The sequence below is a fragment of the Arthrobacter sp. 05T423 genome (genome assembly GCF_056396245.1).
The window spans coordinates 1-50,072 of sequence record NZ_JBFTLC010000037.1 but is presented as its reverse complement, the minus strand read 5'-3'; the positions used below and the strand labels follow the sequence as shown (position 1 = coordinate 50,072).

Below are 50,072 nucleotides of genomic sequence, written 5' to 3'. Positions count from 1 at the left end.
CGGCAAGCCACCAACGCTCCCCACCACCCAGGGCATACACGACGCTCCACCCGCACAGAACACGCACTCGAAGCCCTCGGCGCCACCACCATGGCCCTCATGTCCGCCACCACGACCGCATAACCCCGTACACAACCAGAAAAGACAGCGGCGGCACCCTTTCGGGTGCMGCCGTTTCGCGTGCTGCCGGGTTCTTACACCGTCACCGGAGTCCGTGACTGTGTGCCAGGGCGATGGCCTCGGTGCGTGAGCCGACGTCGAGCTTCTTGAACAGGTTCCGCACGTGGAACTTGACCGTATTCTCGCTGATGCCCATGGCTGAGGCGATGGTGCGGTTGCGGTTCCCGGCGGCGAGGTGCTGGAGCACTTCGAGTTCGCGGGCGGCCAGGTTCCAGCCGGCGACATCCCCGGCCGGGCGGGTCGGCAGGTCCAGGGGGAGCGAGACGAAGACGTCGGCCCCCCAGCCGGGCATGACGTCCATCCGCAGCTGGCCGGTAAGCGCCTGGACCCGGCGGTCAAGGCGGCTGATGCTCGGCGCGTCGGCAGCGAGTGCACCGCGGCCGTCGTCGCGTACGTTGATGAGCAGGTTTTCGCCGTCACAGTCCCACTGGGTCCGGATTCTGCTGACGTCGGGTTGTTCCATCATGGCCAGCACGAGCCCGCGGACCACTGCCCTTGCCGCGTGGGCGACCTCGCCGGGGAGGGCCCGTCCATTCAGCGGCGGCTCGATGAACTCGGCCTCAATGCCGCTGTATCCCGTGAGGGGCCGCAGGTCCTCCCGCAGGCGTTCAAAGGCCCTGGCAACGGGCTCTTCCACCAGGTCCGTGGTGCGGTCGCTGAGGGTGCGGAGCCGGACCAAAGCCTTGGCGGTGAGGTCAGTGACGGTTGTGCGGGCTGTTGCATTGTCCATTGAGGATGAGCGCAGGGCTGCCAGCAGGGTTTCCAGGGTGGTGGAGTGCAGATCGGTCAGTTCCGCCGTCACGCGGATGCGTTCGGCCGAGGCAGCCCGGGATTCCAGCAGGTACGACGGCGGCGCATCGGCCACTTTCTCCTGGATCCGCCGGGCAGCAAGGTTCCACAGATACGTCACCAGGTCCAGCCCGGCGTTGTCGTTTCCGGGATCGGACGGCTGAGGATCGGTGATGACGAGAAGGGCCTGGCTGGAGGCATGTTTCAGGGCTAGTGCGGGCCGGGACCGGCCGGCAAGCTCGGCTTCCCCGAACCACGGGGTCTCATCCGAAAGGGTGGCGCGAAGCGTATCCAGCTCGGCAATGGAAACCCGGGAAATGATTTCCTCCGCACCTGCCTTCTTCTGCGGCCGCCCCGTGCAGTCCTCGGTGAAGATGACCAGCGCGCTGCTTCCCAGATATGGAAGCGTGGCATCACGCAGCCGCTCCGCTATCTGAAGCAGGGGAGCATCGGCTACTGCTGCCACTGAATGCAGCAGCGGCCATGGCAGGTCTGTAAGGGGCATGGTGGACGCCTTCGCGGGCTGGTCGGTGGCTGCGCTCATCCGGACAGTTTACTGGCACCCACTCCTAAAGTGTAGTAAAAACCGTCAGAAAACAGTGTTACCCCTACCCATTAGTTTCGGAAACATAGGTGTTAACCGGAAAGCATCCGATCGGCCGCTGCAGGCCGACGACCGAATCAAAGGGGATTAACCGTGAATCCGACAGCAACCGCGACGCATATCGCAGACAGCACCACAACACTCGACTGGACGTCCGAGGACCAGCGCGCGGTGGACACACTGCGTGTTTTGGCCGCAGACGCCGTCGAGAAGGTGGGCAACGGCCACCCCGGCACCGCGATGAGCCTGGCTCCGGCCGCGTACCTTCTCTTCCAAAAGCTGATGCGCCACGACCCGCGTGACCCTGACTGGATCGGCCGTGACCGGTTCATCCTCTCCCCGGGCCACTCCTCGCTGACGCTGTACAGCCAGCTGTTCCTCTCCGGCTACGGCTTGGAACTGAAGGACCTTCAGGAGCTGCGCACGTGGGGTGCGCTGACCCCGGGCCACCCGGAGTACAAGCACACCGCCGGTGTTGAGATCACCACCGGCCCCCTGGGGCAGGGCCTGGCGTCCTCGGTGGGCTTCGCGTACTCCCAGCGCCGCCAGCGCGGCCTGTTCGACGCCGATGCTCCCGCCGGCGAGAGCCCGTTCGACCACACCATCTGGGTCATCGCTTCCGACGGCGATATCCAGGAAGGCGTGACCTCGGAAGCTTCCTCCCTGGCCGGGCACCAGGAACTCGGCAACCTCGTGGTTGTCTACGACGAGAACCACATCTCCATCGAAGATGACACCGACATCGCCTTCACCGAAGATGTCCTGAAGCGCTACGAGGCCTACGGCTGGCACACCCAGCGCGTGGACTGGACGGAGACGGGCGAATACGTCGAAGACGTCCAGGAGCTCTACTCCGCGCTGCTGGCGGCCAAGGCGGAAACCTCCAAGCCGTCCATCATCTCGCTGCGCACCATCATCGGCTACCCGGCCCCCAAGAAGCAGAACACCGGCAAGATCCACGGCTCCGCACTCGGCGCCGACGAAGTCGCAGCCCTGAAGGAAGTGCTGGGCTTCGACCCCGCCAAGTCCTTCGAGGTGGACGAGGACGTGCTGGCACACGCCCGGCGTGTGGTAGACCGCGGCGCGGTTGCCCGTAAGGAATGGGAAGAGTCCTTCTCTGCCTGGCAGGCAGCCAACCCCGAGGGTGCTGCCCTGCTGGAGCGCGTCGAGGCCCGCCAGCTCCCCGCCGGGCTCGACGGCGTCCTGCCGGTATTCCCTGCCGGCAAGGATGTTTCCACCCGCGCCGCCTCCGGCAAGGTCCTGAACGCGATCGGCCCGGTCATGCCGGAACTCTGGGGCGGCTCGGCTGACCTCGCGGAGTCCAACAACACCACGATCGAGGGCTCGCCGTCGTTCATCCCGGCCTCACGCTCCACTGAAGCGTGGAAGGGCAATCCGTATGGCCGCGTCCTGCACTTCGGTATCCGCGAGCACGCCGCAGCCTCGATCGTGAACGGCATCAGCCTGCACGGCAAGACCCGCGCGTTCTCCGGTACTTTCCTGATCTTCAGCGACTACCAGAAGCCGGCCATCCGCCTCGGCGCGCTCATGGGAGTTCCGTCCATCTACGTGTGGTCGCACGATTCCATCGGCCTGGGCGAAGACGGCCCCACCCACCAGCCGGTGGAGCAGCTCTCCACCCTGCGGGCGATCCCGGGCCTGGACGTGGTCCGCCCGGCCGACGCCAACGAGGTGGGCATCGCGTGGAAGACCATCCTGGAGAACCACGAGAACCCGGCCGGCATCGTCCTGACCCGCCAGAACGTCCCGACCTTCCCCCGCGGCGAGGCTAGTGCCGACGGCGACACCTTCGCTTCCCCGGCCGGGGTGGCCAGGGGCGGCTACGTCCTGGCCGAGGCATCCAGGGACGGCCAGACCGTGAAGGCGCAGGTCATCCTGATCGCCACCGGATCCGAGGTCCAGCTCGCCGTCCAGGCCCGCGAAGCGCTCCAGGCCGAGGGCATCGCCGCCCGCGTGGTGTCCATGCCGTGCGTCGAGTGGTTCAACAAGCAGGACGCCGCCTACCGCGAGGCTGTCCTGCCCGCAGCAGTCAAGGCCCGCGTCTCCGTCGAAGCAGGACTGGCCCTGGGCTGGAAGGAATTCGTCGGCGACGCCGGCCGCTCCATCAGCCTCGAGCACTACGGCGCCTCTGCAGACTACAAGCGCCTGTTCCAGGAGTTCGGCATCACCGCAGAAGCAGTCGCTGCTGCTGCCAGGGACTCCATCGCCGCCGCAGCCAACTAACTTTTGAAGGAAGAAGCAGAAGCCATGACCAACGCAACACCCACCGCACAGCTTTCTGAAGCAGGTTTGTCCATCTGGCTGGACGACCTCTCCCGGGAGCGGCTCGACAGCGGCAGCCTGCAGAAGCTCATCGACCAAAAGAACGTCGTCGGCGTGACCACCAACCCGTCCATCTTCCAGGCCGCGATCACCTCCGGCACGGACTACGACGCTAAGATCGCCGAACTTGCCGCGCAGGGCGCCGGCGTGGAGGAGACGATCTTCGAGATCACGACGACGGACGTCGCCGACGCCTGCGACCTCTTCGCCCCGATCGCCGCGGCCACCAACGGCGTCGACGGCCGCGTCTCCATCGAAGTTGACCCCCGCCTGGCCTGGGACACCGAGGGCACGATCGCCGAGGCCAAGAACCTGTTCAAGAAGGTCGACAAGGACAACGTCCTGATCAAGATCCCGGCCACGCTTGAGGGCCTTGGAGCCATCACCGCGGTCCTCGCCGAAGGCATCAGCGTCAACGTGACCCTGATCTTCTCCCTGGAGCGCTACCGCGCCGTCATCAACGCCTTCCAGGCCGGCCTGAAGCAGGCTAAGGACAACGGCCATGACCTGTCCAGGATCCACTCCGTGGCGTCGTTCTTCGTCTCCCGCGTGGACTCCGAGATCGACAAGCGCCTGGATGCGATGGGCACCGACGCGGCCAAGGCCCTCAAGGGCAAGGCTGGCGTCGCCAACGCCCGCCTCGCCTACCAGGTCTACGAAGAGCTCTTCTCGACGGAACGCTGGGCGGTCCTGGCCGAAGCCGGCGCGCGTCCGCAGCGTCCCCTGTGGGCCTCCACCGGAGTGAAGGACCCGGCCTACCCGGACACCCTGTACGTCACCGAGCTCGTCGCTGCCGGCATCGTCAACACCATGCCGGAGAAGACCCTGGACGCCACGTTTGACCACGGCGTGGTCACCGGTGACACCATCACCGGCACCTACGGGGAAGCAAACACCGTCCTCAACGCCCTCGAACACCTCGGCATCTCCTACAACAACGTCGTCGCCCTCCTGGAATCCGAAGGCTTGGACAAGTTTGTGGCCAGCTGGAACGAACTCCTGGCCGACGTCAACAACGCACTCACCACCGCACGGAAGGCTTCCTAGCCACTGGGCTACGAGCCACGGCGCTAACAGCCATCCGTCCTGGCCGCGTGGGGCCCCTTCGGGGTCCCCACGCCTTGGTCACCCAGATCACCGAAAGGCAGACATCATGTCCGTTTCACCCCTGAATTGCTGTATTAACCCCAGCATCCTCTCGGCCGACTTCGTCAACCTCGAAGCCGAATTGGCCCGCATCAGCAACGCCGACGCCGTGCACGTGGACGTCATGGACAACCACTTCGTGCCGAACCTGACCATCGGCCTGCCGGTCGTGGAACGGCTGCAGAAGGTCAGCCCCGTGCCGCTGGATGCCCATCTGATGATTTCCAATGTCGACCACTGGGCGCCCCAGTTCGCCGACGCCGGCCTGAGCTCGGTGACGTTCCACGTCGAGGCCTCCGACGCCCCCATCAAACTCGCCCGCGAACTTCGCGCACGCGGGTCCAAGGCAGGCATGGCACTGCGCCCGGCCACCCCGGTGGAACCATACCTGGACATGCTCCCTGAACTGGACATGCTGTTGCTCATGACGGTGGAGCCCGGTTTTGGCGGCCAGGCATTCCTGGACGTTGTGCTGCCCAAGATCCGCCGCGCCCGTGCTGCGGTCGAGGGTTCCGGGGTGAACGTGGCCATCCAGGTGGACGGCGGCATCACGGAAGAAACCATCACCCGCGCCGCTGAGGCCGGCGCCAACGTCTTCGTGGCCGGATCGGCCGTGTACGGTAAGCCGTCACCTGAGGACGCCATCGAATCGCTGCGGGCAAAGGGTCAACTCGCCTTCAGCCCCGCGGCATCAAGCCCCAACAACGTCGTATTCCAGCGAGCCTGAAGGACCACTCATGCGCGTTCACATCGCAACCGACCACGCCGGCATGGAACTTAGCTCCCACCTCATCACGGCACTGTCAGCCACTGGCTACGAGATGGTGGACCACGGGCCTGCCGCCTACGACGCCGAGGATGACTACCCGGCATTCTGCATCAACGCCGCGGCAGCCGTCGTGGCCGATCAGGCCGCGGGCGTGGACGCCCTCGGAATAGTCCTGGGCGGCTCGGGCAACGGCGAGCAGATTTCTGCGAACAAGGTCAAGGGCGTGCGCGCTGCACTCGCTTGGAACCTGGACACGGCCAAGCTGGCCCGTCAGCACAACGATGCCAATGTTGTCGCAGTTGGCGGGCGCCAGCACACCGTTGAAGAGGCCACCGAACTGATCAAGGCATTCCTGGCCGAACCATTCACCAATGCCGAACGCCACGAACGCCGCATCGGCAAGATCGCCACCTATGAGTCCACCGGCGAGGTTGCCGAGTAGCAGGCTCGCCTCCGCCGAGGCCGGCCTCGCTGCCCGCGTCGTCGAAGCAACCCAGCAGCTCGGCTCCGCTGGCAGGACCTTCTAGCCGTCGGACGAGTTCCTGCAAGCACCATTACACCCTGAAAGCGATCACATGACTAACGTCCCATCATCAACCAATGAACGCGGAGCTGGGACTACTTACCGGGTCCACATAGGCACCGATGACGCAGGCCTTGAATTGAGCCGCACCCTGCAGGACGAACTGAGCAGCCTGGGGTTTGACGTGGTGGACCACGGGCCGGGTGCGTACGACGCCCAGGACGACTATCCGGCATTTTGCATCAGTGCCGCTGAGGGCGTCGCCCGCGACATCAACCACAACCGGCCAAGCCTCGGGATCGTTATTGGCGGCTCCGGCAACGGCGAGCAGATCGCGGCGAATAAAGTCAGGGGCATTCGCGCCGCTTTGGTCTGGAACGAGTCAACCGCGCGGTTGGCCCGCCAGCACAACGATGCGAACGTCATCGCCATCGGCGCCCGCGAACACACGCCGGAGGAGTGCCGACAGCTCGCGGTCCTTTTCCTTCAGGAGCCCTTCACCCATGACTCCCGGCACAAGCGCCGCATCACGCAGATCGCGGACTACGAATCCTGCCTCACCCCGTTGGCATGCGAGGCCAGCAGGAGGGGAGTCTTGGTAGGACGCCGCCTTCTCGAAGAGGCGCCTGCCTTCCACGAGTGAGTGGACCCAGAATGAACTCCGGCCACATCCCGGTCGGCGGCGTCATTATCTCCGGCGACATCGCGACAACCTCGAACCCGGCCTTCGTGCCCTTGCCGAGCGCCACAACGTGATCGATGAGGTCCGCGGCCGAGGCGTGTTCTGGGCGCTGGAACTCGTTCAGGACCGGGCCACGCGGACGCCCGTTTCTGCCGAGTACATGGGCCGCCGGAGGTGGCCATGGCCCTGGACATCTACGATCAGGCATTCCCCGCCGTCGCGCTTTAATTCGGGAGAAACTTAGGGGAGTACGACGCCGGCCGGTCACCTTCTGGTGACCGGCCGGCGTCGTACTTTCTTGACCCTGGGGTGAGACTATTCGGGGGAGCCCTTGGGCCGGTAGTCGGCAATCAGACCACTGGCCATGTGCCGGGCGCGGCGGGCCGAGAGCTTGTCCCCTTCGGCGGCGGCAATGATCGAGCCCTTCATGAGGATGTGCCAGGAGAGCGAGAACGCCTGGGAGTCCTCGAGGCCTGCCTCGTCGGCTAGGAGCCGTACCTGTTGGCGGATCCTTGCCAGGTACTCGATGCTGGCGCGCCCCAGCGGATGCGTGGCCCCCATTTCCAGCAGCACCTTCACAAAGGAGCATGCCTCGAAATCGTCGTCCTGAAACCACTGGTCGTACACGTCGAAGATCGCCAGCAGCTGGTCTTCCGGGTTGTCTGCCCTTCTTTTGGCTTCGGGGACCACCGATCCCATCATCCATAGCTCGTCACGGCGCTTCAAAAAGGCCAGCGCCACGTCGTCCTTCGACGGGAAATGCCGGTAGAACGTGGCCTTGGCGACGCCAGAGGCGCGGATCAACTCGTCGACGCCGACGTCCCGGATTCCACGGTGGGAGAACAGGTCGTAGGCGGTGACCACAATACGGGTGCGGACATCATCGGGATTTTCAAGGTTATCTGCGACTGTCCTCATGTCGGGAAATTCTACCTTTTCTATGCAATTTTTTTGCCCTCGCGTCCGGATGCCAGCCGAATGTGGCTGCGGGGGGTGCAGTTCTGAGGAGCGGCTAACCGCCGTCGAAGTCTGGAGTTTTTGTCCGCGTATCGCGACTTCCGGGGGATTTAGCGGCCATTATCTGGACAAAAATCCAAGGGTTGGGAAGGGGCAGTCGATGTACCGGTGGCAGGGGGCCATGCAACCTGCCGGTGCGCGTTGGTCTGGCCTGCCTTGCTCATAACCAGGACGGCAGGTCTGCGCACTCGACTCGGCCCCGAAGACCCGCCCCCAAAAGACCCGCCCCCGAAAAGACTAGTCCCCTAAAAGGGCGGAGGTTCGGGCGCGGCGGAGTGATTCGCTGGCTTTAGTGTTCGTTCTGGCAGATCGTTTGGGTGGAAAGACATGCCGAATTCTGTTGGTTCGGTAACGTATTCCCGGCCCAGCGGTGAAAGCCAGCTGAGGTTGCCCGCACCGGAGTGCGTGTAGCTCCAGGCGCCGATGGACTTCAGTGCGTGGTGCTTTGGGCAGAGCATTGCCAGGTTGCCAGGGTCGGTGGTGCCGCCATCCTGCCATTCGATGGTGTGGTCGGGTTCGCAGGCTGTGGCCTGACGGGTGCATCCCGGGAACCGGCAGGTCCCGTCACGGCAATTCAGGTAGCGGCGAAGCGCTTTCGGTGGACGGTAAGCGGCGCGGCCGACGCCCAGGGCCTGGCCGGTGGTGCAGTCGGTGAAGAGCCGCTGCCATGTGGGCGCGAGGGCTGCGAGGCGCCGGGCCGTGGGAGCATCGATTGGACCGTAGCCTTCGAGTACGCCTGTTTCGAGCTCAGCCGTTTCGAGTTCGGCTGCTGCTGCGGGTCCGGTTGTGGAGGCCAGCCCGGTGGATTCGGCGCCGGCGCCGACTTCGAGATCGTTGCCGTTGCCGTTGCCGTTGCCTATGACGTGTCGGACGGGAATGGTCACCACGATCTCGGCGCGGAATGCTCCGGACTCCGACTCGTCAGATTCACTAAAAAGTTCATCAGATCCGCCCAGGAAACGGTAGGTGAATGCATCAGCCCGCAGCTCCGGCAGCGTGCTGCGATCGGGGGCATTGCCGGAACCCGAAAGGGCCCTGAGCTCTGCAGCCCGTGCGCTGGCCTGCCGTGCGTCGCGGTCGAGTCCGTTGAAAATGGCCATCCCGGTTTCTGCTGTTAGGCGTGCGGTGAGCGTACACATGCCGTCCGGTTCGGGCATGAACCATACGCCGCGCTCACGCCGGGCAGCCTCTTTGCGGGCGGCGAGGCTTTCGGGGTGGAGGTGTTCACGCAGCCGCCGCAGGCATGTCCGTAATTCGGACGGGGTGCGGAGGCGGCCTTGCCGGGTCCGCGTGCGTCGCAGGGCGGCCCGCGAGAAGTCTTCGGCCTGTTCGGCGGGCAGGGAGCGGGCCTGGTCGAGGATGATCCGGGCGTGCGCCTCGGAGATCTCGCCCGCCTCAACTGCTTCAAGGACCTCCCATTGGGACGTGGCCAGGTCCGCGGCATCATTCAGCCAGCGTGCGGCGGTGCCTTCAGAGAGGGCGGAGGCGGTAGACACCTCGCTGACGGCCAGGGCATGGGTTTCGTCCCCGCCGAACCGTACCGGCTGGTTCTCTTGGCGGCGGGGAGATTCTTCGGCAATCGCTTCTTCCACCCGTGCCAGCGCGCGCATCTTCATGGCTGTTGCCCAGGCGATGAGCCGGTCAGACGACTCCACCACACCCAGGGCCTCGTCGGCCGTAAGGAAGGACGGGAGTGGGAAGTTCACGGTGCCGGCCAGCAGTGAATCCTCCCGGTCCGCGAAGACGACAGCCGGAACCCAGGTCTCGTCATCGACCAACGACTGGATCTCCACGGCTGCCCTCCCCCCGGAAACTCTGCCTACTGAAATCACCTCTGGAATTTCCCCTACCGGACATTTTCAGACTAGGGGGAGGGTGCGACATTTAGCGTGGGCGGTGCGGGGCCTCAGACCCGGGGCCGCAAGGATCCATTCGCGATGAGGTGGTTTCGCGCGGTGGAGGGCCGCGCTGACGGGACTATGCCGTTGCTTCGTCCTCTAAGGTGGGGTCAACCTGGGCCGTGTGGTCGATCTGGGCTGATTCGACGAGCTGCGTCATGGCCACGTGGATGTCCTCCGCCTGGCTACGGCTGAGGCCGAGCTTGGCGAGCATGGTGCCGGGTACGCCCAGCGCCTTGCCGCGGAGCGCGGCCCCTTCGGGTGTCAGTCCGACCGCAAGGGACCGCTCATCCCCGGGAACGCGGCGGCGGGTGACATATCCCAGGGCTTCGAGCCGCTTGAGCAGCGGGGAAAGGGTGGCCGGGACCAAAAGGAGGGCGTCGCTGATCTCCTTGACGGAACGCGGGCTCTTTTCCCATAGCGCCAGCATCACCAGATACTGGGGGTGGGTGAGGTTGAGCTCCTGCAGCACGGGCCTGTAGGCGCCGATAACAGTACGCGAGGCGACGGCAAGGGCGAAGCAGAGCTGCCGCTCGAGCAGGAGGTCATCGTCGCTCCCTGGAGGGGAAGTCATAAAGCCATGATATCGAAGTGGCAGTTGGAGCCGGCTGACCGGCCCTCGAAGCCCTGGCGGAACCGCAAATCGGAACTACGGGAACATGGCGAGGAAGAGGAACGCGGCGAACAGCACCAGGTGAATGGCCCCCTGCAGCCTGGTAGCGCGCCCGGGCACCACCGTGAGTGTTCCCACGACGACCGTCAGCAGGAACAGGACGATCTGCGTGCCGCCGAGCCCCAGCGTAAGGGGTCCCTGCAGCCAGATACTGGCTACAGCGATCGCGGGAATCGTCAGCCCAATGCTGGCAATCGCCGAGCCGTAGGCCAGGTTGAGGCTGATCTGGATCTTGTTCCGCGATGCGGCCCGGCTGGCGGCGAGGCCTTCCGGCAGGAGGACAAGCAGCGCGATGATCACGCCCACGAAGGACTCCGGGATCCCGGCACGGCTGACGCCCGCTTCGATAACAGGGGAGACGGTCTTGGCCAGTCCGACGACGGCGACCAGCGCCGCGCACAGCAGCGCCAGGCTCGTGTAGGTGGCCCGGTTGGTCGGGGTGGCGCCATGGAGGTCGTCCTCGCCGTCGCCGGGAGAGACGACGGGAAGGAAAAAGTGGCGGTGGCGGACGGTCTGGGTCAGGACGTACACGCCGTAAAGTGACAGTGAGGCAACGGCCGCGAAGCCCAGCTGCAGGGGCGAAAACTCAGGTCCGGGCCGCGACGACGTGAAGGTCGGCAGGACCAGCGTCAGGGTGGCGAGTGTGGTGACCACCGCGAGGGCAGCACCGGCGCCCTCCGGCTTGAACCGCGGAATGCCAAACCTGCGGGCGCCCACCCGCAGGGCAATCCCCACGATGCCGTTGGCTGTGATCATGACGGCGGCGAAAACGGTGTCGCGGGCCAGCGAGTGGCTGCCCTCGCCCCCGATGCGATCAAGGTGACGATCAGGGCGACCTCGATGATGGTCACGGCGACCGCCGGCACCAGCGATCCGAAGGGCTCGCCGACGCGGTGCGCCACGACTTCGGCGTGATGCACCGCCGCCAGGACGGCGCCCACCGGAACCACCGCGATGGCGGTAGCCAGCACCGGGCCCGGGGAGACTCCCCAGGTCACGGCCAGGACGACCAGGCCGACGACGGGTACCACGGCGGTCCAGGACGATCGGAGCCGGGCCAGCACAGCGCTATCTTCTCAGTGCTGGCCCTTCAGTGCTAGACCTCGGGTACTAGCCTTCACACTCCGAGCAGTACTTCTTGCCATCCTTTTCGCGCGCGAGCTGGCTGCGGTGGTGGACCAGGAAACAGGACATGCAGGTGAACTCATCTTCCTGCACCGGAACAACCTGAATCAGCAGCTCTTCGTGCGACAGGTCGGCGCCGGGAAGGTCGATGCCTTCTGCGGTGTCGGCTTCTTCCACATCGAGCAGGGCAGTCTGGGATCCGCCCTGCCGCGACTGGATGGCCTCCAAGGACTCGTTGGCTGGCTGGTCCTCTTGGGCCACGCGAGGGGCGTCGTAGTCAGTTGCCATGGTTTTTACTCCTTCGGCTGTGCGCCGGACGACGCACATTCGCAGGACTCAACGAGTGGGCGCCGCCAGGTATTCCCGGAAACCCGGTGACGATTAAGGTCCCCAAAGTTTAGAGGATGATTTCGCGGGTCATGCCGAACGGAACCTCGTCGGAAAGCGTGGCGGTGTAGCTTCCGGGCCTGTTGCGCGTGACCATGATCCCGTGTGTTCCGGTGAGCATGGCCGCTTCCTGGAGGTCCTTGACGGCGGCATCGAGCCGTTCGTCGAGGATCTGGTGGTCGTCTACATGGATGTCGATGGTCTTCGCGGTGCTGGGCATTGGTTTCCTTTAGGGTGTTGAAAGTTTTGAGCTGTTCTGGGCTATTCAGAGTTTGGGCCGCGCGTTAAGGGGCGGCAGGGCGCCCCGGGATCTCTGCGTACGCAGCGCTTACCGGGTGCCGGTATGTGCGGGCCTGTAGGCCGCTGGTGCACCGCCCCCACGGGCTCTGATGGAAGCCGGTCCACGCGTTCGGTGTCGCGTGTATTTTCGGTGCTCTGCGAAAAATTAGACCGTGAGGCCAAAACTTTGTCAAGACATGCGGTGGGAACAGCTGGCGGGGCAGTGCAGCGGCCCCCACGGAGCAGGATCGAGAACGGGGAACCCTGGCCCCTTTCCCGCGCAGCTTCCTCGATCAGGCGCGGTTCTTTTAGGGTCCGGTCGCGTCACCTTGTGTGCCAGGTGGCCAATCATGCGCGAGTGCCGGGTTAGGCTGTTCCGTGCTTCGTCTGAAACGCCTCGCGGTTCTCAGCCTTTTCGCGTTCTGCGCCATCACCGGGCTTGCCTTCTGGCTCCTCGGCATGGCAACTGCGGGCGTGCCCGGCGCTGGGCGTGGGTCCCAGCCGGCCCCGCCGCAGGCGGCGGGAAAGTTCGTGCCGCTGGCAAGTGGGAGCGCGCATGCCGTGAACATCACCAGGACTGTGGACCCGGAGTGGCTGGCGCGGACCGCCGCGCGGACGGGAATTCCTGTGCGGGCCCTCCGGGCGTACGTCGCGGCGGCTGGCATGGCGAACTCTGACGCGCCGGCGTGCGGGATCGGCTGGAACACGGTGGCCGCCGTCGGCTTCGTTGAATCCGCCCACGGCGCCCTTGGCGGAGGCCGCCTCACGGCTTCGGGGGAGGTGAGCGGGCCGATTGTTGGCCCCGGCCTCAATGGCGACGGCTTCGCCGCCATTGCCGACACCGACGGCGGCGCGCTCGACGGCGACGCCCTCTGGGACCATGCCGTCGGCCCCATGCAGTTCATCCCCTCCACATGGAAGCTGGCAGGAAGGGACGCCAACGGGGACGGTGTGGCGGATCCGCACAACATCGACGACGCGGCCCTCAGCGCGGCCGGCTACCTGTGCGCCGGTGGCCGCGATCTCACCACGGCGCAGGGGTGGGCCGACGCCATCTGGTCCTACAACCAGTCCGAGGCCTACCTGGGTCAGGTGGGTGAGAAGGCTGCCGATTATGCGGCGCAGTCAGGGTAGCCCGGCGACGCCCATAACGACCGCCGCCCCCGCCTGCAGGTTGACTGCATGCGCAGGTGGCGGCTGGGTTCAGTGTGAGGTTAGACCCGGTGCGGCGAGCCCAGTTCCACGGGTTCCTCATCCATCAGGTAGGCGGATTCGGAGTGCGCCGCGATGTCGATGCCGCGGAGTTCGGCCGCCTCGTCGATTCGGAGGCCCACGGTGATGTCGAGGACCTTGGCGATGACCCAGGTGACCGCGAAGGAGTAGGCAAGCGTGGCCGCCGTTGCGATCGTTTGGATGCCGAGCAGGCCAAACCCTCCGCCGTAGAGAAGCCCGTTGACCTTGTTCGGGGCGGCGTCCGTGGCGAAGAGCCCGATCAGCAGGGTTCCGATAATGCCGCCGATGAGGTGAACGCCGACGACGTCGACCGAATCGTCGAACCCGAGCCGGAACTTCAGTTCGATGGCCAGGGAACAGACGGCCCGGCGATCAGTCCGATGGCCAGTGCGCCGAGCGGGCTGACGGCGCCGCAGGCCGGGGTGATGGCCACGAGGGCCGAAATGAGTCCGGAAGCAGCGCCCATGCTGCTGGCACTGCCCAACCTGACGCGTTCCACGAGTGCCCAGACGAGAAGGCCGGCGGCGCCCGCCACGTCGGTGTTCAGGAAGACCACCGACGCCGAGTGCCCGGCGGTGAGGGCCGAGCCGGCGTTGAAGCCGAACCAGCCAGCCCACAGCAGCCCCGCTCCCACCAGCACCAGCGGGCGGCTGTTAGGCTTGACGTGCTCGCTCTTGGGCCAGCCCGCGCTGCGTCCCAGGACCAGCGCGAGGGCATCTACATGCTCGCCGGCAGGATGGTTTACGGGCACGGCGCGCATGAGTACACCATGGAGCCCGGCGATTCCCTGCTCCTGGACGGCGAGGGCCCGCATGGTCCGCTGGAGTTGCTGGAGCTGCCCATCCGGTTCCTGGCCGTCGCCGCGAAGTAGGTTCCCTTAGTCCGCGAGGATTTGATAAAGGGCGCGGCGGGTTTCATCGATCTTCTCCATCGCGGCAGCACGCTGTTCATCGGTTGCCGCGAACCGGAACTGGTGGATGACGCCCATGAGCTTTTCGACACTCTGGTGGAACGCGGGTCCGGATTCCTCGGTGTTGGTGTTCCAGGCGCGGTCCAGCTCCTCGGCGTGGTCAGCCACGTACTCCCGTCCCAGGTCGGTAAGCGCGAATTCGGTGCGGCGGCCGTCGCCCACCGGTGCAATGAGTTCCTCGTCGACCAGTTGCTGGAGGGTCGGGTAGACGGAGCCCGGGCTGGGCCGCCATGCACCTGATGACTTCTCCGCGATGGTCTTGATGATCCCGTAGCCGTTGGACGGGGCTTCCGCCAGAAGCGAGAGGATGGCGGAGCGGACATCGCCCCTGTTGGCCCGGCGTGAGCCGCCGGGGCCAAACCCCGGACCAAATCCGCGGCCGGGGCCAAACCTGCCATGTCCATGCGGCCCGCGCCGGCTCCTTCCCCGCTCGAAGCGTCCAGCTTCGGGTCCGGAATCCGAAAATCTGTTGTGGTCGTGAATGCCTTTCATGGGGAATCGCCCTTTCGTTGAATGTCGCCTGCTCTTCAAGCGATACTCAACGATATATCGGTACATATCGGCCGGTCAATAGTCTTTGACGAGTGCAGCGGCAGGCGGCTGATGTACGCCAGCCCAAAGGAAGATCAGCCCGGCCAGAACGGTGGTCAGCATGATGGCCCGTGGGATGCTATTCCGTGGATTCTTTGCTTCCTCCGCGAGGGAGTTTGCCCTGGCTGCTGCCCTGATGCCGAGGATGTTCAGCAGGGTCACAGCTGCGATGGATACGACCGTGAACAGCCACCGCCGGCACGGTCGGGAGAGCAGCAGGGACCAGTGCCGCGGGTTCTGTTTACGGCACCCGGCTGGCCGCCCGCGCGGTGTCTGCGATTCGCTCCGTTGCGGCCCACGAGGCCAGGAGTCGGAGGGCTTCGTCGGACGGGCTGCCGGGAACGGCCGGGTAGACCGTGAGCGTGTGGCCGGGATCGTCTTCGAGTTCCATGGCCGAGTACGTCAGTTCGAGGAGCCCCACGACCGGGTGGCGGAAGGTCTTGGTTCCGGAGTAGTGGCGGCGGACGTTGTGGGCGGCCCAGCGTGTGCGGAATTCGTCGCTGCGCATGGAGAGTTCGCCGACGAGTTCGGCAATGCGCTTGTCATGCGGGTTGCGGCCGGCCTCCCGGCGCAAAATCGCGACGTTGACGTTGGCCGCCCGGTCCCAGTCAGGGTAGAAGTTGCGGGAGAGCGGGTCCAGGAAGATGAATCTCGAGTGGTTCGCGGGACGGGCGGTGCCGCGGTACATGTCCGAGTACATGGCGTAGCAGAGATCATTCGCGGCCACGACGTCCATCCGGTTGTTGGCGATGAACGCAGGGGCGCCCGTTATGGCATCAAGCAGGTACTGCATCGCCGGCCGCACGGTGGTCTGCGTGCTCTTGGTCCGCGTCCGGGCCGTGGTGTTCGCTGCGCGGGCGAGGTCATAGAGGTGGTCGTGCTCGGCCCGGTCCAGCTGAAGGGCCTGTGCGATCGCGTCGAGGATGCTGTCGGAGGCGCCGCTGAGGTTGCCGCGTTCGAGGCGTGTGTAGTACTCGATGCTGACGCCCGCGAGACGCGCCACTTCCTCCCGGCGTAGGCCGGGAACACGCCGTCGGCCGCCAATCGGTTCCACGCCCGCCTGGTCCGGGGTGATCCGGGCACGGCGGGAGACCAGGAACTCGCGTGCCTCGGTTCGGTTGTCCATACGGTCAGGCTACGTCGATTCCCAAGATGGAGGGAGGTCATGCCAAGACCCCTCTTGGCAGAAGCCGGCTTGAGACGGCGGTTGCGAAAAGTATGCCGGCAGCGATGAGGAGGTGCGCAGGCACTCAGTGAACAGGCCAGGAGTGGCCAGGAATGTGCCGAAGACTGCGACGGCGAGAGCGCCGCCGATCTGGCGGCTGGTGTTGAAGACGCCGCTTGCCCTGCCTGTCTGATGAGCCGGGACGCTGTTGAGCAGAACGGCCGTGATGGGTGGCATAACGAGTGGACCGCCGACGCCCACGAGCATCATGAGCGCGGACAGCACCCAGAGAGGAGTCGAGGCAACGGAGACGGTGCGTGAGCGGAACAGTTGGGGAGGCACGATCGGGTCGGACCCGCGGACCTGCGCTGTTAGAAACGCGGCGACCCCACAGGCGGCGACAATGAACGCCGCGATTACCTGCGGACCGGTGATACCGTCGACGCCGGCTTCTATGGTCGCGTAGATCAGTGCGCCCATGGACAGGACAGCTGTTGTTTGCCCTGCCCAGTCGAAGGATGCCCTGCGTTTCGGGGATTCAGGTGAGCGGGCGAGCAGGATGAGTGCCAGTGCAGCGACGGGGAGGTTGATGAAGAAGATGAGCTGCCAGCTCACCAGGCTGAGCAATCCGCCGATCAGGGGGCCGAGGAAGAGGCAACGGCACCACCCTGCACGAACCGGGCGGCGATGAGCCAGGCCAGGGTCGTTGCCAGCCCGCAGGCGGCCGAAGCCGCCACAAAGATGCCCAGGCCAACGCCAAAGGCCCGCCGGGCGCCGATGCGGTCCGAGAGGGACCCGGACGAGAGCAGGAACGCTGCGAACATCAGGGTGTACCCGTCTACGATTCACTGCGAGCCGGTCATCCTGCCACCCAGGTCCTGCCTGATACTGGGCAAAGCGACGTTTACCACCACCGCATCCAGGGTGATCATGAAGAAGCCGAGCACCGATGAGGCAAGAGTCAGGCCGGCCCGGGGCGCGGCAGGAACCGAGGCAAGCGGGGCGCCTGTGATTGGTTCAGTATTTAGGGGGCTGTTGCCTTGGAATGAGGGTTCTTTCACTGGTTCCTTGGCTTCTTAGTCCTGCGGAAGGCGGTATTCCTCGTCGGAGACGTGGAGGGTCATGCTTTTTCCTTTATTGCCTTGACGTCTGCAGGCTGGATGTTGTGTGATTCGGTGGCAGCCCAGCTTGCGAGCAGCCGGAGGCCGTCCTCGTCCGCGGTGCCGGGCTGGGCGCTGTACGCGGTGAGGGTCAGGCCCGGTGTGGCCGGGAGCTCCATCGCGTCGAAATTCAGGCGCAGATTGCCGACGGCGGGATGCCGGAACTCCTTGTATCCGGTGCTGTGCAGGCGCACATCGTGCCGCGCCCAGCGGCCGCGGAATTCCTCTGATCGTGTGCTCAGCTCGCCCACGAGATCGCTGAGGTCCTTGTTGTACGGGTCTCGGCCGGCCTCGGTGTGCAGCAGGGCGGCGCCGGTGTCCGCGGCCTTGTCCCAGTCGGGGTAGAGGTTGCGTGAGCGCGGGTCCAGGAACTGGAACCGGGCGAGGTTTACCGGCCGGACGGGGGAAAGGAACGCTTCGAAGTAGAGTGCCCGGCCGAGGTCGTTGATCGCGAGGATGTCCAGGCGGCCGTTGCGAACGAAGGCCGGGACCCCGGTCATCGAATCGAGGATGGTCTGGACGCTGGGTTGCACGGCGGTTGCCGGTTGCCGCCTGGCGGTGCGCCGCGCCGGACCCGCAGCCCGGGCGAGGTTGGCCAGATGCTCCCGCTCGGCGGCGTCGAGCTGCAGCGCGCGGCCCAGGGCGTCCAGTACGGTCTCGGACACGCCGGCGAGGCCACCGCGTTCCAGTCTCGTGTAGTACTCCATGCTCACTCCGGCCAGAAGGGCCACTTCTTCGCGTCGCAGCCCGGGCACGCGGCGGATGCCGCCGAAGTTGGGCAGTCCTGCTTCCTCGGGAGTGATCTTCGCCCGCCGTGAGACGAGGAACTCGCGGGCTTCCTTCCGGTTATCCATGTCCACCACGTTAGGCCGGGGAGTGGGCCCGTGGCAGTCCCTGCCAGTACCTGTAAGAACGGGAACTGCCGCCGACTAAGAACAGGAACTGCCGCCGACGGTGGAGCGCCGGGCACCCCGGTCCGGATCTGGTCCGTGGCAGCGCGGCGATGGACCGCCCTGGGGCGGAGCCTTAGGCCCCGCCCCGCCGGCTAACCATCTCGTTGATCCAGATCGGCGCGAAGGGTGAGGTGCAGTTGGGCGGGGTCGGGTAGTCCTTCAGCACTTCCAGCCGTTCCCCGATGTCCATGGCCCGGGCTCGGTGGCCTGCGTGGTCGATGCCGATCTGTGCCAGGGCGTGGTTCATCGCCCACTGCAGGCGGTCCGGGGCGTCCTTCATTTCCGCCTCGATGGTGTCGAGCAGCCCTGGCAGGTCGAGCCCTTCGGGATTTTTCGCGACCCGCTCGGTGGTCAGGGCCCAGCCGGCACTCGCGACCACCTGGTCCGTGTCGTCAGTCCAGGCGAGGCGCAGCTCGTCAGCGTGGGGGCTCTTCTTGACCACGTAGTTCACCAGCCAGTCATGCACCTTGGGAGCGCGCGCCTGGCGCAGCATGGTGTCCAGTTCCTGCCGGCCGAAGGCCTTCGGCCGGCAGATCAGCAGTGACAGCAACCGGGCCGCGGTGTCCTCCGTGGCCCACAAATCGCAGGCCAGCCCGTGCTGCGTCTTCAGCCGCTTCGCGACCGCACGCAGCGCGGACAGATTCACGCCGTGGTCGTCGCCGCGCTTCTGGTTGGCCTCGCGCACCTTCGGATCCTCGAGCATGGCCAGCTCGGCCATCACCGCGTCAACTGTTGTTCCCGCCATCACTGCTCCTTCTCGCCGGCCGCCATCGTTCGTATTCTACGGTCGCGCCTTCTACGTCCCGCCTTCTACGGTTATGCCGCTGCCTGCAGCATCCGTTCATTTGCCGGTCGACTGAGGTTCGTTTCTGGCCCTTAGCCTGTCCCTGAAACCAATGGACAGACTGAGGAGAAGTCATGCGATCAATCAAACGCCGATCAATCAAACGCCGTGCAGTGGCCGGTGTAGGCGCGGCCCTGGCGGCGGGGTCCCTGCTGGCACCGCCCGCCCTGGCCGTGAACGACAACGCCGCTGCGAAGGACACCTACAGCTTTGCCGTTATCGGCGATGTCCCGTACGGCGATGCGGAATTCCAGGCCTTCCCGTCCTACGTTGAGGACATCAACGCCCACAAGGAACTCTCCTTCGTGGCACACCTCGGGGACATCAAGAGCGGTTCCACGCAGTGCACCGACGAGTACTTCGCCGCGATCAGAAAGAACTTCGACGCGTTCACCCTGCCTCTGGTCTACACGCCCGGTGACAACGAATGGACTGACTGCCACCGCACCAACAACGGCGCTTACAACCCGCTTGAACGGCTCGCGCAGGTCCGCGAAACGTTCTTCCCCAAGCCGGGCACCACTCTGGGGGCTCGAATGAAGGTCAAATCGCAGGACCGGCTGGGCTTCCCTGAGAACGTAAACTTCAGCAGGCATGGCATTGCCATCACGGCGGTGAACATCACCGGCAGCAACAACGGCCTGCTGCCCTGGTCGGGGCTCGGCAACACCGGACCCACCGCCGAGCAGGCGGAAGAGGTGCGGGACCGCACCGCCGCCGACGTTCGGGAACTCACCGAGACGTTCCGGAAGGCCCGCGAGAATGACGACCGGGCCGTCGTCGTCATGACCCAGGCGGACATGTTCGACCCGACCGTCACGGCCCCCACCCAGGAGAACTACAGCGCCTTCACGCCGCTGGTCCAGACCCTGATCCGCGAATCGAACACCTTCGGCGGCCCGGTCTACCTGATCAACGGTGACAGCCACGTCTACAACCAGGACCACCCGCTGGCGGCTGGCTCCAAGTGGCTGGACTTCTACGGCCAGGACACGGCAGCGAAGAACCTGACCAGGGTCACCGTCGACGGATCGGACAACGCCAAGAACTGGCTCAAGGTCACCGCCACCAAGGCAGGCACACCCGTCCTGTCCTTTGAGCGGATCCCCTTCACCAACGCTGCGTCCTGAGTCGTCGTCGGGGTTGTCTGCGCGGAAACGGTTCGCGGAGAACACCCGATATACTGGAGGGCACTATGGACGACCCTCCTTCACATATGCCCTGGCCCCTCACCCATTTGACCGGCACGCCGGTTAGCACGGGAGAGGGGCGCCCCCAATGAATGAATGGATCATGATCGGGATCGGCCTGATCCTGACAGTCGGCACCGGATTCTTTGTAGCCTCCGAGTTTGCCCTGGTCAATCTTGACCGCAACGACCTGGAAGCACGCCAGGCGCGGGGCGAGAAACGCCTCGCCCCCACCATCACAGCCCTCAAAATCACCTCGACGCACCTGTCCGGTGCGCAACTGGGCATCACCCTCACGACCCTCCTGACCGGCTACACCTTTGAACCGGCCATCAGCAAGCTGCTGAGCGGACCGCTGACGGCCGCCGGGTTCCCGGAAGGGCTCGTGCCCGGGGCGGGTGCCGTCGTCGCGATTTTCATCGCCACCATTTTCTCGATGGTGATCGGCGAACTGGTTCCCAAGAACTTCGCCCTGGCGCTGCCGCTGGCCACCGCCAAGGTGGTGATCCCGTTCCAGGCCCTGTTCACCGCGGTGTTCAAGCCTGTCATCCTCCTGTTCAACAACACGGCGAATGCCGTCATCAGGTCCTTCGGCATCGAGCCCAAGGAAGAACTCTCTGGCGCCCGCAGCGCCGAGGAACTGAGCTCGCTGGTCCGCCGCTCCGCACTGGAGGGCGTCCTCGACCTGGACCACGCAGCCCTGCTGCACCGGACGCTGCGTTTCTCCGAGCACAGCGCCGCGGATGTTCTGACGCCGCGTGTCCGGATGACCGCGGTGAACACTGATGACACGGCGGAACAGATCATCGCGCTGGCCAGCTCCACCGGCTATTCGCGGTTTCCCGTCATCGGCCGCGATCGCGACGACGTGCTCGGCGTGCTGCACGTCAAGCAGGCGTTCGCCGTCGCCCTCGGCGACCGCGCCGGCGTCCTCGCTGCCGACCTCATGATCGAACCGCTCATGGTTCCCGAGTCCATGGGGGTGGACTCCCTCCTGGTGCTGCTGCGCAAGCAGGGCCTTCAGGTGGCCATCGTCTCCGACGAACACGGCGGAACGGCCGGCATCGTCACCCTGGAAGACGTGGTGGAGGAGATCGTCGGCGAACTGGAGGATGAGCACGACCGGGCCCGTGTGGGCGTGGTCCGGACCGGCCGGTCCATCACCTTCGACGCTTCGCTGCGCCCCGACGAGCTCCTGGACCGGACCGGCATCGCCGTCCCCGACGGCGAGGACTACGACACCGTGGCCGGTTTCGTCACCGACCAGTTGGACCGAATCCCGGAGCTCGGTGACGAGGTGGCGATCGACGGCGGCACCCTCCGCGTGGAACGGGTTGCCGGCACCCACGTCGAGCGGCTCAAGTTCACGCCGGAGGAATCCGCGGAACCGCCCAAGAGCGCCCACGACAGGATCGTCGACAGCCTCACACAGGAGCTGACCCATGAGTGAGTATCTTCCGGGCATCATCTGGCTGGCCGTCCTGCTGGTGGTCAACGCCTTCTTCGTGGGCGCCGAGTTTGCCGTCATTTCCGCCCGCCGGTCACAGATCGAGCCGAAGGCGGAAGCCGGCAGCAAGGCAGCGAAAACCACCCTCTGGGCGATGGAGCACGCCACCCTCATGCTGGCCACCAGCCAGCTGGGCATCACCGTCTGCTCCCTGGTGATCCTCAATGTCTCCGAACCGGCCATCCACCATCTGCTGGAAATCCCGCTGGGTCTGACGTCCCTGTCCGGGGAAGCGATTGGAATCATCGCGTTCGTGACGGCGCTGCTGCTGGTGACCTTCCTGCACGTGGTCCTGGGCGAGATGGTCCCCAAGAACATCTCGTTCTCGGTCCCCACACGCGCCGCGCTGATCCTGGCCCCGCCGCTGGTGATGGTGGCGCGCCTGTTCAAACCGGTCATCTGGACCCTGAACGGCATGGCCAACTCCATCCTGCGCCTGTTCCGGGTGGCGCCCAAGGACGAGGCCACTAGCGCCTACACTTTGGACGAGGTGGCCAACATCGTGGAGCAGTCGACCAGGGAAGGCGTCCTGACGGACAACAGCGGTGCCCTCACCGCCGCCTTCGAGTTCACGGCCAAGACAGTGGCGGACGTCGAAGTTCCCATCGCCAGGATGGTGATGCTGCCGGCGTCCGCGACGCCGGCTGACATCCAGCGCGCGGTGGCCGAGCACGGGTACTCCCGCTACATCCTGACCGACCATGACGGCGACCCGTCCGGTTACCTTCACCTGAAGGACGTCATGGACCTCACCACAGCGGAGAAGTTCACGCGGCCCGTGCCGGAGAAACGGATCCGCCGGCTGGCCTCCACGTTCCGCGGCAGCGAGCTCGAGGATGCCCTGGCCACCATGCGCCGCACCGGCGCCCACGTCGCCAGGGTCTTCGACGCGCGGGGAAATACCACCGGGGTGCTGTTCCTCGAGGACATCATCGAGGAACTGGTGGGCGAAGTGCAGGACGCCACCAGCAGCTCCTGACCAACCAGCAGCTCCTGGCCCAAACCGGGGACACAAACGAGTCCGGTGCCTGGCGGCTGACCGCCAGCAGGCACCGGACTCGGTGGTTAATGCTGATTGTTTACTTGTTGGCTACCGCCGTGGGACCTGCCGTGCCGCCGGCCGTCGATTCAATCCAGACAGGGCCCGGGTTAGTGGTGCCGGCTGCTGCGTTGCGGAGCCGCAGGCTGTACACGCCCCCGGTTGCCGGTGCTGCGGCGGCCGTGACGGCTGCCTGGCCCAGGATCCTGCCCGTCGGGCCGCCGGCCCGGACGGTGACGGTTCCGCCGACCACGCTGCTGGTGCCGTCAATCCTGAGGTCACCGGTCCTCCACTGGGCGACGCCGATGGTTACCCGGTCCGGAACGGGCACTACCTTGACGTCATCGGTCCGGGTGGTCGTTCCAACCTTGACGGTGAGCCGGAACGTGAGCCCGTTGTTGGTCATCGGGGTCCTAAAGACCGGGAGGCTGAACGTCGGCTTGAGCGTGGTGGCCCCGGTGAGCGTGACCTTGTCCGGATCGGTTGGCCCGGTCAGGACCTGCGCCCACTGGTAGGTGGCGCCGGCGGTGGTGGAGCCCGTGCCGTCAAGCGTCACTGTGGTGGCGGTGGTGCGACGGACAATGTTCTGGTCCGGGCCGGCCACGGCGACGACGGCACCCTGGGAGGTGACGGCGGCGGTCTTGGCCGATTCGGGGCTGCTGCCATTGGCGTTGCTGGCCTTGATCGTGAACTGGTAGGCGGTGTCGCCCGCGAGTCCGTCATAGACGAGGGACGTTGCGGTGCCGGCTGCCGTCTTGGGGGCGCCGAACGCTGTGCCGTCAGCGGTGTAGGCCTGGAGGGTGTAGCCGGTGATTGACAGCCCGGCAGCGCCCGGATCCGGGGCCGTCCAGGTCAGTGTGGCCGTGCCCTGGCCCACCACGGGTGCCCCTGAGAAGGCGGGAGTGGCGGGAACCGGATCGTTCGTGACTTTGAAGATCGCCTCGCTGATGGTGGAGACGTTGCCGGACGGGTCGAACGCCGCAAACCTCAGCGTGGTGTTGGTGGCGATGTCCATCGGGGCGGTGTAGCGGACCGCTGTCGTCCCGAGGACCCCGCCGGAGAGGACCGGATCGGAACCGTCGGTGGTGTAGTAGATGTCGCTGCCCGTCTCGTTGGCGGTCAGCGTGACCCGCTGGGCAACCGGCGAGGTGCCGCCGTTGGGCGTCGCAGATACGGTCGGAGCCGTGCTGTCTGTGACCGGGATGGCGTGTGCCGCAGGGTAGGACTCTCCGACGCCGCTGACACCGACCACGTAGACGTCATAGTCCTCGGTGGCGGAAAGGCCGGTGATGGTGGTGCCGGTGGCGGCCTGGCCGGAGATGCGCTTGCCAAGCTCCACCTGCTCGTTGACCGTCACGGTCCTGCCGACGGCGACGGCACGGTATCCGGTGATGGCCGGGGTTCCGGGGATGGCTTCGGCCGGCGTCCAGTTCAGCTTGAGTCCGCCTGAAACCTTCGCGGCCGTGATGCCGGACGGCGCGGGCGGTCCGGACTGCAGCGGGCCGTTGGGGCAGCCGCCCATGCCGGGCCCGCCTGGTTCGCCGTACTCGGCGATGGTCAGGCCCTGCCGGTTAGCGTCGGCATCCTCGAACTCCCAGGCCATGGCGCGCTCGCCGAGGCCGGCGTTGGCGGCGATTTCAGCGGTGGCGGCGTCGTCGAAGTTGTAGGTGGCGGTGAAGGTGTCGCCCACGACGTCCAGCGCGGAGGAGTAGCCGCCCCTGGGGGCCGGCGTGAGTGCGCCGGGGACGGCGCGGATGTCGCGCCGGGCCACCGTGGTGTCGCGGAGCGCCGGCTCAATGATGCGCTGCTCGAGCTGGGTGGGGTTGACCCCGGCCCCGATGTGCCCCTTGACGGTGAGGGTGCTGCCGCTGAGGGTGGAATCGCCGGTCACGTAGGCGTCCTGGACAGTGGTCTCGCCCCCTGTGGTGGCGCCGAACTTGATGGAGACGACGTCGCCGGGGAGGATGTCCGGCGTGATGTTCAGGCCGGTTCCTGCGCCCCAGCAGTACCCACCGGGGTGGTTGATTTCGAAAGCTACATCGCCGGCCGCTACCACGCCCTGGGCCGAGCCGACCACCTTGCCAGAGCGTCGCACCTCGACGGTGCCGGTCTCTCCGACGTGGTTCTGGTAGCCCTCGATGGTGACGAAGTCACGGTTGGGGAAGACAACGATGTTGTCCGGGAAAGTGGGTACGGCCGCACTGGCGGCAGGAATGGCGAACATGGACGTCGAGCAGATGACAGCGGAGACGGTGGCGAAGACTCCGAGCCTGCGGACTCCGGGAGGGCGAAAAGTGCGCGCTCCCGGCTCGCTTTGTGCTGATTTCATGATGACCTCATCGATCCGAGGTGCGCGACCTTCACGCACAATCACAGAATCAATAGGTCCCCTTGGGGAAACGCTGGGCGTTTCGGCTTGGAAAAACGCCCAGCGGCACCAATCTGGCCGCACCTATTGGGCCCCCGCATGCAGGGGCCGTGAGGGGGAACAGGGCTGGTTTTCCCATGTCAGGGCTGGCATGTCCGGCGTTCAGCCATGAGCGGGACGCGCACCCCTCAGCGGGGTTGAGATCCCCACTTCCCCCAGCGCGGGGGGATCACAATCTCGGGTTTCCCCAAGGGAATGGCCGGAAACCGGGGCAGCTTTAGCCCTGGCGGGCCTGCTTGGCCGCCTTCTTGGCAGCCTCGTCCTTGACCCGCTGGGCTTCTGTGCGGACAGCGGCGTGGGTGGCCCGCTCGGCAACCAGCCACGCGGGGGGAGCCTGCAGCAGCGCGGTGATTTCCGCCGTCGTCAGCGCCTCTTCAACCCCGCCGCGGGCAAGTCCGCTGATGGAGACGTTGAGCTTCTGCGCCACCACCGGGCGCGGGTGCGGGCCGTTGCGGCGCAGTTCGGCCAGCCATTCCGGCGGGTTGGACTGCAGCTCGGTGAACTCTGCGCGCGTGATGGTCGAATCCTGGAACTCCTGGGGCGTCGCGGGCAGGTAGATGCCAAGTTTCTTGGCAGCGGTGGCCGGCTTCATGGACTGGGAGTTAGCAGAGGTCATGCATTAAGGGTATCCGGCTGGGCAGGTTCCCCCGACCAGCGCGCGCCGCGCGGTCCGGGCCGGTGGCAGTACTGTGAAGGTGTGCCCGCTGAAGATGAACCCACCCTGGACCCGGCCGCGCCCGAGTCCCCGCCGCGCGAGCTCCGCTTTGCCTACGTCGCCGGCGTGACGCCGGGGAAGTGGATCCGGCGCTGGGAGGAACGGATGCCGCACGTTCCCCTGCGGTCGTTCATGTCCGACGGCGGCTCGCAGCTTTCCGTGTTGCACGACGGTTCGGCGGACCTTAGCTTTGTCCGCCTCCCGGTGGAGCGCGAAGGCCTGAACGTCATCCCGCTGTACGAGGAACAGCCCGTGGTGGTGGCGCCCAAGGGCCACGAAATCACTGTGTTCGAGGACGTGGCGCTAGAGGACCTGGGGGAGGAAACCTTCCTCGACGCCGACGAACTGGGCGGCCCGGAAACGGCCCTGCAGGTGGTGGCGTCGGGCGCGGGCCTGCTGATACTTCCCATGTCCGTGGCGCGGCATTTCAACACCAAGGACACAGTGGCCCGCCGCCTGACGGGGGCACCGGGGACAGAGATAGCGCTGGCCTGGCCCAGCGACGCCACGGACGAGATCATTGAAGAGTTCATCGGCATTGTCCGCGGCCGTACTGCGCAGAGCTCACGGCAGCCGTCCGCCCGGCAGGAGAAACCGAAGAAGGCACCCAAGCCGGACCGCCGCGGCAGCGGCGCCGGGGCCGGCGGCCAGAAGCCGAAAGTCGCCCAGCGCTACACCCCCAACCCGGACAAGGGGAAGGGCCGCGGCTCGCGGAAGAAGGGCAAGCGGTAGCCAGTGGCCGTGATGCCCCAGTGCCCGTGGTGACGGGTCCACGCTCAAAAGGGTTCCCGTTCACCCCTGCGGTTGGACCACCCCGGCGGCTCCCTGAGCCGGGACGGCGCCCTGGCCCGGCAGTCGCGGAGGTGCGCCATCAGTGCCCGCTCCGGGCTTCCGGGGTTCTCGCCGAGACGCCGCAGCAGCGCCATCCGGACATCCACGTCGGTGGCCTCGTCATTGAGGACGTGGGTAATGACGCCCATGATCTGGCGCCGAAGACCTTCCTCCTGCATGGGACCACGCTCCTTTGCTCCTGGTGCAGTGTGCCCCGGGCCTGTTGTGATTAGCCGCGGGTGCCGCCAGCTGCGGGGCGTATGGGGTGGCCAAACCTAGGAGGTTCCGCCCGCGCGGTTGGCTGCGGGAGCTGATTTGAGGGTGGGGCCACAGGGTAGCCCGTGCTTTCCACAGGCGCGCCTTGGCACACTGATGGCACCTGGTCGGCCGGACTCCCAGCCAACAGCCGGCCAGGCCGCCGGGCCCGGCAGCGCACCCCCTGTTACTGCCGGCCCGGCGGCACCATGGCGACGGCGGCCCTCCCACCTATTCAGGTGGGACATGCGCCCCCGGGCTCAGCTTCCCAAGGTTTTCTGGAGTGGCACCGCGCACCATGACTGTGTTTCCACCATTTGGCCGGCGCCAGCGCCGTCGCCGAGGCCATCACAACCAGTCTGGGAGGACGTCATGGCAACAGCACGAAGGGACGTGTTGAAATTGAGCTTGTTGGGCGGCGCCGTCGCCGTCACGGCATCAAACGGAGGGCCTGCGCTCGCGGGTGTTCCGGCCAAGCACGGCGCGGATGACGCCGCCTCGACCTCAGGGGCAGCCACCACGCCTAGCAGGCTCGCCGCGAAGAACATGCCGGTCCCCTACACGCGAACATTTGTCCGGCCGCCGGAATTGGTTCCGTATTCGACCGGGCGCGACGCGGACGGGAAGCCTTTTGCGAAGTATTCACTGACGCAGAAGTTGGGGAAGGCGAACTTCGTCCCGGGGTTGTCAACGACTTTGGCGGGGTATAACGGGATTTTTCCGGGTCCGACCATCCGGGTTCCGCAGGGCACCCGGTCCGAGGTGCGGATCAGCAACCGGATGCCCGCGAAGAGCCTGCTGGACGCGGCCCCGTTTAATTCGGTCACGCACCTGCACGGCTCCGCCTCTTTGCCGCAGTACGACGGGTACGCCAATGACCGCACCGCGCCGGGCAACGTAAAGAATTACCAGTACCCGAACTGGCAGACCGGGAGGACGCTCTGGTACCACGACCATAACCACCTGTATACGGCCCAGGGCGTGTACTCAGGGCTCGCCGCGTTCTATGCGCTCACGGACCAGTACGAGCAGGCGCAGCTGCCGCAGGGTGAGTTCGATGTGCCGGTCATGGTCTCGGATGCCATGTTCAATGCGGACGGGTCCCTTGGCTACAACGACAACGGCCACGCGGGCCTGTGGGGTGACGTCATCATGGTCAACGGTGTTCCGTGGCCCACCATGGAGGTCAAGCCCCGGATTTACCGGTTCCGGTTCCTGGTCGGCTCGATCACCCGCTCCTACCGCTTCGCCCTCTCCAACGGCGACCCGTTTTATGTCGTCGGCACGGACTGCGGCATGGTTCCCAAGGTCCAGGCCGTGCCGTCCTGGCGGCAGGGCACCGCCGAACGGTACGAGGTGCTCATCGACTTCCGCAAGTACAAGCCGGGACAGACCGTGGAGCTGCGGAACCTCAGCAACAAGAACAACGTCAACTTCGCCAACACCGGCAAGGTCATGAAGTTCCAGGTCGTGGCCGATTCCCCCGCCCAGGCCGGGTCCCGGACCCTCAGTTCCATCCCCACCACGCTGGATAACGGCGGCTCTCCACGAAAGGCCAAGGGCGGGCTGGACCCGATGTCCCTGACCCCGGACATGGCCGTGGCCAAACGGGTCATGCGCGTCCAGCGCCAAGGCGGGGAATGGACCATCAACGGTGAAACCTGGGACGACGTCGAAAAATCCGGATTCATGCGCACCTTCGGGAACCCCCAGCGGGACCAGGTGGAACAGTGGACCATCGTGAACGAGTCCGGCGGCTGGTTCCATCCCCTGCACATCCACCTGATCGACGGCAAGATCATCGGCCGGAACACCAACGGCGGCAAGCCCTTCGCCTGGGAGGCTGGCGCCAAGGACGTCTTCTACACCGGCGAAAACGAATCGGTTACGGTCCTGATGCAGTTCGACACCGGCGAGCACGAGGGCGGCCGGTACATGGTGCACTGCCACAACCTCGTGCACGAAGACCACGACATGATGATCCAGTTCGCAGTCGGAGACCCGCGCAACAACGACCCCATCACCGCCGACAGGCCCGTACTGGAAACCAGGCCCGAGGGGTATTTCGCCTCGAAGTACAAACTGGCCTACCCGGCGGGGACGTGACATGAAAAGGACGCTCCTGATCGCGCCGGCGGTGCTGCTGGCCTTCTCCCTGGCCGGCTGCACCGGCGGTATCCAGTCCAGTCCGGCAGCCAACCCGGCGCCCACCCCGCCCGCAAGCAGCCCCGCCAGCACCACGGACGCCGCGGACCGGGTCCTGACGCAGTCCGAGGACGGGCTCGACCTGGGCAATAGCAGGCCCGTTGTCAGCTACGACGGCCTCATGGTCCGCCGCAGGGTGGTGATCGCCGTGCACACAGGACTGGACGCCGACGTCGCCGGTATCCGCAAGCGGCTGGACGCCGCCGCCGCAGCGCGGGGCACTGCCCTGTCCGCCGTCTCGCCTGATGTGCTCGAACCCGCTGTGCTGCAGCAGATGGTCCCCGAGGTCATCGTGGCCCTTCCGCCAACAGCCACTTCCGACGACGGACGCACCATTGTGCGGGCAGTCACCGAAGAGGACACCAGCAAACTGGGCGTGAAGAACTTCTATGTCCTGCCCGTCCTGGTGCACGACCTGCGCTTCAGCGTTGCCACGGCCGACCCCGCCGCAGTGTCGGCCGCGGTGGACAGGGAGGGCATAGTCTCCGACGCGCTCGGGAACTACGACACTGTGGCACAGGGCGGGCAGCTCACCATCAGTTACACGGGCCCCCTGCTCGGCGACGAAACCGTCGAGAGCGTCCGTGAAGGCATCGGCCGGCAGGCGCACACTCCCACTGCCGACGTGAGCGTAGGTCCCCGGTCCGCGTCCGGAACCGGCGTGGACATGGCCGCCGAACCGCCCTGGGATGCGGAACAGCTCGAAGGCCAGGCAATACACGCGCACACGGAATGACACGCTAAATCCAAACCGGAAACGGCGCGGACAGGAACGATAGGAGCAAAACAGTGAGGAGCATGTCCAGCCCCACCATCCGGGACGTTGCCGAACGGGCCGGGGTCTCGCTGACGACGGTGTCCTACGTGCTGTCCGGCAGGAGCGGGGGCACCACCCGGATCAGCCCGTCCACGCAGGAACGCGTCATGGCCGCCGTCGACGATCTTGGCTACGTGCCCAACCAGGCGGCCCGGGGCATGCGCCGCGGCAAGACGGACCTGGTGGCCATCGCCATTGAGGACCTGGAGTGGCCGCCCGACCGGGCCCTGGCCACGGCCGCCGCCGCGATACTTCCGCGGCACGGCTACCAGCCGGTCATCCTGCTCGGTCAGTCGTGGCGGCAGTTCATGCTGGCCGGCGGTGCCGACGGCGTCATCGTGGGCGTCCTCCCCACCAGCGAGGAAGAGGACCACGCCATCGCTGAACTGGCCAGGCGCGGGATCGCACAGGTGGTCATCTCCGAATCCGTCCACGCCGAACAGGCCGTCGCGCTGCTGATGGACCGGATCGCGGGCTACGCTGCTGCCCAGGCCGCGGCGGCTCCCGCCTCGTGGAAGCGCCTCAGCGGAAATGCCATGCTCGGCGGTGGTGCGCTGCAGCTGCTGAACGAGGTGCTGTCCGCCGTCGGTGTTTTTGCCGAGCAGCTGCCCGGCTTCTAATGGCCCGGCGGAGGCAGCTGGCCCGGTGAGGGCAACCGCGTAACAATCGGCCTGGCCCTGCCCGCATTCGCCGCAAGGGGCGGGCGGCGTTGGCCGCCACGGCTGTGTCATTGCACTGTCACCGTCCGTAGCTCGCCGCAACATCGGCCAGCATTCCCAGCCCGTTTCTGTCGCCATGCGTCATCCGGTGTCGCCGGAAGACGCCCGCGCTTACGCCCTGTTTCCTTTCGGGTCCTCCCGCGTCCCGGAGCCGCATGCCGCCGCTCCGGCCGGCAGGTTACGCCGCGTTTCCCCTCGTGACCGCGCCCTTCAAGCGGTGGTCCATCTCTGCTCTCATGGTGGACACCAAACGCCTTGAACGACCTGCTGAAGGGAAGCACACCATGACCTCCGGAATCGGGCCGATACCGAAAATCAGCCTTCAAAACATCACCAAGAAGTTCACAGTGCGGCCCAGCAAGGACAACCCGGAAGGGGCAGTCCTGACCGCCCTGGACGGCATCTCCCTTGACGTCTCCACAGGCGAATTCATCACCCTGGTGGGCCCCAGCGGCTCCGGCAAGACCACCCTCCTGGACCTCTTGGCGGGGCTGACCAAACCGGACACCGGCCAGGTGCTGGTGGACGGCAGGGAAGTCACCGGTCCCGGCCGGGACCGCGCCGTCGTATTCCAGCAATACGCGCTGTTCCCCTGGCGTACGGCGGCAGCCAACGTGTCCTTCGGCCTGGAAGGCACCGGCAGCGACGGGAAGCGCTACACCGGCAAGGAACGGGCGGAGAAAGCCCGCGAATACCTCGAGCTCGTGGGCCTCGGTGGATTTGCAGACCGGTACCCGCACGAGTTGTCCGGCGGGATGAAGCAGCGTGTGGCCATTGCCCGCAGCCTGGCCTACGAGCCGGACATCCTGCTGATGGACGAACCCTTCGCTGCCCTGGACGCCCAGACGCGCGAGCAGCTCCAAACCGAACTGCTCCGCATCTGGGCCGCCACGGGCAAGACCATCATCTTCATCACTCACGGCATCGACGAGGCCGTCTACCTGGGCCAGCGCGTGGCCGTGCTCAGCTCCCGGCCGGGACGGCTGAAGGAAATCGTGGACATCGGCCTCGGCGACCGTTCCGGTGACGAGGACGTCCGCTCGAACCCCGCCTTCGTGGAACACCGGCACAAGGTCTGGTCGCTTCTGCACGACGAGGTACGCCGTGCCCAGGAAGCCGGGCACGCAAAGATCCAGCCCGACGGAACGGCGCCGGATGAAACCAGGACCACCACCACCGGAAAGGCAGCCTGATGAGCACGCCAACACTGACCGAGGACGCGAAAACGGAAACGCCGCCCGGTGCCGCGGCGGCTGCCTTGGAGGCACCGACGGGGGCCAATCCGGCGCTGCGTCCTGGACCGGGCAGCACACCGGCAGCCAAGCTGCGCCTGCGCGCCCTGCAGGCCGGCAAGGCCGTGTGGGGCGCCGGGGCGATCATTCTTTTCCTGCTGCTCTGGGAACTGGGACCCACCTACCTCGCCCCGGCATCGACGCGGGTGTTCCTTCCGCCCCTGCATGTGGTGCTCGAGGCACTGGGATCACTCATCGCCAACGGCCAGCTGCAGAACCACCTCGCGGCCAGCCTGAGCCGCTCCGCGAGCGGCTTCGGCATCGCCGTGCTGACGGCCGTGGCCCTGGGACTGCTCGTGGCCTGGTACGCCGCCCTTGACCGCTTCCTCAACCCGCTGCTGGAAGTCTTCAGGAATACGGCCGCACTGGCCCTGCTCCCGGTGTTCACGCTGCTGCTGGGTATCGGGGAGACGTCCAAGATCAGCATCGTGGCCTACGCGGCGTTCTTCCCGGTGCTGCTGAACACCATCGCCGGGGTCCGGACGGTGGACCCGCTGCTGATCCGTGCCGCCCGCTCACTGGGGCTGTCCAACTTCCAGCTGTTCCAGAAGGTGATCCTTCCCTCCGCCGTGCCCACCATCTTCACCGGCATCCGGATGGCTGGCACCTCCTCCATCCTGGTCCTGATCGCCGCCGAGATGGTCGGGGCCAAGGCCGGCCTCGGCTACCTGATCGTCAATTCCCAGATGAGCTTCCTCATCCCGGACATGTACGCGGGCATCCTGACCGTGTCCCTGCTCGGCCTGCTGGTCAACTACCTGCTGGTCGCCGTCGAACGCCATTTCTCCCGCTGGCGGACCGCCGTCGGCTCGCGCACCGCCTAGAACCGCATCCTCCTGCAACCCACAAGGAACCAGATCCCATGCCTGAACGCACCCCAGTCAAAGCCGGCGACGGCGGCGCACGCCAACTCCACCTGAATGCCTTCCTGATGAGCACCGGACACCATGAGGCGTCCTGGCGGCTGCCCGAAAGCGACAGCTTCGCCGGCACCCAGGTGGCACATTTCCAGCGGCTTGCCCGCACCGCCGAACGCGGCACGTTCGACTCGATCTTCTTCGCCGACTCGCCCGTGCTGCATGGCGACGTGCGCCAGCGCCCCTACGGGACGCTCGAGCCCACCGTCCTGCTCAGTGCCATCGCCGCCGTGACCAAGCGGATCGGGCTGATCGCCACCGCCTCCACCACCTACAACGACCCCTACAACCTGGCGCGCCGGTTCGCTTCGCTGGACCACATCAGCGGCGGCCGGGCCGGCTGGAACGTGGTGACAACGGCCGGCGAGGCCGCGGCGCGGAACTTCTCCCTGGAGGACCAGCCCGCGCACTTTCGCCGCTATGAGCGCGCCGCCGAGTTCCTCGACGCCGCCAGGAAGCTCTGGGACAGCTGGGAGGACGACGCCGCGGTGGGGGACAAGGGCGCCGGGGTCTGGGCGGACAGCTCCCGCGTCCACACCGTCAACCACGCCGGCCGCTACTTCCGGATCCAGGGCCCGCTGGACGTGCCGCGCCCGCCGCAGGGCCACCCCGTGATCGTCCAGGCCGGTTCCTCGGAGGACGGCAAGGACTTCGCCGCGCGCTATGCCGAGGCGGTGTTCACCGCGCAGCAGACGCTGGCGGAGGCCCAGCGCTTCTATGCCGACCTCAAGCGGAAGACGGCCGCCGTGGGCCGCAACCCGGATCACATCAAGATCCTTCCCGGCATTGTGCCGGTGATCGGCTCCACTGTGCACGAGGCGCGGCGGCTGGAGAAGCAGCTCGATGAGCTCATCCACCCCGAGCACGCGCGGAAGCAGCTGGCGGGCGTGTTGCGGGTCTCGCCGGAATCCCTCCCGCTGGATGCGCAGCTGCCCGAGGACCTCCCCTCCGAGGACGCGATTGAGGGCGCCAAGAGCCGGTACACGCTGATTGTGGAACTCGCCCGGCGCGAACGGCTCACCGTCCGGCAGCTCATCGGCAGGCTGGGAGGCGGCCGCGGGCACCGCACCTTCTCCGGAACGCCCGAGCAGGTGGCGGACGCCATCCAGGAGTGGTTTGAGAAGGGCGCGGCGGACGGCTTCAACATCATGCCGCCGGTGCTGCCGTCGGGACTGGACGCCTTCGTGGACCACGTCATTCCGATCCTGCGGTCCCGGGGACTGTTCCGCCGGCACTACACGGGGAATACGCTGCGTGAGCACTACGGCCTGCCCCGGGCCGCCAGCGTGTTCGCCGCTGCGGGCTCCGCTGAGCCGGCGGCTTAGTTCTCCAGCTGCTCCTGAAGAGGCCTGCGGGCCAGCCAGGCAGCGACGATGGCGCCCGAGATGTTGTGCCAGAGGGAGAACACGGCGGACGGCAGGGCGGCCAGCGGGGTGAAGTGTGCGGTGGCCAGCGTCGCCGCCAGGCCGGAGTTCTGCATGCCCACCTCGAACGCGAGGGCCCTGCGCGCCTTGTCGTCCAGGCGGCCCAGCTTGCCGGCCAGGTAGCCGAGGCCGAGGCCGAAGCCGTTGTGCAGCACCACGGCTAGGAACACAATGCCGCCGGCAGCCAGGATCTTGCTGGCGCTTCCCGCCACCACCACCGCCACGATGAGGGAAATTACGACGGCGGATGCCCAGGGCAGCGCCGGCAGCGCCTTGGCGACGAGGTTCTTGAGGAACAGCCGGGCCAGCAGGCCCGCGATCACGGGGAGCAGGACGGTCTTGACGATGTCCAGCATCATGCCGCCGGCGTCGATGGTCAGGAAGGAACCGGCCAGGAACAGCACCAGGACGGGCGTGACCACCGGGGCGATGAGCGTCGAAACGCTGGCGACGGCCACGGACAGGGCAACATCGCCCTTGGCCAGGAACGCCATCACGTTGGAGGCGGTGCCTGAGGGCGCGCAGCCCACGAGGATCAGCCCCACTGCCAGCGCAGGCTCCAGGTGGAGGAGGGTGGCGATCGCCCAGCCGGCGCCGGGCATGATCACGTAGTGCGCCACGATGCCGAGCACCACTGCCCAGGGCCTGCGCGCGACCGCCGTGAAGTCGGGCGGCGTCAGCGTCAGGCCCATGCAGAACATGATGATTCCCAGCAGGTACGGGACCGCCGTGCCCAACGGTTTGAAGGCGCCGGGAAGCAGGAATCCTGCCACGCCAGCGGCGAGCACCAGAAGGGGGAAGACGGTCACCGCGACGCGCGCAATTCTGGCTTCCGCGGCGAGGGCCGGGTTCAGGGGCGCGTCGGCTTCCGCGGCCGGGGAAGCGGATACGGGGTTTTTTGTTGCCTCAAGCATTCAATAATGCTGGCACCGCAGGGGCCCTACGGCCCAGTTCGTGAACTGATGTCTGACAAATGTGTCGTGATGGTGAAATTTCTCCGCGCCACGGCGGGACCCCGGTGGCTCCCGGTGCGATACTGGATTGCACTGGATCGGGATTCAAGGGGACGGGATGATCCTAGACACGGCCACACTGCGGGTCGCCTTCGCGGCTATGGCCCTGATTCTGGCGCTGCTGTTCTACTTTTCCACTTTCCGCAGCACCCGCTCGCCCTACAGCGCGTGGTGGTGCGCCGCCCTGCTCCTGTTCCTCTCCGGCTCGGCGTCCTTTCTCCTCAACGGCACGCCGCAGCAGGTCTGGGCCAATCCGCTGGGCAACGTCCTGCTGGTGTCCGGCGCTGCCGGGGTGTGGGCCGGGGCGCGCTCCCTGCGGAACCTGAGGCACAACCTGTGGCTGTCCGTTGCACTGCCGGTCCTCGCCGGCGCCGCGGCGGCTCTCGACAGTCCGGGATCCAATACCTGGGCAGGCGGTGGCGTCTTCCTGGCGTCGATGGCCGTGCTCATCGGCCTGGCGTCGCACGAGCTGTGGCGGCTGGAACCCGGCTACTCCCGGGTGAGGATCCCCATGGCCATCGCGGCGGGCGGGGTGGCCTTCTTCTACCTGTGCCGTCTGGCGGTGTTCCTCATCGAAGGGCCAGACGGTCCCGTCTTTGCCACCTATTTCGGATCGGCGGTGACCACCATGGTCACCATGGTGCTGCTGGTGGTGGTGTCCTTCAGCATGGCGGGCCTGAGCACCGAGCAGCAGACACGGGCGCTGCGGACGGTCGCTACCCAGGACGGGCTCACGGGCCTTCTCAACCGCGGCGCCTTCCTGGAAGCAGCGGCCGAAGAGCTGGACCGCAGCAAGGCCGCCAACAGCGGAGGCTCACTGATCCTGGCGGACCTGGACCACTTCAAGTCGGTCAACGACACCTTCGGCCATGCGGCCGGTGATCTTGCGCTCCAGGCCTTTGCCGAGGCGTGCGGCGCGTCGGCCCGGTCCACGGACCTTGCCGGGCGCTACGGGGGTGAGGAGTTCATCCTCCTGCTCCCCGGTGCCGGCCCGAAGAGCGCGGAAATCATCGCGGCCGAAATCAGCAGGAGGCTGGCGGAACAGCACATTCCGGAGTTGCTGCGGATGCCGACCGTCAGCTACGGCATTTCCATCTACAACGCGGAAACCGCCGACCTCGACGAAGTGATCGCCGCTGCCGACGTCGCGCTGTATGAAGCGAAGTCACAGGGGCGGAACCGCACGGTCAGGGGCTAAACGGGTCGGTGGTTGTCTGTCCCTGCTGCCGGCAGGCACCGGATCCGGAATGCATGGGGGACAAGCCGGATCCGGCGATCCTGACTCGCAGCCGGAGACTGCGGTCTTTCATCAGGCATAGCCAGTGTGTTCCGCCATCCTTGGAGAAAGGTGGGGGCACCTTGGGATAGCCGTGTTCCGCCGCCCCCAAGGCAGCGGAACACGGCGGTTTGTTTAGCCCTGCTTAGGCCGCGCGCACGAAGGTGACGGGGCCCGTGGCGGTGAGCCAGGACAGCGGGTGGGCCATGGTGGCGTTGATGCCGTTCATGCCGCCGCTGACGACCTTGCCGCCGCCGGCGTAGATGGCCACGTGGCCGGACTGGACCACCATGTCGCCGGGCTGCGGGGTGGAGACGACCTTGCCGTAGCTCAGGAACTGCATCGGCGCGAGGTCACCCACATGGATTCCGGCGGCGCCGAGGGCCTTTTCCACCATGGCGGTGCAGTCCTGCGTGATGCCGATCTGGGCGTAGGCTGACGCCAGCATCGCGGCGTTGACGCCCGCCGCCGCCTTCACGGGCGTCTTCGGGGCGGGAGCCGCGGCCTTGACTGTGATCTTCGGTGCGGGTGCGGCCGGCGCAGCTGCAGCCTTGGGAGCCGCGGCAGGTGCCACGGGTGCGGCGGCAGGTGCCGCTGCCTTCTTCGCGGCCGGCTTGACGGCAGGCTTTGCGAAGACGGGCGCTGCCGCCACGGGAGCCGGCGCCGACTTGACCGCGGGGCGTTCGAACTCGATCTTGACGCTGGAGGCAGCGTTCAGGGGTACCTGAGTCTGGTTGGCCGTCACAGCGGCGGCCGGAGCCTTCGTCTGCTGGGCCGGAGCGTTGGCGGCATTGGCTGCGACGCTGCCGGTGAAGGCGAGGCCGGATGCTGCAAGGATGGCCGCAGCACGGCGGCCAGAAATAAAGCGGAACGACATGAAGAAGCCTCTCCCGGTGCCTGCGAGGTGAGCTGTCGGATTCGGATGGGAGGCACCCGGCCGCTGTCCTGAGCGTGGTCAGGAACTGCGCGGCTTCACCCCAAGGCCCGCTTCAAGCGGGCCGAAAAGTGGTTTCCCCGTCTCTGCCGGACATGGGTAATCGAATGGTTCCTCGGGCTGCGGCAGAGTTAGGCAATCAGCGCGGGAGTGCCTCCTCGGTGAAAAAGGCACGTTTTCCACCGTACGGGAGGCTTCGCCCAATGTCACATTAAGGTAACGGGGCCGTGTCGTTCATGTCCCGTTGGCCCACGTCATGTATGGAATTAGGCATTGATTGGTGTGTCGAACCTCACTCTCCTGTCTCTAGCCTGCCAGCACTCTATTTCTTGGTCTGGCGGTAGCGCTCGATCTGCCTCAGCCGCCGCAGGAGGCTGTCGCGCCGCGGGTGGGGGACGGCGTCGGGCGCCTCTGCGGTGAGGTCGATGTGCTTAGTGCCGTACTGCCACAGCAGGAGGTCATCCAGCAGGCGGTCCGGGCCGGGGGAGTAGCGGTGGTCAAGGGCCCTGCGGACCTCGGTGATCCGGTTGGCGCTGAGTAGTCCAGCGAGTTGGACGGTCTGCTTGAGTCCGTGGGCCGCCAGGAGTTCGGCCGCCCATCCCCAGTCATCATCTACTTTCCGGTCCACATGGGGGAGCAGGGCGCGCCAGACATCGCGGATGCGGTTGGGCGTGAGCTGCGCCGCGCCCTCGCCCTCCATGTCCCAGTAGCTGCGGACCTCCTCGTACCGTTCGTGCAGGTCGGCGAAGGCGGTCTCCACGGTCTCCAGCATGGCGGCGGTGGCCGTGAACTGGCGGTCGAAGTGCGGCGTCCACGCCCGCGGGTCCTCGGCCTTGAACCGGATGTCGTGCTCGATCTCGCTCCAGGCGTGCGCGAACACGGTGCGGATCTGGCATTCGAAGAAGTAGCTGCCGTTGGGCTGGACCTCGGGGTTGAAGACCTGCTGGTAGTTCTTCACCACGTCGTTCTGGATGGTGCGCAGGATCAGGTGCCGGCTGGAATAACCGTAGGTTCCGGATTCGATGGAGCCGATGTCCTTTTCGCGGTCCCCCCGGCAGTCGAAGAGGTGCCGCTGGCGTTTGATCAGGTTGGCCACCATGGCATTTTCAGCCGGCAGCTTGGTGATGACGCGGACGCCCACCATGTCGTTGAGGGTGCGGAACGGGTCCGGGAATTTCAGCAGCCGCTGCCCGCCCTCTTCCAGCGGTTCGTCGGTCCGGGAGATCTTTTCCCGGAAGGAGTCCACCGATTTGGTCCGGCCGGTCACGAACAGCGGGGTGACCTCGGTGTCCTTGAGCATGCTCCGCAGTATCTGCATGGTCTCCCGGGTGACCAGCTTCAGGGCAGGCCGGACGCGCTCATAGAGTTCCACGTTTTCCTGCACGGAGTCGCGCTGAGTGACGTCCAGGCGATCCCAGTTGCTTGCCATGCCTCCAAACTATCAAGACGGTGCGCAGCAGCGCCGGTGACACCCGCGCCACTGCAGCCCCTTCCGCCCCACGGAAGCGGCGTCCCTGTAGGCTCGGCACATGGCTGTTGTGCGCCGTCGTGCCCTGCAACCCCGGATGCCGGGAACACGGGAGGCGGCAAGGAGGGGCCCGGCGCCCTGTCCGAAGGATCCAAGGAGGATGCAGTGAAGCGGCAGAAGTACCACTACGGTGAGCACCCCAGCCAATGGGGCGAGCTCTTCCTGCCGGAAACACCCGCTGCTCGCAACGGCAAGCCGCCTTCCCCGCGCGGCATCGTAGTGGTGATCCACGGAGGCTACTGGCGCTCGCAGTACGGCGCCGAGCTGGGTGAGCCGGTGGCGAAAGACCTTGCGGCGCACGGCATCGTGGCCTGGAACCTGGAGTACCGGCGGGCGGGTGACGGCGGCGGCTGGCCGCGGACATTTGAGGATGTCCTCGCCGGTATCGACAAGCTCCGTGAGGTGGCCGGCGAGCACGACCTTGACCTGAACCGCGTGGTGGCGCTGGGGCACTCGGCCGGCGGACACCTGGCCGTCTGGGCAGCCGGAAGGGACCGGCTTGCCGCACTTGGTACGGCGGACGCCGACCGGCAGGTCGCCAGGAACCTGAACGGTGAGGCCGTCCACCTGACCGGCGTGGTCAGCCAGTCCGGGCTGCTCAACCTCGCGCAGGCGGAATGGCTAGACCTCAGCAACGGCGCCGTCAGCAACTTACTGGGCGGATCTGCCGAAAGGTACCCCAAGCGCCACAAATACGCCGACCCGATGAGTGCCGTCCCGCTCGCCATCCCGGTCTACGCGGTTCACGGGCTCGAGGACGACACCGTGCCGGTGAGCCAGTCCGAGGCCTACGCCACGGCCGCCCGCGCAGCCGGAGCCCCGGTCCAGGTGGTCAAGGTCCCCGGCGACCATTTCGCGCTGATCGACCCGAAGGCACCGTCCTACCGGAAATGCCGTGAGCTGGTGCAGGAGCTGCTGCAGCTCTAGGCGTCCGCCTGGACGGGGAACTCCTCCGACGTCCGTTCGTTGCACTGGTGTGGGCTGAGCCGGGACATGCACTCCGGCGGTAAGTATGCTTATCATCAACCGCGAACACTGCAGCCGTCACAACGGAGGGACCTTGCCTTGTCTGATCTCACTGCCATCGCCCCGATCTGCACGCTTACGCCGCCGCCGGAACCCTCCAGCAGCGAACTCATGGCCGCCCGTACCCGGCCGATGAGTAGGGCTCAGCCGATGAGCAGGATGCAGCCGCCGGGGAGCGGCCGGGAGGCCCTGCGCCCCGCGATGCGGACGCCGGTTGCTCGTGGCACCGGCATGGGGGACTCTTGTAGTTGGGGGATAGTCAGCACATTTCGATCATGGGTTTCACTAGGAGATACACATGGGTGAGCCCGGTAGGAAGCGGACGGCGTGATCCGGCTCCGCAAATTGGCGCGCGCCGCGTCTGTCCTGACAACTCCCCTCGCCCCGGAGGATATCCTCGCGCTTTTTGACCCGGTGTTCTCGGCCCGGCAGCTGCGCGGCGTGGTCACCAAGGTTGTCCCCGAGACAGCGGATTCAGCCACGATCCATTTCCGGCCCGGCCGCGGCTGGAAGGCCCATAAGGCCGGCCAGTGGGCGCGGATCGGCGTGGAGCTCGACGGCGTCCGGCACTGGCGTTCCTATTCTCTGAGTGCCCCGGCAGGCGAGGATCCCGCCATCACCGTGAGCGACATGGGTGCCGTGTCCGGTGTCCTGGTCCGCAACACCCGGCCAGGCGACGTCCTGTTCCTGGCGCCCCCGCAGGGCGACTTTGTGCTCCCCGAACACCCCCGGCCGCTCCTGATGCTCACCGCCGGCAGCGGCATCACCCCCGTGATGTCCATGGTCCGCACGCTCGTGCCGCACCGTCCCGACGCCGATGTGGTGCTGATCCATTCCGCCCGCAGGCCGGAGGACAGCATTTTCCGCGAGGAACTGTCCGAGCTCGCGGACCAGTTTCCCAACTTCCGCGTCAACCACTGGTACACGGGGGAAGGCGGCCGGGTGGACTTCGGCACGGCCGCCGCACTGGACACCCTGTGCCCCGACTGGCGCCGCCGCGCCGCCTACGCCTGCGGCCCGGAAGGGTTCCTCGACGACGCGGAGGCCCTGTGGGCCGCCGAGGCGGCCGCCCATTCCAAGGACCCCAAGTCATCACGCACAAGCGCGGCCACGGGCCCCTTCGCCGCGGACCCGGTCAACCTCATCATCGAACGCTTCAACACCAGCCTGCTGGGGGGTGTTGGGCACGACGGCGGCCTGGTCACCTTTGAGGCCTCTGACCGCGAGGTGGAGGCCGACGGCGATACCCCCCTTCTCGACGTCGGCGAAGACGCCGGCGTCCTCATGCCCAGCGGCTGCCGCATGGGCATCTGCCATAGCTGCCTGCTGCCCCTGCGTGCAGGGCAGGTCCGGGACCTGCGAACCGGCGAAGTCCACGGTGAGCCGGGCCAACTAATCCAGACGTGCGTTTCGGCAGCTGCCGGACCCGTTAACCTCGACATCTGAGGAGCATCACCAGCATGACTGCAATATCTGATCGCACAGCCGCGACTGCAACGTCCACCGAGAAGCCAGCCCCGAAACCGCGGCCGGGGGCCCTGGCCACCTCCGGCAGGCCGGCCGTGCGCCCGCCGGCCGCAGCTCACCTTTCCGACGAGCAGGTGGCCGAGCTCGGCCGTGAGCTGGACGCCATCAAGGATGAGATTCTCGCCAAGCGCGGGGCCTCCGACGCCGCCTACATCCGCCGGGTGATCAAGATCCAGCGCGGACTGGAGATCACCGGCAGGGCAGCCCTGCTGGCCGGCCGCAATAAGGCCGCCTGGGTCACCGGCACCAGCCTGCTCAGCCTGGCCAAGATCCTCGAAAACATGGAGATCGGCCACAACATCCTGCACGGCCAGTGGGACTGGATGCGCGATCCGGACATCCACTCCACCACCTGGGAATGGGACTTCGTAACCCCGGCGCGCTCCTGGCAGCACACCCACAACGACCTGCACCACCGCTGGACCAACGTGGTGGGCAAGGACAACGACGTCGGATACAACCTGCTGCGCATGGACGAGGACCAGCCCTGGACCCCCCGCGCCCTGGGCAACCCGCTGTACAACGCGATCCTCGCCCCGATCTTCGAATGGGGCATTGCCGTCTACGACCTCGAGCTCGTCGAATACAAGGAGGGCAAGAAGAGCAAGGAGGACATGGCCCGGGACCTCAAGGCCCTCGGCATCAAGGCCCTCAAACAGTTCACCAAGGACTACGCCGCCACCCCGGCGGTGGCCATGCTGACCGGGTCGGGCAAGCAGGCCCTCCTCGGCACGCTCACCGCCAACGCCGTCCGCAACGTCTGGGCCCACGCCGTGATCTTCTGCGGTCACTTCCCTGAGGGGACTGACACCTTCACCGAGGAAATGGTCGAGGGCGAGACCCGCGGCGACTGGTATGTCCGGCAGATGATCGGCTCGGCCAACATCTCCGGCTCCAAGTTCATGCACATCATGACCGGCAACCTCTCCCACCAGATCGAACACCACCTGTTCCCGGACCTGCCGTCCAACCGGTACGGGGAAGTGGCGCCGAAGGTGCAGGAAATCTGCCGGCGCTACGGCCTGCCGTACACCACCGGGCCGCTGCTGAAGCAGGTGGGGTCCTCCTGGGCGAAGGTCTTCAAGCTCGCCCTGCCGGGGAAGAAGGCTTAACCCGCCGCGGGGCACCCGAGCGCCGGGCGGCGTTCTCTGGCAGAGTATGACCATGCTCACTGTTATCGGCGAGGCCCTCGTTGACGTGGTCCAGCGCAGCTCCGGAATCGAAGCCCATGTGGGCGGCAGCCCGCTCAACGTCGCCGTCGGGCTCGCCCGCCTGGGGCATCCGGTGCAGTTCGTCGGCCGGTACGGCCGGGACGCCTACGGCGAGTCGGTGGCCGCCCATCTGAGGGCGAGTTCCGTCATGCTCCCGCAGGCCCCGGACGGGCTGCCCACCAGCGTGGCCACCGCGCTGGTGGACGATGACGGCGCCGCCACCTACACGTTCGACCTCGCCTGGGAGCTCCCCGGCCTGGCGGAACGGCTGCCGTTCATGCTGCAGGGAACCACACTGCTGCACACCGGTTCCATCGCCACCATGCTGGCGCCCGGCGCCGCGGAGGTGCTGGCCGCCGTCGAACATGCCCACCCGGCGTCGACCATCAGCTTTGACCCCAACTGCCGCCCCAGCATCATCACGGACGCCGAATATGCCCGCCGGCAGGCGGAAAAGTTTGTGACCCTCTCGGACGTCGTCAAGGCCTCCGACGAGGACCTCGCCTGGCTCTACCCCGGCGTGGACCCGCTGGAGTCCGCGCGCCGCTGGCTGACGCTTGGCGGGGCGGAAGGTCCGGCCATGGTGGTGGTGACGCGCGGCGCCGGGGGGCCGTGGGGGATCACCGCCGCGGGCGAGGCCGAGTTTGCCGCACCCCGCGTGGAGGTCGCGGACACCGTGGGTGCAGGGGATTCCTTCATGGCCGCGCTGCTTTCCGGTGTGGTGGACCGCGGCCTGGACGGCGCCCAGAACCGGGCGGACCTGCGGGCGCTCCCGGCAGCGGGGCTTACCGCCCTCCTCGCCCATGCCTCCCGCGCCGCAGCAGTGACCGTCTCCCGAGCCGGCGCCAATCCGCCCACCCGGGCTGAGATCAACCGCGTCGAAGCAGCAGCAGAGGAAGCCGAAGTTCCCACCACCTGAGGAGCAGCCATGACATCGCCGGGCCCGTTTTCCAACCTGCCGGACGTCCCCGCGTTCGCGCTCACCAGCCGGTCCTTCGAGGACGGCGGGACCCTGCCGCCGCCGCAGCGCAGCGGAAGGATGCACGCCGGCGGCGCCGACGAGTCCCCGCAGCTGAGCTGGAGCGGGGCGCCGGACGGAACCCGGAGCTACGCCGTCACAGTGTTTGATCCGGACGCGCCGGGCGCCGGCGGGTTCTGGCACTGGGCGGTCCTGAACCTCACCGCCGACACCACCTCCCTGGCGGAAGGCGCCGGGGCCGAGGGCGGCCCGCAGCTCCCGCCTGGCGCCGTGCAGCTGAAGAACGACGCCGGCTTCCGCGGCTACCTGGGGGCGGCCCCGCCGCCGGGACACGGCAGGCACCGCTACATCGTCACGGTCTACGCGCTGGATGCCGAGGAGCTGCCGGGCGGTGCAGGGGCGAAGCCTGCCGGACTGGGTTCCGAACTCGCCCGTCATTTGCTGGGCACGGCCACGCTCACCGGGGTCTTCGAGCGCTAACCCAGACGGCCATTCTCAAGGCGCTTGATTGACCAGGGAGGCGGCCAGTGCGGCGTCCGCCTCCTTCAAAACTTTCGATGCGACTTCGAGGCCCTCGATGCGGCCGAGTTCGACATCTTCGTGTTCGATGTTGACGAGCATGTCGGGGTCCACTTCGTGGAGGGCGCGCAGGAATTCGGTCCAGTAGGCGGTGTCGTGGCCCTTGCCGAGGGCGACGAAGTCCCAAGCGGCGGGCTTGGGCCATTCGTTGGCCCATTCGTCGCCGCCGAGGTTGGTGCGGTTCTCCTCGGGGGAGAGCCGGCGGAAGCGGTTGTCGAGGACGCCGTAGACGGCGGCGGTGTCTTTGTTGACGCGCACGTCCTTGGCTGCGGCGTGGAAGACCAGGGGCCCGAGTTCGCGGACCACGGCCACCGGGTCCATCTGCTGCCAGAACAGGTGGGAGGCATCGAGTTCCACGCCCACGTGGGTGGCGCCGGTCATTTCGACCAGCCTGTACATGTCGGCGGGGTTGAAGACGAGGTTCTGCGGGTGCAGTTCCAGGGCGACTTTTACGTCGAGGTCGGCGGCGAGTCGGTCCGTTTCCTTCCAGAACTTTGCGGCGACGCCCCACTGGTAGTCCAGCACGTCCAGTGCTGCGGAGTTCCAGGCGTTGACGATCCAGTTCGGCACGGTGGCTCCGGGTTCCCCGCCGGGGAGGCCGGACATGGTGACTACGCGGTTCTGTCCGAGACGGTGGGCCAGGCGGATGGAGCGGCGGATGTCCTCGGCGTGCTTGTCGCCGATCACGCGGTTGGGGTGCAGCGGGTTGCCGTTGCAGTTCAGTCCCGCGATGGAGACGCCGGTGCCTTCGAAGATCGCCAGGTAGTCATCGCGCGCGGCTTCGCTTTCGAGGATGTCGTCGAAGGTGGGGACGTGCACCGCGGGCAGGAACCCGCCGGAGTTGATTTCGATGCCCGTCAGGCCCAGGTCGGCGACGACCTTCAGGGCCTCGGGCAGCGGGCGGTCGTGCAGTATCGCGTTGTAGACGCCAAGCTTCATAGCGTGATCTTCTTTCCGTCGTTCAGGGCTGATTCGGTGACCGCGGCGAGCAGTTCCATGTTGCGGACGCCTTCGTCGAAGGTGGCGCAGCGCGGCAGGGATTCGACTTCGCTGAGGCCTGCGACCTCTTCGAGGAACGCACGCGACTGGTAGGCGAAGGCGTCGTTCTGGCCGAAGCCAACCTCGGGGGCGTCCATGGCCAGGCCGCCGGCGATGTAGGGGTGGCCCGGGCCGAGGATGACCTGGCGGTAACCGTTCTCGTGGCCGGAGCCGTCGTTGAGGAACAGCTGGATCTCTGCAGGGCGGCGCTGGTCGAACTTTGCGGAGCCGTTCTCGCAGAAGACCTCGAAGTTTAGGCTGTTGGCGTGGCCCGCTGCGACGCGGGAGACTTCGAAGCTGCCGGCGCCGTTTTCGAATTCGGCGGAGAAGGCTGCGTAGTCGTCGTTCTCCACGGCCTCGTAGGTGTCGCTGACGGCGGCGTGGTCGTGTCCGATGACGGCGCCCAGCGGCAGGGGGCGCATGTCGATCGCCGTGCTGAGGCGGCCGCCACTGATGGACTTGATGTCGCCACAGAGGAACTCGGAAACGTATGCCAGGTGGCTTCCGACGTCGGCCAGCGCGCCGGAGCCGGGACCGCCCTTGTAGCGCCAGCTCATGGGCGCATCCGGGCTGAAGCCGTAGTCAGTCCAGTAGCGGCCGCTGAAGTGCAGCACCTTGCCCAGGGTTCCGTTCCGGATGAGGTCGCGGATGTACGCGATGCCCGGGGTGCGGCGGAAGGTGAAGCCGATGCGCGCGATCGAGGAGGCGTTCCGGGCCGCGTGGGCCATGGCCCGTGCGTCCTCCAGCGTGTCGCTCAACGGCTTCTCGCACAGGACGTGCTTGCCGGCGGCAAGGAGGCCCTCCACTACCTCCCGGTGCAGCGAGTTGGCGATGACCACGCTGACGATGTCGATGTCATCAGCCCCGGCGATGGCCTGCCATGAGGTGTCGTTGCGCTCGTAGCCGAAGCGCCGTGCGGCGAGGGAGCCGAACTCCGCATTCACGTCCCCGATGGAGACCAACCGGATCGGCGGGAGGACCGGGTTGTACAGGGCGGAGGCGGTGCGGAAGGCGGCGGCGTGGGCCTTGCCGGCCATGCCCGCCCCGATGACGGCTACGCCGAGATCTCTGGGCATTGGTTTTCTCCTTTGAAACGGGCTTTGCGGGACTCAGCCGCTGTGACGTGGGACGCAAATGGAGCGCTCCACAAAACGATAGAGGTGAGACTTTGTCCTGTCAATATTCCAAAAGGGTCGGCATATGAGTGACAATTGCAGGGTGACCCAGGAGACCGGCAAACGCCCGAACATTTACGACGTCGCCTCCGCGGCCGGGGTGTCGAAATCCCTGGTTTCGTTGGTCCTGCGCGGTGCGCCCGGCGTCTCGGCCGCCCGCCGGGCCGCCGTGGAGGAAGCGATCGAACGGCTGAACTACCGACCGAGCCGGGCGGCAGCAACGCTGGCCGGCAACCGGTCCCGGACCATCGGCGTCGTTCTGGATGACTACCGGAACCTCTGGTTCGTCGGCCTGCTGGGCGGGCTGCACGATGAACTCGCCCCCCTAGGCTTCCGCGTGGCAGTAGCCGACCCCTCCTTTAACGCCCATCTGGACCGGACGCCGGTGGACGGCCTTATGTCGTTGCGGGTGGACGGCATAGTGATCGCGACCGAGCCCACGGAGGCGATGTTCGCCGCCGTCGACGTACCTGCGGTAGTGGCAGGCAACCGCGACCTCGTTGTCCCGGGAGCGGATATGGTCGCCAATGACGACGAGGCCGGCGGCCGCCTGGCCACCGGGCATTTGATCGGGCTGGGGCACAGGGAAATCGGGCATGTGACCGGCGGGGGAGGGGCCGCCCGTCTGCGGGCTCAGGGGTTCGAGTCCGCGATGCGCGCACACGGGCTGCGGCCGGACATCGCGCAGGGCCACGGGCTGACGATGGAGCCGGACGGCTACGAGGGCGCGCTGAAGCTGCTGGATCAAAACCCCGGGCTCACGGCGATTTTTGCTGCCAACGATGTGATGGCGATGGGTGTGGCGGGCGCGGCGCGGGATCGCGGCAGGCGGATTCCGGAGGATCTGTCCCTGATCGGTTACGACAATTCGCCGCTTGCGTCAGCGAACCTGCTGCGCCTGACCACCATCGACGGCCGGAACGGCGAGGTGGGTGCCGGGGCTGCGAAGGCCCTGCTGGACCGCATGAGGGATCCGGAACTGCCGGTCCGGACGAAGCTTGTGGACCCGGAGCTGGTGGTCAGGGGTTCGGCGGCGCCCCCGGCCTGAGTAGCCGCAGGCAAAGCGGTGCCCCCGCCTGAATTACACGGGCGGGGGCATCGTCGTCCTTCAGGTTAGAGCGCACCTTGCGTGCTGGTGCCCGCGGGAATTGCGGCCAGCCGGGTCACTTCCACCGGCTCCTCCAGGAGCCCCTCGAGTGAGGCGTTCAGGCGCTTGACGGCGTCGCCGGCGCCGTGGGCGTCGAGGAGTTCGGCGCTCTCCCACTTTTCGATCATGACGATCTGGCCGTTCGGGGCTTCGTGGATGGCGTACAGTTCGCAGCCCGGCTCCTCGTGGACCTCCGCGATGGCGGGGGAGAGGGCGGCTACGACGTCAGCGAAGGCACCTTCCTTGGGCGTGAACATGGCGGTGACAACTACGGTCATGGGTTTTCCTTTTCCTTATTTGGTTGCGGACTTGCTGGTGGCGAGGCGGGCCGGTGCCGCGCAGCTGCTGCGCGGCACGAAATCCGCCTTGACTTCGATGGTCTTGGCGCCGACGGGAAGCCGGCCCTGCATCCGTCCGAGGACGAGTTCAAGGGAATGCACCGCGAGCATGCCGATCGGCTGCCGGATCACGCTGAGCGGGGGGCTTGTCAGTTCGGTCCACGGGTTGTCGTCAAAGACGATAACCGACAGGTCCTCGGGTATCCGCACGCCCATCTGGACGAGGCGCCGGACCGAGCTTTGCACCTGGGCGGTATTGCCGACGATCAGTCCGGTGGGGGCATCCGGGGACGCGAGGAGGGACCCGACGGCGTCGCCCCCGCCATCGCCGCGGAAGGGAACGTCCCTGACCAGCATGGGGTCGGGCGTGATCGCGGCACTGTCGAGGGCGGCCCGGTAGCCGCCGATCCGGGAACGCCCGGTTGACGTGTTTGCGGGGCCGGTGATGAGGGCGATCCGCTCGTGGCCCAGGGCGATGAGGTGCTCGGTTGCGCGCCGGGCTGAGTCGGAGTTTTCGATGCTGACGACGTCGACGTCGCTGAGGTCCTCAATGGTGCGGTCGACGAAAACCACGTTCACCCCGAGGTCCCGCAGGCGGTCCCATTTCTCGACATTTCCGCCCGTTGGTGTTGCGATGACGCCGCCCACCGAACGGTCAAGGAGCGTGTCCAGGGATTCGGCCTCAAGGTGCGGGTCCTCCTGAGTGGTCATGACCACAACCTGAACGCCATGGCTGCGGGCCTCCCAGACCACACGGTCGGCCAGTTGGGCGAAGAACGGGTTGGCGAGGTCCGTGACCACCAGGCCAACGGTGAGGGTGTGGCCCGCGCTGAGTTCGCGCGCCGCAGCGCGGGGACGGTACCCGAGTTCACTGATGACATTCAGGACCTGTTCGCGCTTGGCCGGCGCCACCGGGCCGGAGTCGGGGTTGAGCACCCGCGACACCACGGACACCGAGACTCCCGCCGCTGCCGCCACGTCGCGGATAGTGGGCGCCTTCTTCAATGCTCCTCCTAGCGGCCGGCGCAGTTCACCGACTCATGTTGACACAGCTTAACACTGACTGGTACAAAAGTGGAACCGGTTCCACTCGGTAACCCAGATCACAGCAACTGCGACGAAGAGGTGCTCCACCCCCAGGGTGGACGGCTATCTCTCTTCGGTCGGACATCCAATAAGAGAGATCCCCATGAACCTTCACAAGCTTCTGAGCGACCGCGAGAACCAGGGCCGTCCCATCCGCGTGGGCCTCATCGGAGCCGGCCGGTACGGCACCATGTACCTCGCCCAGGCAAACAACATCCCGGGCATCCATGTTGTGGCCATCGCTGACATCAACGTGAAGCGGGCGGAAGGCGCATTCGAGCTGGTCGGCTGGCCCCGGAACCAGATCGCGCCGGACATCAGCACCGCACTGGCGAACCGTTCCACCACCATCGTGGCTAACGCCGATGAACTGTTTGACGTGGACATCGACGTCATCGTTGAAGCGACCGGCAACCCGATCGTGGGCGTGAAGCACGCACTCCGCGCGATCGAAACCAAGAAGCACATCATTATGGTCACGGTCGAGGCCGACGCCCTGGCCGGACCGGCCCTCGCCAAGCGCGCGGAAGAGGCCGGCGTCGTGT

Annotated in this window: 44 protein-coding genes, 4 pseudogenes and 1 riboswitch; of the genes and pseudogenes, 25 read left to right on the top strand and 23 right to left on the bottom strand. The window is 66.6% G+C overall.

The annotated features are described in order from the left end of the window. Positions 1-202 precede the first annotated feature (202 nt). Positions 203-1,513, bottom strand: a complete 1,311-nt coding sequence (locus tag AC1DFE_RS20810) for a helix-turn-helix transcriptional regulator (RefSeq protein WP_476907761.1) — start codon at positions 1,511-1,513, stop codon at positions 203-205. Positions 1,514-1,666: 153 nt separating this feature from the next. On the opposite strand from AC1DFE_RS20810, the gene tkt reads away from it, so the two are divergent. From tkt to AC1DFE_RS20780, 6 genes and pseudogenes are all read left to right on the top strand, one after another. Further along, the gene (gene tkt / locus AC1DFE_RS20805; protein WP_476907760.1) at positions 1,667-3,817 is read left to right on the top strand and encodes a transketolase; all 2,151 of its coding nucleotides are present in this window, start codon (positions 1,667-1,669) and stop codon (positions 3,815-3,817) included. Between the two features lie 24 nt (positions 3,818-3,841). Then, positions 3,842-4,963 (top strand): transaldolase, encoded by a 1,122-nt coding sequence (tal, locus tag AC1DFE_RS20800; protein ID WP_476907759.1) that lies wholly within the window; start codon positions 3,842-3,844, stop codon positions 4,961-4,963. A 106-nt stretch (positions 4,964-5,069) separates the two neighbouring features. After that, positions 5,070-5,789, top strand: a complete 720-nt coding sequence (gene rpe / locus AC1DFE_RS20795) for a ribulose-phosphate 3-epimerase (RefSeq protein ID WP_476907758.1) — start codon at positions 5,070-5,072, stop codon at positions 5,787-5,789. A 10-nt stretch (positions 5,790-5,799) separates the two neighbouring features. Next, positions 5,800-6,273: a ribose-5-phosphate isomerase gene (locus AC1DFE_RS20790; RefSeq protein WP_476907757.1), complete on the top strand. Its 474-nt coding sequence runs from the start codon at positions 5,800-5,802 to the stop codon at positions 6,271-6,273. Positions 6,274-6,406: 133 nt separating this feature from the next. Next, positions 6,407-6,997 (top strand): ribose-5-phosphate isomerase, encoded by a 591-nt coding sequence (locus AC1DFE_RS20785; RefSeq protein WP_476907756.1) that lies wholly within the window; start codon positions 6,407-6,409, stop codon positions 6,995-6,997. A 64-nt stretch (positions 6,998-7,061) separates the two neighbouring features. Beyond that, positions 7,062-7,205: pseudogene (locus AC1DFE_RS20780) on the top strand (aspartate aminotransferase family protein); the annotation flags it as partial. Positions 7,206-7,351: 146 nt separating this feature from the next. Here the strand turns inward: AC1DFE_RS20780 and AC1DFE_RS20775 are convergent. The 6 genes and pseudogenes from AC1DFE_RS20775 to AC1DFE_RS20750 form a co-directional block, all read right to left on the bottom strand. Further along, positions 7,352-7,954, bottom strand: coding sequence for a TetR/AcrR family transcriptional regulator (locus tag AC1DFE_RS20775; RefSeq protein ID WP_476907755.1), 603 nt, complete (start codon positions 7,952-7,954; stop codon positions 7,352-7,354). A 344-nt stretch (positions 7,955-8,298) separates the two neighbouring features. Continuing rightward, complete coding sequence (locus tag AC1DFE_RS20770; RefSeq protein WP_476907754.1) at positions 8,299-9,846, bottom strand: HNH endonuclease signature motif containing protein; 1,548 nt, start codon at positions 9,844-9,846, stop codon at positions 8,299-8,301. Between the two features lie 184 nt (positions 9,847-10,030). Then, positions 10,031-10,525, bottom strand: a complete 495-nt coding sequence (locus tag AC1DFE_RS20765) for a MarR family winged helix-turn-helix transcriptional regulator (RefSeq protein ID WP_476907753.1) — start codon at positions 10,523-10,525, stop codon at positions 10,031-10,033. Positions 10,526-10,600: 75 nt separating this feature from the next. After that, a pseudogene (locus AC1DFE_RS20760) lies at positions 10,601-11,688 on the bottom strand (calcium:cation antiporter). A gap of 46 nt (positions 11,689-11,734) precedes the next feature. After that, entirely contained in the window at positions 11,735-12,037 is a 303-nt protein-coding gene (locus tag AC1DFE_RS20755) for a DUF4193 domain-containing protein (protein WP_003802821.1), read from the bottom strand. Between the two features lie 109 nt (positions 12,038-12,146). After that, positions 12,147-12,356, bottom strand: coding sequence for a hypothetical protein (locus AC1DFE_RS20750; RefSeq protein WP_476907752.1), 210 nt, complete (start codon positions 12,354-12,356; stop codon positions 12,147-12,149). A gap of 437 nt (positions 12,357-12,793) precedes the next feature. Between AC1DFE_RS20750 and AC1DFE_RS20745 the strand changes: the two genes are divergently transcribed. Continuing rightward, entirely contained in the window at positions 12,794-13,549 is a 756-nt protein-coding gene (locus AC1DFE_RS20745; RefSeq protein WP_476907751.1) for a lytic transglycosylase domain-containing protein, read from the top strand. An 80-nt stretch (positions 13,550-13,629) separates the two neighbouring features. On the opposite strand, the pseudogene AC1DFE_RS20740 reads toward AC1DFE_RS20745, so the two are convergent. The 6 genes and pseudogenes from AC1DFE_RS20740 to AC1DFE_RS20715 form a co-directional block, all read right to left on the bottom strand. Beyond that, positions 13,630-14,408, bottom strand: a pseudogene (locus AC1DFE_RS20740) (ammonium transporter). 117 nt (positions 14,409-14,525) lie between these two features. After that, the gene (locus AC1DFE_RS20735) at positions 14,526-15,110 is read right to left on the bottom strand and encodes a PadR family transcriptional regulator (RefSeq protein WP_476907750.1); all 585 of its coding nucleotides are present in this window, start codon (positions 15,108-15,110) and stop codon (positions 14,526-14,528) included. Positions 15,111-15,450: 340 nt separating this feature from the next. Next, positions 15,451-16,335, bottom strand: a complete 885-nt coding sequence (locus tag AC1DFE_RS20730) for a helix-turn-helix transcriptional regulator (RefSeq protein ID WP_476907749.1) — start codon at positions 16,333-16,335, stop codon at positions 15,451-15,453. A gap of 9 nt (positions 16,336-16,344) precedes the next feature. Then, positions 16,345-17,198, bottom strand: a pseudogene (locus AC1DFE_RS20725) (MFS transporter). 296 nt (positions 17,199-17,494) lie between these two features. After that, positions 17,495-18,388 (bottom strand): helix-turn-helix transcriptional regulator, encoded by an 894-nt coding sequence (locus AC1DFE_RS20720; RefSeq protein WP_476907748.1) that lies wholly within the window; start codon positions 18,386-18,388, stop codon positions 17,495-17,497. 172 nt (positions 18,389-18,560) lie between these two features. Then, positions 18,561-19,232: a DNA alkylation repair protein gene (locus AC1DFE_RS20715; RefSeq protein ID WP_476907747.1), complete on the bottom strand. Its 672-nt coding sequence runs from the start codon at positions 19,230-19,232 to the stop codon at positions 18,561-18,563. A gap of 173 nt (positions 19,233-19,405) precedes the next feature. Here AC1DFE_RS20715 and AC1DFE_RS20710 point away from each other — a divergent pair, with 173 nt between their 5' ends. The 3 genes from AC1DFE_RS20710 (at position 19,406) to AC1DFE_RS20700 (ending at position 23,007) form a co-directional block, all read left to right on the top strand. Then, the gene (locus tag AC1DFE_RS20710) at positions 19,406-20,461 is read left to right on the top strand and encodes a hypothetical protein (RefSeq protein WP_476907746.1); all 1,056 of its coding nucleotides are present in this window, start codon (positions 19,406-19,408) and stop codon (positions 20,459-20,461) included. Between the two features lie 148 nt (positions 20,462-20,609). Beyond that, positions 20,610-21,971: a hemolysin family protein gene (locus tag AC1DFE_RS20705; protein ID WP_476907745.1), complete on the top strand. Its 1,362-nt coding sequence runs from the start codon at positions 20,610-20,612 to the stop codon at positions 21,969-21,971. After that, a complete protein-coding gene (locus AC1DFE_RS20700) occupies positions 21,964-23,007 on the top strand; it encodes a hemolysin family protein (RefSeq protein ID WP_476907744.1) in 1,044 nt (347 codons plus the stop codon). The genes AC1DFE_RS20705 and AC1DFE_RS20700 overlap by 8 nt, the downstream gene beginning before the upstream one ends. A gap of 100 nt (positions 23,008-23,107) precedes the next feature. On the opposite strand, the gene AC1DFE_RS20695 is transcribed toward AC1DFE_RS20700, so the two are convergent. Then, positions 23,108-25,396: a chitobiase/beta-hexosaminidase C-terminal domain-containing protein gene (locus AC1DFE_RS20695; RefSeq protein ID WP_476907743.1), complete on the bottom strand. Its 2,289-nt coding sequence runs from the start codon at positions 25,394-25,396 to the stop codon at positions 23,108-23,110. A gap of 316 nt (positions 25,397-25,712) precedes the next feature. After that, positions 25,713-26,111 carry a DUF5997 family protein gene (locus AC1DFE_RS20690; protein WP_476907742.1) on the bottom strand — a complete coding sequence of 133 codons (399 nt, stop codon included), beginning with the start codon at positions 26,109-26,111 and terminating at the stop codon, positions 25,713-25,715. An 81-nt stretch (positions 26,112-26,192) separates the two neighbouring features. Here AC1DFE_RS20690 and AC1DFE_RS20685 point away from each other — a divergent pair, with 81 nt between their 5' ends. Next, positions 26,193-26,942: a LysR family transcriptional regulator substrate-binding protein gene (locus tag AC1DFE_RS20685; protein ID WP_476907741.1), complete on the top strand. Its 750-nt coding sequence runs from the start codon at positions 26,193-26,195 to the stop codon at positions 26,940-26,942. 44 nt (positions 26,943-26,986) lie between these two features. Here AC1DFE_RS20685 and AC1DFE_RS20680 read toward each other — a convergent pair whose 3' ends face one another. Next, entirely contained in the window at positions 26,987-27,220 is a 234-nt protein-coding gene (locus tag AC1DFE_RS20680; RefSeq protein ID WP_476907740.1) for a hypothetical protein, read from the bottom strand. Positions 27,221-27,668: 448 nt separating this feature from the next. On the opposite strand from AC1DFE_RS20680, the gene AC1DFE_RS20675 reads away from it, so the two are divergent. From AC1DFE_RS20675 to AC1DFE_RS20650, 6 genes are all read left to right on the top strand, one after another. Beyond that, positions 27,669-29,402, top strand: coding sequence for a multicopper oxidase family protein (locus AC1DFE_RS20675; RefSeq protein ID WP_476907739.1), 1,734 nt, complete (start codon positions 27,669-27,671; stop codon positions 29,400-29,402). Position 29,403: 1 nt separating this feature from the next. Continuing rightward, complete coding sequence (locus AC1DFE_RS20670) at positions 29,404-30,237, top strand: hypothetical protein (protein ID WP_476907738.1); 834 nt, start codon at positions 29,404-29,406, stop codon at positions 30,235-30,237. A 62-nt stretch (positions 30,238-30,299) separates the two neighbouring features. Beyond that, positions 30,300-30,938, top strand: coding sequence for a LacI family DNA-binding transcriptional regulator (locus tag AC1DFE_RS20665; protein WP_476907762.1), 639 nt, complete (start codon positions 30,300-30,302; stop codon positions 30,936-30,938). 383 nt (positions 30,939-31,321) lie between these two features. Next, positions 31,322-32,230 (top strand): ABC transporter ATP-binding protein, encoded by a 909-nt coding sequence (locus AC1DFE_RS20660; protein ID WP_476907737.1) that lies wholly within the window; start codon positions 31,322-31,324, stop codon positions 32,228-32,230. Further along, a complete protein-coding gene (locus AC1DFE_RS20655) occupies positions 32,230-33,153 on the top strand; it encodes an ABC transporter permease (protein WP_476907736.1) in 924 nt (307 codons plus the stop codon). Before AC1DFE_RS20660 ends, AC1DFE_RS20655 begins: the two co-directional genes overlap by 1 nt. A gap of 38 nt (positions 33,154-33,191) precedes the next feature. Further along, positions 33,192-34,571 carry an LLM class flavin-dependent oxidoreductase gene (locus AC1DFE_RS20650; protein WP_476907735.1) on the top strand — a complete coding sequence of 460 codons (1,380 nt, stop codon included), beginning with the start codon at positions 33,192-33,194 and terminating at the stop codon, positions 34,569-34,571. Here AC1DFE_RS20650 and AC1DFE_RS20645 read toward each other — a convergent pair. Next, positions 34,568-35,584 (bottom strand): bile acid:sodium symporter family protein, encoded by a 1,017-nt coding sequence (locus tag AC1DFE_RS20645; protein ID WP_476907734.1) that lies wholly within the window; start codon positions 35,582-35,584, stop codon positions 34,568-34,570. The genes AC1DFE_RS20650 and AC1DFE_RS20645 overlap by 4 nt on opposite strands. A 157-nt stretch (positions 35,585-35,741) precedes the next feature. Here AC1DFE_RS20645 and AC1DFE_RS20640 point away from each other — a divergent pair, with 157 nt between their 5' ends. After that, positions 35,742-36,881: a GGDEF domain-containing protein gene (locus tag AC1DFE_RS20640; RefSeq protein WP_476907733.1), complete on the top strand. Its 1,140-nt coding sequence runs from the start codon at positions 35,742-35,744 to the stop codon at positions 36,879-36,881. Positions 36,882-37,104: 223 nt separating this feature from the next. On the opposite strand, the gene AC1DFE_RS20635 is transcribed toward AC1DFE_RS20640, so the two are convergent. Both AC1DFE_RS20635 and AC1DFE_RS20630 read right to left on the bottom strand, forming a co-directional pair. Continuing rightward, positions 37,105-37,836 (bottom strand): NlpC/P60 family protein, encoded by a 732-nt coding sequence (locus tag AC1DFE_RS20635; RefSeq protein WP_476907732.1) that lies wholly within the window; start codon positions 37,834-37,836, stop codon positions 37,105-37,107. Positions 37,837-37,839: 3 nt separating this feature from the next. Further along, positions 37,840-38,005, bottom strand: a riboswitch (cyclic di-AMP (ydaO/yuaA leader). A gap of 210 nt (positions 38,006-38,215) precedes the next feature. Then, on the bottom strand, positions 38,216-39,322 hold the full coding sequence (locus AC1DFE_RS20630; RefSeq protein WP_476907731.1) for a GTP pyrophosphokinase: 1,107 nt from the start codon (positions 39,320-39,322) through the stop codon (positions 38,216-38,218). Between the two features lie 204 nt (positions 39,323-39,526). On the opposite strand from AC1DFE_RS20630, the gene AC1DFE_RS20625 reads away from it, so the two are divergent. From AC1DFE_RS20625 to AC1DFE_RS20605, 5 genes are all read left to right on the top strand, one after another. Next, complete coding sequence (locus AC1DFE_RS20625; protein ID WP_476907730.1) at positions 39,527-40,348, top strand: alpha/beta hydrolase; 822 nt, start codon at positions 39,527-39,529, stop codon at positions 40,346-40,348. Between the two features lie 426 nt (positions 40,349-40,774). Then, on the top strand, positions 40,775-41,893 hold the full coding sequence (locus tag AC1DFE_RS20620; protein WP_476907729.1) for a ferredoxin reductase: 1,119 nt from the start codon (positions 40,775-40,777) through the stop codon (positions 41,891-41,893). A 14-nt stretch (positions 41,894-41,907) separates the two neighbouring features. Next, entirely contained in the window at positions 41,908-43,086 is a 1,179-nt protein-coding gene (locus tag AC1DFE_RS20615; protein ID WP_476907728.1) for a fatty acid desaturase family protein, read from the top strand. Between the two features lie 52 nt (positions 43,087-43,138). Continuing rightward, on the top strand, positions 43,139-44,104 hold the full coding sequence (locus tag AC1DFE_RS20610; protein ID WP_476907727.1) for a carbohydrate kinase family protein: 966 nt from the start codon (positions 43,139-43,141) through the stop codon (positions 44,102-44,104). Positions 44,105-44,113: 9 nt separating this feature from the next. Further along, complete coding sequence (locus AC1DFE_RS20605; RefSeq protein ID WP_476907726.1) at positions 44,114-44,644, top strand: YbhB/YbcL family Raf kinase inhibitor-like protein; 531 nt, start codon at positions 44,114-44,116, stop codon at positions 44,642-44,644. A gap of 15 nt (positions 44,645-44,659) precedes the next feature. Here AC1DFE_RS20605 and AC1DFE_RS20600 read toward each other — a convergent pair whose 3' ends face one another. Both AC1DFE_RS20600 and AC1DFE_RS20595 read right to left on the bottom strand, forming a co-directional pair. Further along, a complete protein-coding gene (locus tag AC1DFE_RS20600) occupies positions 44,660-45,682 on the bottom strand; it encodes a sugar phosphate isomerase/epimerase family protein (RefSeq protein WP_476907725.1) in 1,023 nt (340 codons plus the stop codon). Continuing rightward, positions 45,679-46,857 carry a Gfo/Idh/MocA family protein gene (locus tag AC1DFE_RS20595; RefSeq protein WP_476907724.1) on the bottom strand — a complete coding sequence of 393 codons (1,179 nt, stop codon included), beginning with the start codon at positions 46,855-46,857 and terminating at the stop codon, positions 45,679-45,681. Before AC1DFE_RS20595 ends, AC1DFE_RS20600 begins: the two co-directional genes overlap by 4 nt. A 124-nt stretch (positions 46,858-46,981) precedes the next feature. Between AC1DFE_RS20595 and AC1DFE_RS20590 the strand changes: the two genes are divergently transcribed. After that, a complete protein-coding gene (locus AC1DFE_RS20590; RefSeq protein ID WP_476907723.1) occupies positions 46,982-48,004 on the top strand; it encodes a LacI family DNA-binding transcriptional regulator in 1,023 nt (340 codons plus the stop codon). A gap of 65 nt (positions 48,005-48,069) precedes the next feature. Here AC1DFE_RS20590 and AC1DFE_RS20585 read toward each other — a convergent pair whose 3' ends face one another. Together AC1DFE_RS20585 and AC1DFE_RS20580 are read right to left on the bottom strand one after the other, a co-directional pair. Further along, positions 48,070-48,381, bottom strand: a complete 312-nt coding sequence (locus tag AC1DFE_RS20585) for a putative quinol monooxygenase (RefSeq protein ID WP_476907722.1) — start codon at positions 48,379-48,381, stop codon at positions 48,070-48,072. Between the two features lie 15 nt (positions 48,382-48,396). Beyond that, positions 48,397-49,446, bottom strand: coding sequence for a LacI family DNA-binding transcriptional regulator (locus AC1DFE_RS20580; protein ID WP_476907721.1), 1,050 nt, complete (start codon positions 49,444-49,446; stop codon positions 48,397-48,399). A gap of 184 nt (positions 49,447-49,630) precedes the next feature. Between AC1DFE_RS20580 and AC1DFE_RS20575 the strand changes: the two genes are divergently transcribed. Continuing rightward, the coding region (locus tag AC1DFE_RS20575) for a Gfo/Idh/MocA family oxidoreductase (protein WP_476907720.1) at positions 49,631-50,072 on the top strand (442 nt) is incomplete at its 3' end.

Bases quoted from the DNA above. Each gene is read 5' to 3' on its own strand.
- AC1DFE_RS20810 (WP_476907761.1), bottom strand. From the start codon at position 1,513: ATGAGCGCAGCCACCGACCAGCCCGCGAAGGCGTCCACCATGCCCCTT.
- tal (WP_476907759.1), top strand. From the start codon at position 3,842: ATGACCAACGCAACACCCACCGCACAGCTTTCTGAAGCAGGTTTGTCC.
- rpe (WP_476907758.1), top strand. From the start codon at position 5,070: ATGTCCGTTTCACCCCTGAATTGCTGTATTAACCCCAGCATCCTCTCG.
- AC1DFE_RS20790 (WP_476907757.1), top strand. From the start codon at position 5,800: ATGCGCGTTCACATCGCAACCGACCACGCCGGCATGGAACTTAGCTCC.
- AC1DFE_RS20785 (WP_476907756.1), top strand. From the start codon at position 6,407: ATGACTAACGTCCCATCATCAACCAATGAACGCGGAGCTGGGACTACT.
- AC1DFE_RS20775 (WP_476907755.1), bottom strand. From the start codon at position 7,954: ATGAGGACAGTCGCAGATAACCTTGAAAATCCCGATGATGTCCGCACC.
- AC1DFE_RS20765 (WP_476907753.1), bottom strand. From the start codon at position 10,525: ATGACTTCCCCTCCAGGGAGCGACGATGACCTCCTGCTCGAGCGGCAG.
- AC1DFE_RS20755 (WP_003802821.1), bottom strand. From the start codon at position 12,037: ATGGCAACTGACTACGACGCCCCTCGCGTGGCCCAAGAGGACCAGCCA.
- AC1DFE_RS20750 (WP_476907752.1), bottom strand. From the start codon at position 12,356: ATGCCCAGCACCGCGAAGACCATCGACATCCATGTAGACGACCACCAG.
- AC1DFE_RS20735 (WP_476907750.1), bottom strand. From the start codon at position 15,110: ATGAAAGGCATTCACGACCACAACAGATTTTCGGATTCCGGACCCGAA.
- AC1DFE_RS20730 (WP_476907749.1), bottom strand. From the start codon at position 16,335: ATGGACAACCGAACCGAGGCACGCGAGTTCCTGGTCTCCCGCCGTGCC.
- AC1DFE_RS20720 (WP_476907748.1), bottom strand. From the start codon at position 18,388: ATGGATAACCGGAAGGAAGCCCGCGAGTTCCTCGTCTCACGGCGGGCG.
- AC1DFE_RS20715 (WP_476907747.1), bottom strand. From the start codon at position 19,232: ATGGCGGGAACAACAGTTGACGCGGTGATGGCCGAGCTGGCCATGCTC.
- AC1DFE_RS20710 (WP_476907746.1), top strand. From the start codon at position 19,406: ATGCGATCAATCAAACGCCGATCAATCAAACGCCGTGCAGTGGCCGGT.
- AC1DFE_RS20705 (WP_476907745.1), top strand. From the start codon at position 20,610: ATGAATGAATGGATCATGATCGGGATCGGCCTGATCCTGACAGTCGGC.
- AC1DFE_RS20700 (WP_476907744.1), top strand. From the start codon at position 21,964: ATGAGTGAGTATCTTCCGGGCATCATCTGGCTGGCCGTCCTGCTGGTG.
- AC1DFE_RS20695 (WP_476907743.1), bottom strand. From the start codon at position 25,396: ATGAAATCAGCACAAAGCGAGCCGGGAGCGCGCACTTTTCGCCCTCCC.
- AC1DFE_RS20690 (WP_476907742.1), bottom strand. From the start codon at position 26,111: ATGACCTCTGCTAACTCCCAGTCCATGAAGCCGGCCACCGCTGCCAAG.
- AC1DFE_RS20680 (WP_476907740.1), bottom strand. From the start codon at position 27,220: ATGCAGGAGGAAGGTCTTCGGCGCCAGATCATGGGCGTCATTACCCAC.
- AC1DFE_RS20675 (WP_476907739.1), top strand. From the start codon at position 27,669: ATGGCAACAGCACGAAGGGACGTGTTGAAATTGAGCTTGTTGGGCGGC.
- AC1DFE_RS20670 (WP_476907738.1), top strand. From the start codon at position 29,404: ATGAAAAGGACGCTCCTGATCGCGCCGGCGGTGCTGCTGGCCTTCTCC.
- AC1DFE_RS20665 (WP_476907762.1), top strand. From the start codon at position 30,300: ATGTCCAGCCCCACCATCCGGGACGTTGCCGAACGGGCCGGGGTCTCG.
- AC1DFE_RS20660 (WP_476907737.1), top strand. From the start codon at position 31,322: ATGACCTCCGGAATCGGGCCGATACCGAAAATCAGCCTTCAAAACATC.
- AC1DFE_RS20655 (WP_476907736.1), top strand. From the start codon at position 32,230: ATGAGCACGCCAACACTGACCGAGGACGCGAAAACGGAAACGCCGCCC.
- AC1DFE_RS20650 (WP_476907735.1), top strand. From the start codon at position 33,192: ATGCCTGAACGCACCCCAGTCAAAGCCGGCGACGGCGGCGCACGCCAA.
- AC1DFE_RS20645 (WP_476907734.1), bottom strand. From the start codon at position 35,584: ATGCTTGAGGCAACAAAAAACCCCGTATCCGCTTCCCCGGCCGCGGAA.
- AC1DFE_RS20640 (WP_476907733.1), top strand. From the start codon at position 35,742: ATGATCCTAGACACGGCCACACTGCGGGTCGCCTTCGCGGCTATGGCC.
- AC1DFE_RS20635 (WP_476907732.1), bottom strand. From the start codon at position 37,836: ATGTCGTTCCGCTTTATTTCTGGCCGCCGTGCTGCGGCCATCCTTGCA.
- AC1DFE_RS20630 (WP_476907731.1), bottom strand. From the start codon at position 39,322: ATGGCAAGCAACTGGGATCGCCTGGACGTCACTCAGCGCGACTCCGTG.
- AC1DFE_RS20615 (WP_476907728.1), top strand. From the start codon at position 41,908: ATGACTGCAATATCTGATCGCACAGCCGCGACTGCAACGTCCACCGAG.
- AC1DFE_RS20610 (WP_476907727.1), top strand. From the start codon at position 43,139: ATGCTCACTGTTATCGGCGAGGCCCTCGTTGACGTGGTCCAGCGCAGC.
- AC1DFE_RS20605 (WP_476907726.1), top strand. From the start codon at position 44,114: ATGACATCGCCGGGCCCGTTTTCCAACCTGCCGGACGTCCCCGCGTTC.
- AC1DFE_RS20600 (WP_476907725.1), bottom strand. From the start codon at position 45,682: ATGAAGCTTGGCGTCTACAACGCGATACTGCACGACCGCCCGCTGCCC.
- AC1DFE_RS20595 (WP_476907724.1), bottom strand. From the start codon at position 46,857: ATGCCCAGAGATCTCGGCGTAGCCGTCATCGGGGCGGGCATGGCCGGC.
- AC1DFE_RS20590 (WP_476907723.1), top strand. From the start codon at position 46,982: ATGAGTGACAATTGCAGGGTGACCCAGGAGACCGGCAAACGCCCGAAC.
- AC1DFE_RS20585 (WP_476907722.1), bottom strand. From the start codon at position 48,381: ATGACCGTAGTTGTCACCGCCATGTTCACGCCCAAGGAAGGTGCCTTC.